This is a genomic window from Ignavibacteriales bacterium, assembly GCA_016709155.1.
Lineage (GTDB): Bacteria > Bacteroidota > Ignavibacteria > Ignavibacteriales > Ignavibacteriaceae > JADJEI01.
The window spans coordinates 1038084-1095754 of sequence record JADJEI010000001.1; the positions used below are offsets into that span (position 1 = coordinate 1038084).

General features: G+C 35.2%; 47 protein-coding genes and 5 pseudogenes (2 of these 52 cut by a window edge). 7 read left to right on the forward strand and 45 right to left on the reverse strand.

Annotated elements, in window-relative coordinates; genetic code table 11:
* The 22 genes and pseudogenes from IPH11_05375 to IPH11_05480 form a co-directional block, all read right to left on the reverse strand.
* A protein-coding gene (locus IPH11_05375; GenBank protein ID MBK6913109.1) for a hypothetical protein crosses the window boundary here: on the reverse strand, window positions 1-366 show its 5' end (the start). 2772 nt of this gene lie to the left of the window's left edge; the window shows 366 of its 3138 coding nt (coding positions 1-366); it begins with the start codon at window positions 364-366; its stop codon lies off the left edge, out of view.
* 25 nt (window positions 367-391) lie between these two features.
* Entirely contained in the window at window positions 392-3298 is a 2907-nt protein-coding gene (locus IPH11_05380; GenBank protein ID MBK6913110.1) for a TonB-dependent receptor, read from the reverse strand.
* Window positions 3299-3331: 33 nt separating this feature from the next.
* Window positions 3332-4108 (reverse strand): hypothetical protein, encoded by a 777-nt coding sequence (locus tag IPH11_05385; GenBank protein ID MBK6913111.1) that lies wholly within the window; start codon window positions 4106-4108, stop codon window positions 3332-3334.
* A 180-nt stretch (window positions 4109-4288) separates the two neighbouring features.
* A complete protein-coding gene (locus tag IPH11_05390; GenBank protein MBK6913112.1) occupies window positions 4289-6547 on the reverse strand; it encodes a T9SS type A sorting domain-containing protein in 2259 nt (752 codons plus the stop codon).
* Window positions 6548-6869: 322 nt separating this feature from the next.
* Window positions 6870-8306, reverse strand: a complete 1437-nt coding sequence (locus IPH11_05395; GenBank protein MBK6913113.1) for a phosphoglycerate dehydrogenase — start codon at window positions 8304-8306, stop codon at window positions 6870-6872.
* 82 nt (window positions 8307-8388) lie between these two features.
* Window positions 8389-8709 (reverse strand): thioredoxin, encoded by a 321-nt coding sequence (trxA, locus tag IPH11_05400; GenBank protein ID MBK6913114.1) that lies wholly within the window; start codon window positions 8707-8709, stop codon window positions 8389-8391.
* Window positions 8710-8736: 27 nt separating this feature from the next.
* A complete protein-coding gene (locus IPH11_05405) occupies window positions 8737-9549 on the reverse strand; it encodes an SDR family oxidoreductase (protein MBK6913115.1) in 813 nt (270 codons plus the stop codon).
* Window positions 9550-9749: 200 nt separating this feature from the next.
* A complete protein-coding gene (gene dnaE / locus IPH11_05410) occupies window positions 9750-13211 on the reverse strand; it encodes a DNA polymerase III subunit alpha (GenBank protein ID MBK6913116.1) in 3462 nt (1153 codons plus the stop codon).
* A 71-nt stretch (window positions 13212-13282) separates the two neighbouring features.
* Complete coding sequence (gene dut, locus IPH11_05415; GenBank protein ID MBK6913117.1) at window positions 13283-13741, reverse strand: dUTP diphosphatase; 459 nt, start codon at window positions 13739-13741, stop codon at window positions 13283-13285.
* A 10-nt stretch (window positions 13742-13751) separates the two neighbouring features.
* Window positions 13752-15206, reverse strand: a complete 1455-nt coding sequence (locus IPH11_05420) for an oligosaccharide flippase family protein (protein ID MBK6913118.1) — start codon at window positions 15204-15206, stop codon at window positions 13752-13754.
* A 9-nt stretch (window positions 15207-15215) separates the two neighbouring features.
* Window positions 15216-15623, reverse strand: a complete 408-nt coding sequence (locus tag IPH11_05425) for an acyl-CoA thioesterase (protein ID MBK6913119.1) — start codon at window positions 15621-15623, stop codon at window positions 15216-15218.
* Window positions 15624-15836: 213 nt separating this feature from the next.
* Window positions 15837-16787, reverse strand: coding sequence for an acetyl-CoA carboxylase carboxyltransferase subunit alpha (locus tag IPH11_05430; protein MBK6913120.1), 951 nt, complete (start codon window positions 16785-16787; stop codon window positions 15837-15839).
* 5 nt (window positions 16788-16792) lie between these two features.
* Window positions 16793-18765: pseudogene (locus IPH11_05435) on the reverse strand (glycosyltransferase).
* A 12-nt stretch (window positions 18766-18777) separates the two neighbouring features.
* Window positions 18778-19500 (reverse strand): polyprenol monophosphomannose synthase, encoded by a 723-nt coding sequence (locus tag IPH11_05440; protein MBK6913121.1) that lies wholly within the window; start codon window positions 19498-19500, stop codon window positions 18778-18780.
* Between the two features lie 20 nt (window positions 19501-19520).
* Window positions 19521-20917, reverse strand: a pseudogene (locus IPH11_05445) (sugar transferase).
* 481 nt (window positions 20918-21398) lie between these two features.
* Window positions 21399-21926: a glycosyltransferase gene (locus tag IPH11_05450; protein MBK6913122.1), complete on the reverse strand. Its 528-nt coding sequence runs from the start codon at window positions 21924-21926 to the stop codon at window positions 21399-21401.
* Between the two features lie 35 nt (window positions 21927-21961).
* On the reverse strand, window positions 21962-22960 hold the full coding sequence (locus IPH11_05455; protein MBK6913123.1) for a Gfo/Idh/MocA family oxidoreductase: 999 nt from the start codon (window positions 22958-22960) through the stop codon (window positions 21962-21964).
* A 58-nt stretch (window positions 22961-23018) separates the two neighbouring features.
* Window positions 23019-24191 (reverse strand): glycosyltransferase family 4 protein, encoded by a 1173-nt coding sequence (locus tag IPH11_05460; GenBank protein MBK6913124.1) that lies wholly within the window; start codon window positions 24189-24191, stop codon window positions 23019-23021.
* A 22-nt stretch (window positions 24192-24213) separates the two neighbouring features.
* Window positions 24214-25059, reverse strand: a complete 846-nt coding sequence (locus IPH11_05465; GenBank protein ID MBK6913125.1) for a glycosyltransferase — start codon at window positions 25057-25059, stop codon at window positions 24214-24216.
* 337 nt (window positions 25060-25396) lie between these two features.
* A complete protein-coding gene (locus tag IPH11_05470; protein MBK6913126.1) occupies window positions 25397-26683 on the reverse strand; it encodes a polysaccharide biosynthesis C-terminal domain-containing protein in 1287 nt (428 codons plus the stop codon).
* A gap of 33 nt (window positions 26684-26716) precedes the next feature.
* Window positions 26717-28027 (reverse strand): oligosaccharide repeat unit polymerase, encoded by a 1311-nt coding sequence (locus IPH11_05475; GenBank protein MBK6913127.1) that lies wholly within the window; start codon window positions 28025-28027, stop codon window positions 26717-26719.
* Window positions 28024-29073 (reverse strand): hypothetical protein, encoded by a 1050-nt coding sequence (locus IPH11_05480; GenBank protein ID MBK6913128.1) that lies wholly within the window; start codon window positions 29071-29073, stop codon window positions 28024-28026. Before IPH11_05480 ends, IPH11_05475 begins: the two co-directional genes overlap by 4 nt.
* 515 nt (window positions 29074-29588) lie before the next feature.
* On the opposite strand from IPH11_05480, the gene IPH11_05485 reads away from it, so the two are divergent.
* From IPH11_05485 to dprA, 3 genes are all read left to right on the forward strand, one after another.
* Window positions 29589-29837 (forward strand): hypothetical protein, encoded by a 249-nt coding sequence (locus IPH11_05485; protein MBK6913129.1) that lies wholly within the window; start codon window positions 29589-29591, stop codon window positions 29835-29837.
* Window positions 29838-29977: 140 nt separating this feature from the next.
* Window positions 29978-30238 carry a hypothetical protein gene (locus IPH11_05490; protein ID MBK6913130.1) on the forward strand — a complete coding sequence of 87 codons (261 nt, stop codon included), beginning with the start codon at window positions 29978-29980 and terminating at the stop codon, window positions 30236-30238.
* 39 nt (window positions 30239-30277) lie between these two features.
* Window positions 30278-31399 carry a DNA-protecting protein DprA gene (gene dprA, locus IPH11_05495; protein ID MBK6913131.1) on the forward strand — a complete coding sequence of 374 codons (1122 nt, stop codon included), beginning with the start codon at window positions 30278-30280 and terminating at the stop codon, window positions 31397-31399.
* Here dprA and IPH11_05500 read toward each other — a convergent pair.
* The 9 genes from IPH11_05500 to IPH11_05540 all read right to left on the reverse strand — a co-directional run bounded on the left by IPH11_05500 (window position 31394) and on the right by IPH11_05540 (window position 40870).
* Entirely contained in the window at window positions 31394-32407 is a 1014-nt protein-coding gene (locus tag IPH11_05500; protein MBK6913132.1) for a class I SAM-dependent methyltransferase, read from the reverse strand. The two genes, dprA and IPH11_05500, sit on opposite strands and share 6 nt — an antisense overlap.
* Window positions 32368-33660, reverse strand: a complete 1293-nt coding sequence (locus IPH11_05505) for a replication-associated recombination protein A (GenBank protein ID MBK6913133.1) — start codon at window positions 33658-33660, stop codon at window positions 32368-32370. The genes IPH11_05500 and IPH11_05505 overlap by 40 nt, the downstream gene beginning before the upstream one ends.
* Window positions 33661-33666: 6 nt before the next feature.
* Window positions 33667-33957: a septum formation initiator family protein gene (locus IPH11_05510; GenBank protein MBK6913134.1), complete on the reverse strand. Its 291-nt coding sequence runs from the start codon at window positions 33955-33957 to the stop codon at window positions 33667-33669.
* Entirely contained in the window at window positions 33957-34961 is a 1005-nt protein-coding gene (locus IPH11_05515) for a D-alanine--D-alanine ligase (GenBank protein ID MBK6913135.1), read from the reverse strand. The genes IPH11_05510 and IPH11_05515 overlap by 1 nt, the downstream gene beginning before the upstream one ends.
* A gap of 15 nt (window positions 34962-34976) precedes the next feature.
* Entirely contained in the window at window positions 34977-35633 is a 657-nt protein-coding gene (locus IPH11_05520) for a class II aldolase/adducin family protein (protein ID MBK6913136.1), read from the reverse strand.
* The gene (locus IPH11_05525; GenBank protein ID MBK6913137.1) at window positions 35612-36616 is read right to left on the reverse strand and encodes a Gfo/Idh/MocA family oxidoreductase; all 1005 of its coding nucleotides are present in this window, start codon (window positions 36614-36616) and stop codon (window positions 35612-35614) included. Before IPH11_05525 ends, IPH11_05520 begins: the two co-directional genes overlap by 22 nt.
* Before the next feature lie 22 nt (window positions 36617-36638).
* Window positions 36639-37595: a methylenetetrahydrofolate reductase gene (locus IPH11_05530; protein ID MBK6913138.1), complete on the reverse strand. Its 957-nt coding sequence runs from the start codon at window positions 37593-37595 to the stop codon at window positions 36639-36641.
* A 70-nt stretch (window positions 37596-37665) separates the two neighbouring features.
* Window positions 37666-40119: a penicillin acylase family protein gene (locus IPH11_05535; protein MBK6913139.1), complete on the reverse strand. Its 2454-nt coding sequence runs from the start codon at window positions 40117-40119 to the stop codon at window positions 37666-37668.
* 91 nt (window positions 40120-40210) lie between these two features.
* Window positions 40211-40870: a T9SS type A sorting domain-containing protein gene (locus tag IPH11_05540; protein ID MBK6913140.1), complete on the reverse strand. Its 660-nt coding sequence runs from the start codon at window positions 40868-40870 to the stop codon at window positions 40211-40213.
* Between the two features lie 628 nt (window positions 40871-41498).
* Between IPH11_05540 and IPH11_05545 the strand changes: the two genes are divergently transcribed.
* From IPH11_05545 to IPH11_05555, 3 genes and pseudogenes are all read left to right on the forward strand, one after another.
* Entirely contained in the window at window positions 41499-41660 is a 162-nt protein-coding gene (locus IPH11_05545) for a hypothetical protein (GenBank protein ID MBK6913141.1), read from the forward strand.
* A 616-nt stretch (window positions 41661-42276) separates the two neighbouring features.
* A pseudogene (locus IPH11_05550) lies at window positions 42277-42578 on the forward strand (type II toxin-antitoxin system Phd/YefM family antitoxin).
* On the forward strand, window positions 42541-42888 hold the full coding sequence (locus IPH11_05555) for a type II toxin-antitoxin system RelE/ParE family toxin (protein MBK6913142.1): 348 nt from the start codon (window positions 42541-42543) through the stop codon (window positions 42886-42888). Before IPH11_05550 ends, IPH11_05555 begins: the two are co-directional and overlap by 38 nt.
* A gap of 246 nt (window positions 42889-43134) precedes the next feature.
* On the opposite strand, the gene IPH11_05560 is transcribed toward IPH11_05555, so the two are convergent.
* The 14 genes and pseudogenes from IPH11_05560 to IPH11_05625 all read right to left on the reverse strand — a co-directional run bounded on the left by IPH11_05560 (window position 43135) and on the right by IPH11_05625 (window position 56525).
* Window positions 43135-44157 (reverse strand): MCE family protein, encoded by a 1023-nt coding sequence (locus IPH11_05560; GenBank protein ID MBK6913143.1) that lies wholly within the window; start codon window positions 44155-44157, stop codon window positions 43135-43137.
* Window positions 44150-44913: pseudogene (locus IPH11_05565) on the reverse strand (ATP-binding cassette domain-containing protein). Before IPH11_05565 ends, IPH11_05560 begins: the two are co-directional and overlap by 8 nt.
* On the reverse strand, window positions 44895-45683 hold the full coding sequence (locus tag IPH11_05570; protein MBK6913144.1) for an ABC transporter permease: 789 nt from the start codon (window positions 45681-45683) through the stop codon (window positions 44895-44897). Before IPH11_05570 ends, IPH11_05565 begins: the two are co-directional and overlap by 19 nt.
* Before the next feature lie 278 nt (window positions 45684-45961).
* Window positions 45962-46768, reverse strand: coding sequence for an arsenite methyltransferase (arsM, locus tag IPH11_05575; GenBank protein ID MBK6913145.1), 807 nt, complete (start codon window positions 46766-46768; stop codon window positions 45962-45964).
* A gap of 19 nt (window positions 46769-46787) precedes the next feature.
* Entirely contained in the window at window positions 46788-47105 is a 318-nt protein-coding gene (locus IPH11_05580; protein ID MBK6913146.1) for a winged helix-turn-helix transcriptional regulator, read from the reverse strand.
* Between the two features lie 97 nt (window positions 47106-47202).
* On the reverse strand, window positions 47203-47463 hold the full coding sequence (locus tag IPH11_05585) for a type II toxin-antitoxin system RelE/ParE family toxin (protein MBK6913147.1): 261 nt from the start codon (window positions 47461-47463) through the stop codon (window positions 47203-47205).
* Entirely contained in the window at window positions 47450-47683 is a 234-nt protein-coding gene (locus IPH11_05590; protein MBK6913148.1) for a ribbon-helix-helix domain-containing protein, read from the reverse strand. Before IPH11_05590 ends, IPH11_05585 begins: the two co-directional genes overlap by 14 nt.
* Before the next feature lie 61 nt (window positions 47684-47744).
* Window positions 47745-49424, reverse strand: a complete 1680-nt coding sequence (locus IPH11_05595) for a glucose-6-phosphate isomerase (GenBank protein ID MBK6913149.1) — start codon at window positions 49422-49424, stop codon at window positions 47745-47747.
* 2 nt (window positions 49425-49426) lie between these two features.
* Window positions 49427-50430 (reverse strand): annotated as a pseudogene (locus IPH11_05600) (transaldolase).
* A gap of 86 nt (window positions 50431-50516) precedes the next feature.
* Entirely contained in the window at window positions 50517-51221 is a 705-nt protein-coding gene (gene pgl / locus IPH11_05605) for a 6-phosphogluconolactonase (protein ID MBK6913150.1), read from the reverse strand.
* A gap of 6 nt (window positions 51222-51227) precedes the next feature.
* The gene (locus IPH11_05610; protein ID MBK6913151.1) at window positions 51228-52748 is read right to left on the reverse strand and encodes a glucose-6-phosphate dehydrogenase; all 1521 of its coding nucleotides are present in this window, start codon (window positions 52746-52748) and stop codon (window positions 51228-51230) included.
* An 88-nt stretch (window positions 52749-52836) separates the two neighbouring features.
* A complete protein-coding gene (gene gnd / locus IPH11_05615) occupies window positions 52837-53733 on the reverse strand; it encodes a decarboxylating 6-phosphogluconate dehydrogenase (protein MBK6913152.1) in 897 nt (298 codons plus the stop codon).
* Between the two features lie 309 nt (window positions 53734-54042).
* Window positions 54043-54981 (reverse strand): DUF1624 domain-containing protein, encoded by a 939-nt coding sequence (locus IPH11_05620; GenBank protein ID MBK6913153.1) that lies wholly within the window; start codon window positions 54979-54981, stop codon window positions 54043-54045.
* 8 nt (window positions 54982-54989) lie between these two features.
* Window positions 54990-56525 (reverse strand): 4Fe-4S binding protein, encoded by a 1536-nt coding sequence (locus tag IPH11_05625; GenBank protein MBK6913154.1) that lies wholly within the window; start codon window positions 56523-56525, stop codon window positions 54990-54992.
* Between the two features lie 1105 nt (window positions 56526-57630).
* Here IPH11_05625 and IPH11_05630 point away from each other — a divergent pair.
* Window positions 57631-57671: the 5' portion of a thioredoxin family protein gene (locus tag IPH11_05630; protein ID MBK6913155.1), read on the forward strand. 424 nt of this gene lie beyond the right edge of the window; the window shows 41 of its 465 coding nt (coding positions 1-41); it begins with the start codon at window positions 57631-57633; its stop codon lies off the right edge, out of view.

A 57671-nucleotide genomic window follows, 5' to 3' on the forward strand; every position in this document is an offset into this window, starting at 1 on the left:
AGTACCGTCAGGTAATATTTTACCTGCTTGCAACCCTTGTCTGTATGTTGAACCATTTACTCTTATTTCTCGACCAATTTTTGCTCCCCAGATAAAACCATCGGCAAATATAGCAGGAATTGTTGCATTATCTCCGCCTGGCCAATAGAAACCAGAGGCATCTATTCTTGGATCGTGCGAACCATATCCATTATTGCCGATCCACATGAAACATTGATTCACTGATATCCAGTTATAGTTATCATTTGTATTAGTTTTGGATAATTTTGATTTATCTTTTTCCTTTTCCTTGGGGGCAAATCCAAGGGAGAGAAGACCAAAAGCCAATACAATTGACATCATATAGATAATTTTTTTATTATTCATTTTTCTCTCCATATTGATGTAATTATTAATAATCTAACCTTAGGCCAAGCCTAATTTGTCTTGGTGTTCCAAAATTTCCAGAATTATAAATGGAAGCAAGATATAGTGCTTTATATGTATCTGCAGCCTCCTGTACATGATTAAGAATATATCTTTGATATCTTGCGCTCCCTTCGGGACTAGCAAGCCCACCATCATCGACCGTATCTCCGCTTGTACCAAACACACCTACAACATTTTGAATATCAAGCAGGTTTATAACCCAGATGTAAACATTTAAATTTAGTGGGCCGAGAGAAAAAGATTTATCAAATTTTGCGTCTAATTGAAAATTCCAGGGAGTTACGGAAGAATTAAGTGATTCAATAGGAACTCTTGCATTTCCAAATCCTTCAAATCGAGTATAATTGAACCCGCTGTTGAAACTAAATAATAGATTGAATCCAAAATTCGAGAGTATTTTACTCCCGAGTACCTCAGGACCATCTTCATCAACAAAGCGGTAATCAAGATTGATTGATCCTCTGTGAGTTTGATTAAAAGTCAAAGGCGTAATCTGCTGAGGGAAGAAAGGAGTTGAGGTTGGCGACTGCCAAATGGCTCTGCCAGCTTCATTAGGAGTAGAACCGGTTCCCTGAGCATCAGAATAGGTGTAGTCAATAGACGCCGAAATTCTTTCTGTCCTTCTTAAATCTAATTTCATTTCAATACCTTTAACAGTAGTAAAATCACCATTAACGAGAGCATAGTATTGAACATGTGATGCACCCGGATCAGCGAAGATACTTCTAATCTGAACCTGGTCTTTGATATCTTTATAAAAACCTGTAATATCGAATGCAAAATTAGACCCCAGCTGTTGTTTGAAACCGATTTCATACTGTGTCGTTCTTTCCGGTCGGATCCCATACCCAACTGGATTAAGTTCAGCAAATCCTCCTTTAATAATATCTGAACTTCTATTGAAGCCAAGATAAATATTCCTTAATTGAGACTGCTGAATGAATTTACCATACTGAGCATGAAAAACTGTTTGATCAGTGACAGGAAATGAAAAACCTAATCTTGGACTAACCTGTAGAATTGGATCAACATCAACTAATGAGGCTGAATCAATTATTCCCTCAGAATTGAACTGAACATCATGCGGATTTTCAAAAGTTTTGGAATCAGTATTGATATAATCCAACCTGAATCCTATGTTCAAAACCAAATCGGTGAATTCCATCTTGTCCTGAATGTAAAAAGCGGAAAACACAGGATGCTTTGGTCCTTGAATACCGTCATTTAGTTCATTACCAAAAGTATCATATCCATAATTGTCAAGCCTATCGTAAGCTCCGCCAATATCGCCATCCGCAATTGATTTTATATTATCTGCGATGGATATTGTATTAGGCATATCATATCGCCGAATTGTGTAATAAGTATATTCTCCACCAGTTTTGATTTCATGGATTTTACCCACCTGATAGAGGAAATTCAATTTACCACCAAATGACTGATATTTTGTTTTGGTATAACCGTTAAATGGTCTGTCATATCTCTCAAATCCAAAACCATAGGCTCTTAATGTAGTTGCAAATTCACCATCACGTCTAAGTGTTCTGCCATAATCTGCATTAGCAAGAGAGTCACCATAAAGAGTAATATCGTGTTGAAAAATTGGGTCCATTGTAACAGCATAGTCATTAAAATAATTAAGGATGACATCATAAAATGCAACTGGACTAATTACGTGAGTTATTTTAGCACCTCCCGTAAATGTGTAATTCTGGTTTAAACTTGCACTATTTACCCGATTAACAGTAGTCCAGCCAACACCACCTCGGTTTTCATTCCATCTATGATTGGCATTTATTTTAATACTGAATGGATTTAAATTCCAGGTTAAATTTCCTTGTAACTGGTAAGTATTACTTCCATTATTTAATACTGTACCATTCGGGTAGAAAACACTGAATGTATCCGGATATGGATTCTCAGTCGTACTTAATAGAGGATCTAAACTCGGAGCGTCTGGATCAACAAGGTTTTGGAAATTATACTCTCTACGATAATTAGCAGGACTTCGCTGGTAAATATTATTACCTGCAATAAAAAATTTAAGATCTTTAAAATTTGGCAAAACGGGGCCGCCAGCAGTAAAGGTGTATTCACTATAACCATAAGCGTATCCGCCAAGAAATTCGTCGCCAGCGTTTGCAAAATTATCTGTAATGGCTTCAAAACCAAAATTATAATTTTCGGATCCAGCTCTGGATGTAGTGCTTATTATTCCGCCGTTTGCACCTCCAAACTCTGCTGAATAACCTCCAGCCTGCACTTGTATTTCTTCGATAGCATTATTGATCATACCTGTAGTTGAACCTCCACTTACTGGATTGTTAACTAAAACACCATCCACATAAAAAGCAACACCGTCGGAACGGCTGCCACGAATATATATATTACCCCCTTGTGTCACTACGCCTGCCTGTGTACCGACAATAGCATTCACTCCTCTGATTGGAAGGTTTTTGATATCTTCCTGGTTAACAATGCTAGTTTGATTTGTAGTATTCTTGTTTATAAGAGGTTTTGGAGCTACTACTACAACTGTCTCTGTCTGATATGTTTCGGAAGGCAGTTGAAATAGAACTTCCGTAGTAAGGTTTACGGAAATTCTTATATTTTCCATTCGTACTTCTCTATACCCAATATATCTTGCAACAATAGTATATGTTCCTGGAGGTGTGTTAAGTATAACATAATCTCCATTAACATCTGTTGCTGCGCCCAAATTTGTTCCATTAACAAGAACATTTGCTCCAATGAGAGCATCACCGGTTTCAAGATCGGTAACTTTACCGACTATTTTACCGGTTTGGGAAAATATCAGAATAGGAGTACTGACAATTAACAGTAGAATAAATTGTAAAAATTTTGACATCATCGTCTTCTCCTAAATTTATTAAAATTTCATTTATTTCGATCGTACTGGTAACGAAGGGGTACTGTTGAATATCAGAGTGGGAGTTTCAGGATCCCCGGTGATAAACAAGTATTGCCTTGTACCTGCAGTTAGCGTTGAATTAAATGGACCCGAAAGTGTATCATATTCAGGATTGATTGTTGTTGGGTTATCGGTAGTATCTTCGATAACATAAAACGAGTAATCACCTGCAGCTTCGTTCAAAGTCGCGGTTTGATTGTACTCATAAAGGCTTCTGATAGTAGAATCGAAACCGGTACTAATGTATGCAATCGTATATTTCTTCTGATTTTGAGTTGAAGTATTCGGGGAAACATTTGTGGTTAATATTTTAACCAAACCCGGATCGGGAGTTTCATCAAGATATACAACACCATCAGTCATAGCGTAGGGTGCGAAAGAATGAAGTGTATCTACGCCTGGAGCGTAAACGCCATCAAATATAAGTGTTATCTCTTCATAGGATGAAATTGTAACATTATCATTAAAAAGTTCGGTTCCAGAATCATCAGTTAATACAAAATGCCGGCTTCCTGAGGGAAGGTCGAAATAGCTTCCTAATAATTCATTTTGATTTACCGAACCTTTTAACTCATCATCAATGTAAACATTAAATTTGTCAACATTATAAGAAAAATTGCCAACTCTAACACTGGAGTAAGGTCTGGCAACAGGGTCGATAGTAGGCTCCTCGAAACAACCTGTAATCAAAAAGCCAGTGAGAATTATAGCAAGAAGCGATAATTGTGCAGTAATTTTTTTCATCATCATTTACCTCTTACGTTTATTTACTTTTTAAGAATCTAGACTTGTTCGATTTTGATATTTAATTTCTATTAAATGCATATTCGATCAAATCTAAAATTTGAAATACATTATTAAGCAAGGATTGCCCGCTAATGGGGCAATCCTTAAAATTTGAAGTTGAATCAGGCGAATAGCCTCATTTTACTTCATTAACATCATTTTTTTGGTAGCAGTAAAGCTGCCTGCATTTATTGTATAAACATAAACGCCTGAAGCAAGTTTTGAAGCATCAAAATTTACTTCGTAATTACCGGAAGTTAAATCTGAGTTAACTAATGTAGCTACTTCAGTTCCAAGAATGTCATAAACCTTTAATACAACTTTAGAAGCAGTAGGAACTGCAAACTTAATAGTTGTAGCCGGGTTAAATGGGTTTGGATAGTTCTGTGAGATACTGAATTCATTTGGAATATTATTTCCATCTGGTGTAACATCAGAAATGATCGGAATACCAAACCACAATAAAGCTTGATAAGGTGAATTTTCATTTGCATATCCAGTCCAGTGATAATATGAATAATCACCATCGATTGCAGTATTTAATGCAATAGGATCATAAGCAGCGTAGAAAATTTTATTTCCTGCACCAAGAGTTCTATGATGCATTGTTGGATGAGTTTCGATTACTGGAACTCCGCCGATACCTCTTGTTTCAACATTCATATCAATTTCGCCATCAGCAACTTCATAAGCATCAATCCAGTTACTGCCGCCGGTTTCATAGGTAGGATTGTACATTAATGAATCTGCATCTCCATAGCTGTTGAATAAGTCAAATAATGGACCGCCAAAAGCTGTGCCGCTTATCGGTGTTACTAACGAAGGAATAGCTTGTCCGGAAGTACCATCATAGCTTACATCGTTGTAACTGTGTCCAATTCCAAGAATATCAAATTCAAAAGAACCTGCAGTAAAATCTTGATCAGCATAGCCATATCTATCACCGAGCCATTCCTGACCAACTAAATAATAGTTTCTGCTGCCATCAGCTTCTAACCAGGGTCTGATAATTGAATCTTGATAATCAGATGGTGCACCATTACAGATTTCGATTACGTTATCATAGCTGTCCATTATAGAGGCTGGTAATAATCCGTAACCCCAGGTATCATGTTCAAAGTAAAAACCACCGCCCTGAATATCGGCACCAAAATAATAATCTTGTGGATAGCCTGTCACAGTTGAGAAGCCATTAAACACAACAAGTGTTCTGGCAAGTGAAGGAGCGAAAACAAAGAAGGATACTGTTTCTGACATACTCGAATGATTATTTACATCGGTAGCTTCTATATAATAGTCAACCGTTGTACCGGGAGTCTGCGCAGGAATTTGACCTGTATAACTCGGCTCACTACCAGTCATTGCTACTTCATTCCATGTTGTTTGACCATCATTACTCCACATAATTTTTGCACCTGCAACCCCTGCGGATCCGGGATCACCAGGATTGGTATCAGTGATGTCAGCGTCAATAGTAAAAGGACCTACATCAACACCGCTTGGAATAACTGTGAAAGAATTTATATCTGGGGGTGGATCTCCAGTAATATCAACTGCAACTAAATAATCCCATGTATATTCACGAGACCACCAGCCATAATCATTTCCCGGGTCTAAACGACCGTTTGCATAAAATTTCCAACCTGGGTAGCCAATAATACCGGACATAAATCCAAGTCTGTCAGCATCCAAAGTTGTACCGGTATTTTTATAAGCAACTCCAAATATTTCGCCGCCAAGTACTGTAGGTTCAAATAGAATGTTCATATCAACCCATTGATAGGTTGTTCCGCCGGCAGGCAATGGTGTAATAGGAGCACCAAATCCGCCATCACTCCAAAGGTCATCACCGAAAGGTTCTGGATCGCCGGTAATTGAAACCCAGCCTTCGCCAAGATAATCCGGATTGCCTTTGAAAGAAGTTACATTATTATAACCGTTGCCGGAAGCTGTATAATAACCATCCAACTCAATCGGAACTGCTAAAAGTTCAGCTTCAGATAAACTTACTTTAACTAATTTAACTTCCAATATTGCACCGTTTGCAACACCGGCATCGTCTGTAGAGAGAAATGCAACTCCTTTAATTGTCATATCGGCAGGAGCTTTAAACCACTGTACCATCCAGTCTTGACCGAAAAGACCAAAGTTAGTGTTAAAGGTGCCGTCGTTATAACCTAAAGTATCTAACAATCCCAGAGTAGAACCTGGAATTTTATTAAGGGTTATTACTTCACTCTTTTTGTCGAAAGGTTTCATTTTCATGATTTCGAGACTTGTCTCGTTACCTTTCATTTTATAGAACTTACCATCAGGTCGCATAACCATTTTATCCTGTGCAAATAGGATTGCAGGAAGAAACGTCAGCGCCATTAAAAGAACAGAAAGTTTTTTTAGCATTATATGCTCTCCTTTTAGTTTTTTGTATTGGTTGTTTAAACAATGATTTAATATCAAGCATTTAGAACTTCGAAAGCAAAACACTTAATATTAATTTATTGTTAATTCATTTACTATGTGAAATTACTATAACTCTATTTTCGTGTCAAGTTTTTTTTAATAAATCTTTCGTGTGCGAAATAGTACTTTTTTTATATATTGTCAAGAGATTTTATTTTCCGCTAAAATTAAATGACGACCGATTGAACTTTTGTAATGCCTTCCAACAGTGAAATTTTATTCTTCACTTGATCACTAATTCTATCATCAACACTGATGACTGTTAATGCATCTTTGCCAGCTTCAATCCTGCCGAGAGAAGCCCTGCAATATTGATTTTAGCCTCTGAAAGCACTCTACTTATATTTGCGAGCATACCTGGTTTATCAATATTTGTACAAATTAATAAGTTACCCTCCGGCTTCAAATCTATACGATAATTATTGATGTTCACCACCCTTATTTCACTTCGATCGAAGACTGTACCAGATATATTTTTTTTACCTTTATCTGAAAAAAAGTTAGTGGTAAGCAAATTTGAGTAATTTATTTTTCCCGAAGATTTTTTTTCATTTACCGAAATTCCTAATTCTTTAGCCAGTATCGGTGCATTAATGTAGTTGACAACTTCACTTAATCTGCCCGATAAAAATCCTTTTAGTATCGCAGTAGTGATAAGTTCGGAATTTTTTATTAATACTTCTCCATTTAATTCAACGTTTATTTCTTTTAAATATCCTTCCAACATTTGTGATTGGATAGAGCCTAAATTTTCGGCAAGTTTTAAATAAGGCAGGAGTTTTTCATCATGATTATTTAGAGAAAAAGAATTTACCGCCCCCTTAGTTTCGCCTGATTTGAAGTAACCATTGATTTGTGCTGCAATTTGTTGTGCAACTTTTATTTGGGCTTCTTCTGTCGAGGCTCCAAGATGCGGGGTGCAAAGAACTTTTGGATGTTTTATCAACTCATTGTTGGAAGCAGGGGGTTCAGTTTCATAAACATCAAAAGCAGCAGCAGAAACTTTTCCAGTGTCAAGGGCTTTGAGCAGCGCATTCTCATCAATTATTCCCCCGCGGGCACAATTAATTATTTTGACCCCATTTTTACACTTGCTTAGAGTTGATTCTGAAATTAAATGATTCGTTTCACTGTTTAGCGGAACATGAACAGTTATAATATCAGCCATCTCCCAAATTTTATCAAGGTTTACAAGTTTAATATTTGGTAATATCTTTATATCAGATTGAGCTATGGGATCAAAGACAATCACATTCATACCAAATGCCTGACAACGAATTGCTACTTCCCTCCCGATTTTTCCAAGTCCGATAATTCCGACTGTTTTTCCGCCTAGTTCTGTCCCTTTAAAATTTTTTCTATCCCACTTTCCACTTTTTAACGATTGATTTGCCTGAGCAATGTTTCTGCACATCCCAAGCAAAAGAGCCATTGTGTGCTCGGCAGTTGAGATAGTATTACCGCCGGGAGTATTCATTACCAGAATCCCTTTTCGTGAAGCTTTGCTGACATCAATGTTATCAACGCCGGCGCCGGCTCGCCCAATCACTTCGAGGTTATCTGCTCTTGAAAGTAATTCCCCGTCAACTTGTGTTTCGCTTCTTACAATAAGAGCGTTGTACTCATTTATTTGATTGAATAGTTCGTCTCTTTTAATTCCTGGTTGAAATTTTACATCATAACCAAAATTATGAAGCATCTCTGAGCAGGATTTATCTACTGCATCAGAAATTAGAATTTTTCATGCTCTTTGGAATTGCTAAAGTGATTACTATGAAGTTTTAAAGCACGGCATTAAGTTTTTGAACTATCATGTTTTTTGGTACAGCCCCGATTATAGTATCTACAACTTTTCCGGATTTAAATACCAAAAGTGTTGGAATACTTCTAACTCCATATTTAATTGAAGTCTGTTGATTTTCATCAACGTCCAATTTTCCGATTTTTATTTTACCTTCATACTCTGCTGCAAGTTCTTCAACAATGGGTGCAATCATTCTACACGGTCCGCACCAAACTGCCCAAAAATCTATCAAGACAGGCTCTGTTGAGTTTATTACTTCAGTTTCGAAATTATCATCTGTGAAATGTAAAGGTTTCATCTATTTAATCCTTATTATTATTTTTATTTATTCTCCCTGACCGACATAATTAACAATATCCTCACCGCCATCGGCGTGTATCATTCCGCCTGATATCCACTCTCCTCCATCCTTGCATAATAATGAAATTACTTTTGCTACATCATTAGGTGTTGTTAATTTGTTTCGAGGGTTTTTACGTTTTGCAATTTCAAGCATTCCCTGATTACCAGGAATTTTTCTTAAAGCCGGAGTATCAGTAACCCCAGCCATTATAGCATTAACAGCTATGTTTTTAGGTCCTAACTCAACCGTTAGCTGACGAACATGAGATTCGAGAGAGGCTTTTGCAGCCGACACAGCTCCATAGTAGGGAATGGAAGTATGACTTCCCGAGCTAGTCATCGCAAATATTCTTCCACCATCCATGAATAAACCGGCTGAAACTAAATCCTGAACCCAATAGACCAGCGAATGAGCCATTACGTCCAGCGTCATTTCCATTTGTGCTTTTGTAATTACCTGCTCTTTGCCATCGGCAATAAATGGTTTTAAAGTACCGAATGCGAGTGAATGCATGAGAATATTCACTACTGGTTTATCGTTTATGGTTTTTTTAATTTCATCAATTACTTCTGCTCTTTTAATTGAATCAGCAGCATTAACATTAAAGAAAACTGCCTGAGAACCGTAAGATTTTATTTCATTCGTGATTCTTTCAACATTAGGCATTGTAACCTGACGATCGAGATGGACGCCAAATATACTATACCCATCCTTTGCAAGTTGAAGCGCAGTTGCCTCGCCAAAACCTGAGGAAGCACCTAAAATCAACGCCCAATATTTATGATTCTCTTTCATCAATTTTCTTTCAAACAGTTACTGAATAATAGCGGCGCAATTATACAAAATTGGTTTTTGTAATACAAACAAGGTCAAGCCGGGAATTAGCAATTTCAAATTCCGGATTAAGTCACAAAAATGAAAATTATATCCTTCTTTTTTATATGCGAAGTTCATTACTATCCTGATAAATAAATTGCCCAAGCAGATTGATTAATTTATTTTCTGAGTAATGAAATTGAATCTTCACCCAGTAAAGTAATAACATCCTTTATAAATCCTTCAGACACTTTCGCTCTATATTCCGGAAGTGAAAATAATTTAGGTTTTGAACCATTCCCATTTAAATGAATATAGACTGGTAAAGTGCCTTCATACTTGTGCAATATTTTCTTCAGTTGGATTATTTCTTCTGCAATGTTTTTCCCCCGATCAATGAATATTTTCACACTCTGTACCAGTTCTTCTCTTGCCGCCTCCATTGATAATAAATTTTCTACCTGAAGTTTTATTGCATCACCGCTGCTTTCAAGTTTACCAACAACAAACACAACATTTTCTTCACTTAGAGATTTGTAACACTTTTCATATACTTTGGAGAATATCAAACACTCACACGAACCGGAAAAATCATCAAGTTTAAAAAATGCCATGTCCTTTCCGGCGCGATCAATCTTTGTCCTAAGATCATTAATAACACCGCATGCATAAACACTTTGATCTGATTCTTCAAGAGCTTCAGTTTCGCCTAATCTTATTGTTGCAAATGATTTATATTCGATTTCATATTTGCTCAGTGGATGACCTGAAATATAGAATCCCACCACCTCCCTTTCTTTTCCAAGCATTTCTTTCATCGTCCATGGTTTAACTTCCATCATTTTTGGTTCGGAAATTTTTATATCTTCAGCATTTCCAAAAAGACTATTCTCCAGACTTAAATTAGAATTTTGAGATTTGTGTCCAAACTCAAGTGCATCTCCAACTGCAGAAAAGAGTCTTGCTCTGTTGTTTTCAATCGAATCGAAAGCTCCGGCAAAGACTAATCCTTCAACGCTTCTTTTATTAACAATCCTGTTATCAACGTTGGAACAAAAATCGAAAATGCTTTTAAAGTTTCGTCCGAGCTTCTTTTTACTTTTTATAATTTCCTCCACCGCCTGAATACCCACATTTTTTATAGCAGACATTCCAAATCGAATTATGCCATTTTCGACATCAAAATGAACAGAAGGATTATTCACATCGGGGGAGAGAACATCAATTTTAAGCTTTCGACAATCTTCAAGAAAAGCGGTTACTTTATTCGAATTCCCAAATTCGTTTGTAAGGTTTGCTGCTAAAAATTCCGGAGTAAAATGTGCTTTCAAATATGCGGTTTGATAAGCGACATAACTGTAAGCAACAGCATGACTTTTATTAAATCCATAATTGGCAAACTTGTCAATCGCCTCAAAAATTTCTTTTGCAGCCTTTTCTGAAATTCCATTTTTAGCAGCGCCAGAAATAAATTTTTTACTCTGCTCTTTCATTGCCTTCAGATCTTTTTTCCCCATTGCTCTGCGCAATATATCTGCTTCGGCAAGCGACATCCCTGCAATTATATTTGCAATTTGAATAACCTGCTCCTGATAGACAATCACACCGTAAGTTTCTTTAAGAATGCTTTCGAGCAAGGGGTGGGCATAAATGACCTCTTTAACGCCAAATTTTCTATCTATGAAATCATCAATAAATTCCATAGGTCCCGGGCGGTAAAGCGCATTCATTGCAGCAAGATCATTCAACGAAGTAGGTTTTAATTTTTTAAGATACTCTCTCATCGGGGGAGATTCAAACTGGAACACGCCAGTGGTTTGTCCTTTGGAGAATAGTTGAAAAGTTTTTTCGTCATTCAGAGGAATTGAGTCAATATCAATTTTAATTTTATGATTTTTTTCAACAAGCGAAATCGTATCTCGAATAATCGTGAGGGTTCGCAGCCCTAAAAAATCCATTTTTAATAATCCGGCAGATTCCAATTCTTTCATATTGAATTGAGTTACAATTTCAGATTGCGATACTGCATTAGCCATCGGTACATATTCACTAACATCATGAGGAGTAATTACCACCCCCGCAGCATGCTTAGAGGAATTACGATTCATGCCTTCGAGAACCTTTGAATATTTTATCAGCTCCTGTATTTCCGGTTCTTTAGGATTTTGCAGCCATTTCAATTCGGCAACTTCATCTATTGCTTGTTGAATTGTATAAACTCTCCCAAATTTAGACGGAATAAATTTCGTTATTTTATTTACAGTAGGTATGGGGATTTTCAAAACACGCGCCACATCCCTCAACACAGCTTTAGAGGAAAGCCGATTAAAAGTTATAATCTGACTTACGCACTCCGAACCATATTTTCTGCGGACATATTCAATCACATCGCTGCGTTTATCATCTGCAAAATCAATATCTATATCAGGCATTGATTTTCTTGATGGGTTTAGGAATCGCTCAAATAATAAATTATAATCAAGTGGATTGATATTTGTAATACCAAGTACATAAGCAACAAGACTGCCTGCAGCACTGCCCCTTCCCGGTCCGACAGGTATTTGCATTTTTTTTGAGGCATCAATAAAATCCTGGACAATCAAAAAATAATCTGCAAAACCCATTTGTTTTATAACTTTTATTTCATATTCGAATCGTTCGGCGATTTCGTCTGTTATTTCTACAAAGCGTTTTTTTAACCCCTCCCGGGCAAGCAGCTCAAAATATTCTTCGGAAGATTTTGCTGAAGAATCTTTTGGGATTTGAAATTGCGGGAATAGAAATTTTTGTTTTTCAAAAACAAGATTGATCTTCTCATCAATTTCCAAAGTACTGTCAATAGCGTCTTTGAAATTTTTGAAAAGCTTTTTCATTTCCTCCGCAGATTTAAAATAAACCTGGTCAGTGTTATATCGAAGAGTTCTGTAATCTGTGCCCGATTTATCAGAAAGCAGCAAGAGAATGTTATGAGCAATTGCATGATCTTTCTCAATGTAATGACAATCATTAGTGGCAACTAACTTAATCCCGAGTTCTTTAGAAAGTTTCGGCATTCCCTCGAGCACCGGTTTTTCAACTTCCATATTATGATCTTGAATTTCGAGGTAGAAATCATCACCAAAAATTTCCTTATAAGTTTTGGCAGTCTCCTGTGCCTTTTCATAATTGTTATTTACAAGATGAGCCGATACAACTCCGCCGGCGCAAGCAGATGTGCATATCAACCCCTCCCTATATTTACGTAATAATTCAAGATCTATTCTCGGTTTATAATAAAATCCTTCGGTATGACCGAGAGTTGAAAGTTTTGAAAGATTATCATAGCCGGTTTTATTTTTAGCCAATAAAATTAGATGATGATAATGCTTCTGTCGTTTTTTGCCATTCTGATCTTCAGATTTTCCTTTTGTAAATCTGCTTCCCTCAGAAACTACGTACGCTTCCATTCCAAGTATCGGCTTAACTCCGGCAGCGGTTGCTTTACGATAGAATTCAGGAATGCCGTACATTACTCCATGATCTGTTAGTGCCACGGATTTCATATTATTTTTTACTGCCGCTTCCACGAGGCTGTCAACTGTGCAGGCGGCATCCTGAAGGCTGTAATGTGTGTGATTATGTAAGTGAACAAATTCTGACATGAAAAATCTCTGAAATTTTATGATTAAGAATTTCTTCTAAATCAATTTTAAAAACCTAATAAAAAATATTTTTAACTTTTTCCCGTGTGACCAAACCCACCGGAACCTCTGCCGGTGGTATTCAACTCATCAATTTCATTAAGCACAGCTCGATATACTTTTGAAATAATTAGTTGTGCAATTCTGTCACCGCGTTTGATAATAAAATCTTCTTCTCCGAAGTTGAACAAAATTATTTTTATCTCCCCGCGATAATCCGAATCAATTGTTCCGGGAGAGTTTAATATCCCGATTGAATGATTAATTGCCATCCCGCTTCTTGGTCTAACTTGAATTTCGAATCCTTCCGGAATTTCAACGCTAAAATTAGTGGGGACTAAAATTGTTTTGCCGCTTTTTAATATTACTTCATCGTTCACTGCCGCCCGAACATCCATTCCGGCACTTCCTGCAGTGGCATAATGCGGCATTTCAATATCATCAAAGTCACTTGAAATTCTTTTTATATTTATTGTCAACTCAGACTTCATATTATTTTTTCTAAATACTTTCAACTTTGGATTTTATAAAGCGCATTTCGTTTTTATCAATAATAAAAGTAAACAAAGCAATTAAAAAACTTAGCAGCAAAATAATTTTTATAAAGATATCTAATTCGTTTCGATAAAGAAAATGATAGTATGAAAATCCAATTACACCAATTAGGATAAATATTTTTATCATCTTCCAATTTTCATAAGCAATTTTATAAATTTTTTGATTGACAAAGTACAATCCGGCTGCCATTACGAAATAGCTTGCAAGTGTAGCCAAAGCCGCCCCCATTATTCCCATAATTGGAATTAAAATGAAATTGGTGAAAATATTTACCAAAGCTCCTGCGCCGGTTATGATCGGAACATAAATACTTTTTTCTTTTATGAAAATTCCTGCCGTAAAAATAACGTAAAGCCCATTAAACAAGTAAGCAAATAAAACTACCGGAACAATATCGAGTCCGACCCAATATGCTGACCCGATAAGTGAATAACCAAAAAAATTAAACTTAACGATGTTATCAATGAATAAAGAAACAATGACTAACATTGTGCTGCTTGCAATCGTAAAGTAGGTCAGTACTTTTGCAAAAAGTTCTTTGGCATTTTCACTTTTTGCTTCCTGTAGAAAAAACGGCTGCCATGCGTATTGAAACATATTTACAAACAGCATCATAAAAATTCCAAGCTTATAATTTGCCTGATAAATTCCAAGCGTTGTAAGGTTAGTCAGATGTTCCATTATTGGTCTATCAATTACTTGAATGATCATTGAAGCAAGTCCCGCAGGAAGATATGGCAATCCAAATTTTAATAATCGCTTCATTAAATGAAAATTAAAGCTGAAGTGAAAAGACCTGCGTATTGACGGGAAGACAAGGAGGAGGGAAACAATTGAAGCAATTAAATTACTTAGTAAAACAGCTTCGATATCCCAGTGCAGTAAAAAAATTAAGACAACATTCATTAAAACTGTAATGATAATATTTAGAATTTTAAATAAGCCGAATTTCTTCGCTTTTCTTTCAAGCCGCAGTTTTATAAATGGAATTACTGCAAGAGCATCTATCAAAAGAATTAATGGCAGAAAAAGTATTAAGTACTGAAAATCATAAGGAATTCCCAGCAGGAGGGAAATCTTTTTATACATAAATAAAATAATCACACCGAGAACTAAACCAACCATCGCAACAGAAATAAAAGGAGTTGAAAAAATATCTCCCTGTTCCCCATTCTCTTTTGACGCTGCAAATTTCATGTATGCCGCATCCATTCCATAAATGTAAATTATATTCATCAAGCCAATAAATGCGTATAGGTTTGTGATAATCCCGTATTCATCAGGATTGAAAATATTTGTGTAAAATGGAACAAGCAGAAATGTAATGAACCTCGCAAACATCGTACTGATACCATAGATGGCAGTGTCTTTCGTAAGTTGTTTAAGTTTATCAAGCATCAGAATTTTTCAATAAAATTTTCTTATGGCATTCATAAAAAATTCCGGTGGACGCGAAGGACGCTTTGTATTCATATTTATAAAAACAAGGGTTATGTATCCTTCGGCAACAATTTCATTTCTTTCTTTACTAAAAATTGTATGATCTATTTTAACTTTTACCGTTGGAAGCGCTTCTACTCTTGTTTCAATAATTAAAACTTCATCATAATATGCAGGCGATTTGTAGTTGATATGAGCTTCAGCAACAGGCATTTGGTAACCATTTGCTTCAATTGTTTTGTACGGAAGATTATGTTCGCGCATCATTTCAGTTCTCCCTACTTCAAAGTACTCGAAAAATTTTCCATTGTAAACCCGCCCCATTTGATCTGTGTCGGCATAACGAACTCTTAATTCTGTTCGATGAATTAGCATAGCATTATTTGAAATTTAAGTTGATAGATTTAAGGAAAAATAGAGAGGCTGTCTCAAAAGTCTAATTTTGTCAGTCTGAGCTTGTCGAAGACTTATGGCAATGCCATAGTGACTTCACACTTCGACGGGCTCAGTGTGACAGTAAAAATTACTTTTGAGACAGCCTCATTACAATTAAGATAAAATAAATGAAAAATAATCGTAACCAATCAGCTATTCTACGTACACACCCATTTTATAAAACTTCTCAATTCTATTTTCTACCAGTTTATCTGGTTTGATTTTCACTAATTGAGCTAATTCTTCTTTTAAAACTGCTTTCAGATTAGCTGCCGCTTCGGTTTGGTTTTTGTGTGCGCCGCCAAGCGGTTCAGGTACAATTCGATCTATAATTTTTTGTTCAAGCAAATCGGTAGAGGTAAGTTTGAGCGCTTCGGCTGCTTGTTCTTTGTATTCCCAGCTTCGCCATAAAATACTGGAACAAGATTCAGGACTAATAACAGAGTACCAGCAATTTTCAAGCATTAATATTCTATTGCCAACACCAAGACCTAAAGCGCCGCCGCTTGCACCCTCCCCAATAATTACTACAATAATCGGAACACGAAGGCGGCTCATTTCAAAAAGATTTCTTGCGATTGCTTCAGCTTGCCCGCGCTCTTCAGCTTCAATCCCGGGATAAGCACCCGGAGTATCGAGCATTGTAATTACGGGTTTGCCAAATTTTTCTGCAAGCTTCATCAGCCGCAGTGCTTTACGGTAACCTTCGGGGTTTGGCATTCCAAAATTTCTGTAAAGATTTGATTTTGTATCCCTCCCTTTCTGATGTCCTATAATCATAACCTTGAAATCGTCTATCATTGCAAAGCCGCCGACAATAGCTTTGTCGTCGCGGTAGTTTCGATCGCCATGAAGTTCGACAAAATTTGTTGTCATTAAATCTATATAATCGAGTGTGTAAGGTCTATCGGGATGTCGTGCGAGTTGAACGCGCTGCCAGCGGGTAAGATCTCTGTACAGCTCTTCTTTAAGCTGTCTGACTTTGCTTTCTATTCGAAGAATTTCTTTATCAATATCAAGATTATCTGAATATTTTTTCATCTCTTCAAGTTTTGCTTCCAATTCGATTATTGGTTTTTCAAAATCCAGTACTGCTTTTGCCATTTAATTTATTTACTCCAAATTTTAGTTATCGTTTTGCCAATAATTTCAAGGTCAAGCCATATATTTTGATTTTTGGCATAAAGGATATTCAATTTTTTCATGTCATCTTTTTTAACATCTTCAATAAACCAGAATCCGGTCAATCCCGGTTTGCCAAGATAAAGTTCTGATTCACTTTCTAAAAAGGCAGGACCAACAAAACTTTTAGAACCTTTAAAGACTGACGGAGCCTGAAGAATTATATTTCTAAAATCACTTTGCTTTGCGTTCAGTTTACTGATGAAATATATTAAAGGATAGAATGAAAACAAAACCGCAGTTGATACACAAATGTCAAATCCTCTTTTCACAAATCTTTGCAGCGGATTGGTAATGCTGTATGTTAGTTCAATCAATGGTAAATCATCCAAAAGCGAAACTTTTGTTTTACCAACAATAAAATCAAGGTCGTCACCAATTATTTTAAAATCAACAGAAAGATTCTGACAATCAGAAACTATTGCCATCATTTGATTGTAACTTAGTTCGGATGAAAAAATTACTTCGTTAATTTTTTTACTGCCAATAATTTTTTTAACATTTTGAATGCTGCCGAGTACTTCAAAGCCTTGAAATGTTTGTCCGATTTCTTTATTAGAAGCCGAAATTAATCCTGCTACTGTATGAAAATCTGTATATTTTTTTTCAACTTTGAAGCAATTTTGAGAGATAATTCATTTGTCCCGACTATCAATGTTCGCTTTTCTTTTAAGTGATCCTTTTCCCAACCAATTTTAAAAACTAATTTGGCAACTATTCGCCAGATGGATAGAGTAAAAAATAAAATGATAAATAAAATGATCACCACTGCACGACTGTATGCAAACTGCTTGAAAAAAAATGTGAGCGAGGTCAGCAGGATAAAACTTCCAGCCAAAACTCCAAGATTCTTTAGTACAGATAATCTATCCTTTTTATAATCTCCGGAAAGCAAAGCGATCAAAACGTAAAGAGCCGCGGGAAGTGTAAAGACAGTAAGCAGATCATTTTCGGGAAAACCTTTCCAATCACTTATTGATGAGTAAATTTTTTCAGAAATAAAAAGCGATAGATCAAACAGAAGAAAATCTAAAGCGAGAAAGATGAAAGTATTTTTTTTGCGACCTGCAAAGGCAATAATTTTTCTAAAATTTATTGCGCTTCGGAGAATCAGTTCTACAATGAATGAACTGGAAAGATGTTTCTTTACAAATAAGTGCATCGCGCTGTAAAAAACTTTTGTCTCATCAAGATTGCTTCTTCGGGTGCTTTCACCTTTATAATGAATGATCTGGGTATCGTGTACATAAAAATTTTTGAACCCGGCTTTCTGCACGCGAAAACATAAATCAAGATCTTCGCCGTACATAAAAAATTGTTCGTCGAAACCGCCAACTTTTTCATAAACCATTCTCCTCAACATCATGAACGATCCGGAAATTGCATCTACTTCGTATGATTTATTTTCATCGAGATAAGTAAGGTTGTAGCGAGCAAAAAATCGGTTTTTAGGAAATAAATTGCTTAAGCCGGTGACTTTACAAAACGATGTCCAGGGTCCGGGGAAGCTTCTTCTGCATGCAAGCTGCAGCGTGCCGTCAGGATTGAGAATTTTACAGCCGGCTAATCCTACTTGATTATTTGATTCAAAAAAAGAAAACATTTTAGTCACTGTATCTTCCTGAATAATCGTATCCGGATTAATCAGAAGAATAAACTCCCCCTTCGATAAAGCCAAGCCTATATTGTTTGCTTTGCCAAAGCCAAGATTTTTTTTGTTAACAATTAATTTTACAGATGGAAATTTTTCTTTTAGTAATTCAACGCTTCCATCATCAGAAGCATTATCAACTATGATTACTTCGTATTGAATTCCTGCGGCGGCTTTGTCTAATGAGAGAAGAAGATTTTTAAGATATTCTTTAACGTTATAATTAACTATGATTACTGAAAGTTTCAATTTAGTTTCAGGTTAAAGTTTTCCAACCAAACTTCTTAAACGTAGTTTCCACACCATAGTAATTGCTTCTCGGACTATTCGTTTCGACATTTTAGATTTACCTTTCATCCGATCTATAAAAATGATGGGGATTTCTTTTATTCTAAATCCTTTTTTAAATGCTTTGTATGTCATTTCAATTTGGAAAGCATAACCATTCGATTTAACCCGGTCAAGATTAATTGTTTCGAGTACTTTTCTTCTGAAACATTTGAAGCCGCCCGTAGCATCTTTAACCGGCAAACCTGTAATAATTCTTGTATAAATATTTGCAAAATAACTTAACAGCAAGCGGCGCATAGGCCAGTTGACAACGTTTACACCATTGCTGTAACGGCTTCCAAGCACAAGATCATTTTCTTGAATAGCATTTAAAAAGTTTGGGATTTCTTTCGGGTCGTGCGAATAGTCGGCATCCATTTCAAAAATAAAATCATAATTATTTTTAAGCGCAAATTTAAATCCTGCAATGTATGCAGTTCCTAGTCCCATTTTTTTTTCACGCTTGATTAAATGGATCCTATCGTTACTTAACGCTAATTGTTGAATGAACTCTGCCGTTCCATCCGGTGAATTGTCATCAACTATCAGTATATCCGGATTTGCAGAACGACTTAATAAATCCGGAATAAGCTTTGTTATATTATCAAGCTCATTAAATGTCGGGACGATTATTAGCGTTTTATTTTCAGTCATATTTTTTTAATTAATAATTGCTATTGACCTTTACCGAACAAAACTACAAAAATTGTTCTAAGCAGGATTTTAAAATCCATTCTTAACGACATGTTTTCAATGTAAAAAAGATCGTACCTTAATTTTATTTTAACGTCTTCAATTGATTCATCATATTTATGCTTAACCTGCGCCCAGCCTGTTATTCCAGGTCTAACTTTTAATCGCCTTTTATAATAAGGAATTTCCTTTGATAATTGTTCAACAAAGAAAGCTCTTTCGGGCGCGGACCAACAATGCTCATTTCACCTTTGAGAACATTGAACATCTGTGGTATTTCATCAATGCGAACTTTGCGAATAAATCTGCCAACACTTGTAATTCGTGGATCATCTTTTTGTGACCAGACAGGACCAGTATCTTTTTCGGCATCTTTTTTCATCGAACGAAATTTCAGGATCCGGAAAACTTTTCCGTTCTGCCCAATTCTTTCTTGCTTAAAAAATATACTTCCTTCGCTGTCTATTTTTATTGCGATAGCAGAAAGTAAACAAATTGGAAAAGTGATTATCAAAATCAGTAATGAAGCAATTATATCAATAAGCCGCTTTAATTTTTTTTCCCATTCCGGCATTAGCTCCGGCATAATGTCTATCAACGGAATACCATAAAGCTGAGAACTTCTCGCCTGACCGCTAAGGATTTCATAAAGATCAGGTACTATTTTCAGCCCCACCCCTTTATTTTCACTTAACGAAATTACTTCCACAAGTAAATCGTGATTTTCTTTATCGAGCGCAATTATCACTTCTTTAATATTTTTCTCATCAATAAATTTAGGAAGATCAGCTACATGCCCGATTACAGGAATATTCCGAAACTCCTTTTCAATGTTTTCATCGTGAACAGCTATGTAAGCAACAACATCAAGTCCTAAGGCTTTGTGTTCAATAATCTGATTATGAACTTCAAATGCTCTTTCATTAAAGCCAACTATCAAAGTATTTTTCCTGCCGAAGCTATGGATGATTAATCTGCGTTGTATTGCACGAATTAAAAGTCTGCCGCTTCCAACGAAGAAAAGAAATAATCCCCAATAAATAAAAATTAATATTCTTGAGGAACTCGCAACATTGTGTGAATAATCATCGACAAAAATGAGGAAGAACAAAATAAAAATTCCTACGAAAGAAGCTTTGAAGAGAGTTGATAGTTCATCAAATCTTGAAGAAGCAAACCATGTGCGGTACATACCGACAAAAGTAAAAATCAAAAGCCAGTAAAAATAAACCACAAACATCGGCAGGAAGAATTCCGGCATAGTAAGTAAATCGAACCACCCGGACTGAACACGAAAATAAAAAAAGACATACCACGCAAGGTTGATGGAAAGAAAATCTATGAGAAGGATCAATATTTTTTCGAAGGGTTTGGACATTGATTAAATAGACTGTTAATGAGATTCTTTATTAGGTAAAAAAATACCTAAGCTATATCCCGAACCCCACAGCAAGTGCATAATAAAAGTAAAAATAGCTACTATTGGCAAATATGGAATTTTACGTGGAAATAGAAAGAATGCCGTAAATAAAATATTTATACTAAAATAGAAAGTTAAGAACCAAAATAAAGCTGAAATTCCAATGATTTGAAAAAATGATAATGTCGTTAGTGTAGTAATAGTAAGAAAAAAAACAGGTGATATTAAATGACGTATCTTGATTGAATTATAATGTTTTTTTTGGACATTTACCCGGAGTATGCCGTATCTAAAAATTTGTTTAAAAATGAAAATAAAGAACTTCTGGCAAAGTAGTAAGTTATTATTTCCGGAGTAAAGAAGATTTTAAAACTGGCTTGCCTAACTCGCCAATTAAATTCTGCATCTTCAGAGATTAAAAGGTTTTCTTCGAATAAACCTACCTTCTCAAAAATTCTTTTTTATATGCTGCATATACCACAGTATCAACAAATCTTTTTTTTCTGCTCCACCTGTAAGCTGCACTTGCCATAGCGAAGGGAGATTCCATTGTCAAACCAATACATTTTTGAATAAAAGTTCTGCTTATATTTATCTGAGTTCCTCCAACAACGAAGATATTTTCATCGCTCAAATATTTATTATTAAAATGAAGAAAATTTTTATCTATTTCTGTATGTGCACCCAAAATTACTATCACCTCATTATGCGCAGATTTCACACCTATGTTCAATGATACCGGTGTTTTTCTGTGTGGATTTTTAACTAAAAAAATATTTTTATACTTTTTAGTAAATTGTGTAACAATTGAGTCTGTTGAATCTTCTGACATTCCATCAACCACAATAATTTCGATTTTATTTAAATCATAATTCTGATTTAAAATCGAATTTAAGCAACCAGAAATATACTTTGATTCGTTATATGCTGGAACTACTATAGTGAAACTGTATTTTTTTTCGTTCATTCGTCTTTAATTTAAAGAAAAAATAATTACTCAACTTACACCAAAACTTTTTTGCCTTTTGAATTAAGAGACAGTTGAGTTGCCTCAAGAATTTCTACCACTTTTAATCCATTCTCTCCACTGGTTAAAGGTTTTCTCTTTTCGTTTATCGATGAAACAAATTCTTGAACAGCAGATTGTAGAGCCTCTGTCTGTTTTAATTTTGGAGAGTACATATCACCAATACGATATTGAACTAAAGCCTCATGAATACTTTCAGAGGAATTAATCTCAATCCCACTATCATAAACTTTGATTTTTTCAAAATTTTCTAAATCATCGAACAATAGCATTTTTTTGGACCCCCCTATAAGTATTTTTCTAATCTTAACAGGTGACGTCCAATTCACATTTATATTCCCAAAACAATTTTCACTAAAATAAATACAAAGCTGAGCAATGTTTTCCTGTTTTGAGTAATTAGCGACACCATTAGCTGAAATAGCTTCCACCTTATATTTAGAAAGTAAATATAACATTATGGAGATGTCGTGTGGGGCAAGATCCCAAATAACATTGATATCATGTTGAAATAGTCCTAGATTTATTCTAACGGAATCAAAATAATTTATATCACCAATTTCGTTATTAATAATTAAACTTTTAATTTTTTGTATCGCCTCTGTATAAATAAAAGTATGGTCAACAAAAATATTAACCTCGTTTTTTTCAGCTAATTCTATCAGTTTTTTAGCTTGAATTGAATTTAGAGTGAATGGTTTTTCTACCCAAATGTGCTTATGATGTTTAAGTGCTTCTTTAGCCAACAAATAATGTGAATGAACGGGAGTTGCGATTACCACTGTTTCAAGGTCGGAACTCAATAATGATTCATAATCAGGAACGCTCCAGATATTTGGAAAAACTTTTTGTACTTTTTTTATTCTATCTTTATTTTGATCATAGCAAAAAATTTTATCTATTTTATCACTTAAGCTGAAATTTCTAACAAGATTAGGTCCCCAATAACCTAAACCAACTATTCCGATATTCATTTCCTGTTCTCCAAATTTAAAATTGTTATAATATTGTTATACTATCCGATAAAACTTATCATTCCTTTTTAATCAAGTTAAACCCATAATAAAGTCTCTGTAATTCTTTCTTGTCTTGTTCCCAATTATATTTGTTTAGAACAGCATCATACCCGTTTTGCCCAAATTTCATTTTTGAATTCAGCATATCGTAAATATGGTTTGCAAAACTCTCTGGATTATTCGATTCAAAAACTTCTCCGCAGTCAGTCTCTCGAACAATTCGAGCCAAAGGAATAGCGTCTGAAACGAGGACTGGTTTAGACATCCGCATGTATTCAAATAGTTTATGTGGGATCGTTGTATTGATAAAATCGTTGTTTGGCTGAGGGATAATACAAACCGAAGCTAATGAAATAAAATTCGCTAAATTTTCATGTCCAGGCCAATTAATAAACTTAACATAATTATTCAGTAATTTTTTTTTACACAAATCTTCTAAATAATTTTTATGACTGCCTTCGCCGATAATCATTAGCAAGGCATTAGAAATTTTTTCTTTTAGAATTTCCATCGCTAAAATTGGCGTATCCAGTCCCCTATCAGGACTGACTGTTCCGGAATAAAGAATGACCTTTTTATCGTTATAAATTTTTGAAAATGAAGTATCATTTGATATCACGTTAAAAGTTTCGAGACTTACTGTATTTGAAACAATAAATATTTTATTTGGATCAATTCCTCCTGCAATAAGTCTATCTTTATTCTCATCAATGACCACAATAATTTTGTCGCAATGCTTGATACAAAAATTATCCAGATATCGTGCTAGTTTATAATTTTTAAAAATGAAATTTATTATTCCTTTCTTATCAAAATATTTCAATGCTTCGGGATAATTTTCGTGCATATCATAAATAATAGGCAACCGGAAAAAAAAATTAATCATCAAAGCCAATGGCACCATCGGTAAATCGTGAGCATGAATAATTTTCGGCTTAATCCTAATGACAGTGAGGAATACTTTAAGAACATATCTAGGATTAAGAAAAAAAGGGAAATTAAAAATTTTATTTAAACGATAGGAACTAAAAAGTGCTTTTACCCTCTCAATTCTGCAATAAGGAAAATCTGGAGATTTTCTTTTATCATATTGATTACAAATAATTGTAATCTCATATCCATTTTCTGATAGAGTCTTAATTTCTTTTTCAATTCTGATATCCGGTGGAAAGACCGTTTGAGAAAGCATCAGGATTTTTTTGTTATTAAAATTAAGCATGGTATGTTTCTAAAACTTTTGTATAAACCTTGATTACCTCTTTGGCAGAATTCTCCCACGTTAAATTTTTAATAGTTTTATAACCCTTTAAACCTATTTCTTCACGAAGTTTCTCACTTTCAATTAGTGGAATAAGCTTATCAATAATTGAAGAAACATTTTTAGGCTTTACCAAAAAGCCATTCATGCCATCTTGGATAAAATCCGAAACACCTTCACCTTCTGTCCCAATTACGGGCTTTTTGAATGACATCGCTTCAAAATATACTACACCAAATGCCTCATCCCAGCTTGGAAGAACAAAAATATCACAAATATTCATTAGGTGCATCATTCTCTCATGACTTACCTCCCCGCAAAAAGTTACTTTCCTTTTAATATTCAATATTCGTGATAAATCTTTCATTTCGTCTAGTTGGGGGCCCCCTCCAGCGATTATAAATTCGATGTGCAGGTACTTCTTCAGAATTATAGATGCAGCTTCCAATAAATATCTTAATCCTTTACGTTCGTACAAAGTTGCAGCAAAAAGAATTTGGATGCTTTCATTTTTAGGTGAATTGAAACTTAGTAAAGCTTTCTCTTCATAGCCGTTATAAATGATATTCACACCATCCTTCCCAGATAGTTCAAAAATCTTTTTCTTCATCACTTTGGAAACCGTTATTACAGCATTAGCCTTTATTATAGCTTTAATAGAATTTCGATATCGTTTTGGATACTTCTGTATTGAATACACAGTCTCACCGTGAACAGTAATCACAAGAGGAACCCTAAATAATTTTGAGATAAGAAATGCTCCTAAATCATTGGGAGTACTTCCATGAGCATGAATCATGTTAATCTTTTTAATCTTGGTTAATTTCCAGACTGTCTATATTGAAAAAAGTGCAAAAAAATAACCCCAAAAATTTTTAAAAAGTCCATTCGGTATTGCAAGATATTTTGTGTGGAATATTTCCACCGAATCTATTTTTTCAAAGTAAGAAATTTTTTTAATCTTTCTCCAATTTTTTGATAGGCGACTTAAAAAAAAAGGAACATACGGAATTGGTGCGATTACCTTTACATCAAGACTTTTTGCCAATTCTTTAACCTGACAATGAACAAATATGCCAGATAAATACATGATAGAATTAGGATACATTGATGAAAAGATTAAAACTCTCAAAGCCTCACCGACTATTCTTTTTATTATTAAAAAAGTATTTTATGTCGCTTTTTCTTAGAATAAGCATTTCACGGAATCCGTTTCCAGTTAAATGTTTGAAGTACATAATATAGAAGAACATCCATAAGAAGTAAGTAAATGAACTAACAAGCGCGGCGGCAGCAATTCCATATCGTGGAATAAGTAAAATGTTTAACCCAAGGTTGAGTGTTCCGGCAAAAAAATTATTTATTATAGTGAAAGTTGGATATGATTGTCCAATATAAAAAGAATGAATAATACTTCCGGAACCAAAAAAAACAATCGCTGGAAGTAAATAAAGTAAAGATGTAATTGAACCATAAAAATCCTCCCCAAATAAAAATTTTATTATAAGATGCGCGCTAATTAATAATACAAGGGCTAAGATAAGATTAAAAGCAAATAAAACTCTAGTCAGTTTCACTGCATTAATCACACTTGATGTATAGTCATCATTCAAGGTACGAGAAATAAAAAGTGGACCTAAAAAATTTGGAACTCGCTGAGCTACGTCAACGAATAGTACTGCTATCGAATATAAACCTGCAGCGACTGATCCAAGGAAATAATTGATTAAAAAAATGTCTCCTCTAATCAGTATAAAAAAAAATATTGCCACAAAAGTTGAGCGGGTACTGAGCATAAAAGATTGTTTCAACAATTGAATATTAATTTGTACAATTCCCTTTATCTGACCCCTATAGACATATAGCCCATAACTAAACGACAGAAAAGAACTGATCAATACAACAAGAAGTATTTCGTTTAATACAAATCCGAATAAGTAAATGCCTATTATATTAATCAACAAAGTTACAAAGACAGGGATTGCTTGGATATTGTTGTAATATTTAATTTTTCTTTCGCCCAAGAACAATGCTTGGATTCCCTGCCAACCAATCGTTAAAATTGTTATTATCAATCCAAATAAAAACTGTAATGAAGTGATGTTTGGGAAAAAACGTGTCCTGATTTTTGGAAGATTCAGGACTACAATAAAAATAATAAATATTGTTAATAGGGCTACAAAATTGAGTGATAAAAAATCTTTCAGTTTATTTTGTTTATCCGCGACTAAAATCGTGTTACTTTTTCTTAATCCTTCACCTAAAAAAAGAGAAAGTAACATAACTAAGTTTAAAATGATGGCATATTTGCCTCTGGATTCTACCCCTATTTGACGTGTAACAATAATGTTATTAATAAAAGCTGCTACGGCAATTGCTATACTAATTATTCCCGTAAGGGAAAATTCTTTCTTAAAATTCATTTGTGCGTTCGTCGCTTGAACATTTGGTTTCAGTTAGGTTTTATACTTATTCGAAAACTTTTCTATAATAGGGAATAATAGTAATAAAATTAGCATTCCAAATACCCAAGATGGAAATCTTGTGGCAAGTATAAAAAATGACATGCCAATAAGTAGATAAAGATGGGTGAGAAGAATGTGATATTTAATTTGATGAGTTGTTAACAATCTAAACCAAAAATGAGAGCAAAGCAGACCAAGTAAATATGGAAATATCAGGATTCCCATAAATCCAAAATCGCCATGCAAATCCCTGAGAAACGTGCCGGTATTTGACCAAGCTGGAATCAGATATCCTTGGTGCTGGTCTTCAGGTTTGCTAGTTAAATCAAGCTTAGATAATAAAGAGTATGCAGAATAAAAAGTGCTATTGCCAAATGGAAGTCTTTCCCTATCTTTTTCAAGATATTGATTTAACACTCCAATCTGAGATGAAGCATAAAAATAAATTGCTGGTGAAATAAACGCGCCCCCTTCAAATTGTTTCAACTCTCGATTGGTTCCCTGGATTTCATCGTTGGAAACTCTAGCTAATTTAACTACCGAAGCACCCGCTACCATAATCATCAATATCAGTGAGACGGCAATAAATATTTTTTTTTTATTTATCATAAATCTATTTCTGTCCACGGACAAGAGAAAATGCCTAAACAATAAAAAACTAATGATAAACTCTAATAATCCTAATAGAATTCCAGACCTTGTCAATCTTGCCAACTCTCTTAATACGACTGCAACAATCGGAATGGTCGCCCAGAAAGTTAATTTGCCCTTGTAAGCAGTATATATACCAGCAATAAAAATCGCGATAAACGAAGTCATCCAGACATAAGGTAATACATCGCTTGATTCTTCATTAAACCTGCTGTTATAAACTGCATAAGAATTTAGGAACACATTGATGATTGAGCCGTACTTATCCAATAAAATTTTCCAGTGATAAATTGAGCTTAGTAAACCGATTGTTGAAAAAATTATTAAAACTCTCTTTATAATTTTACCATCATCAGAAAAAAAGTTTAAACTACTCTGAATATTAGTCGAAGTCTTTAGTTCAACTTTAAATATCGCACGTGCAAAAAAAATTGTAACCGTCCCGATTAAAAATGCAAAAAAAGCACTTCCGATCACTAACCAAGTTGTAATTGATAAATCATAAAAGTATATCAATTTCAACTCGAATAGAATAAGCATTGTCATCCAAATTACTGAATAAAGTGATAAGTGGTTAAACCATTTGGAAAATAAAATTTTGCTCAGAAGGGTTGAAGATAATCCGATTAAAAGAATTATTAGAATACTCAAAATTTTACTTTATAAAATTTAGCTATATGGGAAAATAGATTCTTCTGACTATTCTCTAATTCATTCTTGGGGTTTTCCAAAGAGACAAAATTTTCAGCCCAGTAAACGAAAGTAACTAAGATAATTAGTCCGAAAAAAAAGAAAAGCAATATTACAAAAGCTTTTTTGGGAGCATACTTCAATTGTGGTGGAACAGCATTATCTATGCTTATAAGGGTTGGAGTGTCCTTCTGTTCATCAACCAAGGCCTGTTCATACAACGGTAGTATAAATTCCATAATTTTAGATTGGAGCTCAACTTCTCGAAATAGCTTGTAATATCCCATCGTTAAATCAGGAATATTTTTAAAAGGAAATAAAATGTTACTCGGACTTTTGAGATAACTTGAATTTTTTAGCTCAAGAACTTTAGCTTCAATTTGATTTTGTTGCTTGTAAGCAGTTTGGTATTGTGGAGAATTAATTCCAAAATTTTCTTTAACAAATTCTGAAGCCATCTTTTTTTGAAATAATTCTGATTCTAATTCTGCAGCACTTTGAACGGAAATTTGTAGTTGTTCTGGAACCGCAAAAACTCCTGTTTTTTTCTGGAATTTAAGTAAAGAATCTTCAGCTATTTTCAGGTCACTTAAATTTTTAAAATATCTCTTTTCGATAAATTCTCGGCTATTCCTTGCTTGTTGTATGCTGAGCTCAATATTCATGCTATCTGCCAATTCAACAAAATAATTTGAAATCTCAGAAGCTAATTTGGGAGACTTATTAATTACGCTAATTTCAATTAGACCATTTTCATCCGGCTGAAATAACAAATCAGCTTCAAATGATTTTATCGTTTTATCATAGTTATTATCATCAATACGATAATAGTCCATCAATTTGAAGCGATTGATAACTTTAGTCATTAGGTTTCTGCTGTATAAAATTCCATAAATCATGTCTTGATTTTCATCCCCAAGACCCAAAAGACTTGCACCAATTGAGCCAGTTCCCCCACTAATCAGATTTGCAACACTATTCAGTCCGTTGGAATTATTTCTTGTCATCATGACTAATGAGGTTGCTTTGAAGGTTTCAGGTATCAGAAAGGAATAAATAGTCCCTACTACCATAATTATCAAAAGATTTATTAGTAAGAATCTGCGCCATTTGTACAGGATAAAGAGATAATCTGAGAATTTCACGAAATTTTCCTTAAAATTTTAACTAGCCTTCTTTAATTTAATTTAACCATATTTCAAATGTCACTTGAAAACTTTATAAAAATTCCAAATTCATTCGAGAATATTAAAAAAAATTAAATTTATTAGATATTGACATTGACCTAAATTATTCAAATATTTACAACAAAAATAAGGAAATTTATTTATAGTTCATTTGCTACTGGTCCTAAATAATTTTTATTTATTTAACAGAGTAGCAAAGTTACGCCGATTTAGGGAACTTCTCTGGTCGGTTTTTTAATTTTATGGAACATCAATATTTAATAAGGAGTCAAAATAGGAAAATTCGATACTAACTTTTAGACATTCGCAATAATTTAAACGAAAGGAATGAAGCGATGAAAGAAATAAGAGCAAAAATCGAGAATCCTCTATCGGAGCTTATTAGCGACGATATTTTTGAACTTCTTAGCGCTCACGGATTGATTGATGAAAAATCCGTTCGTGATTATCAAATCAGAAAAAAATTTAAAGGTCTTCGCGCCAGTAAGATTTGCGCAGGGGATGCAATCGAAGCTATCAGGGAAGAATATCCTTACCTGCAATTTGATACGATAAGAAAAATCGTCTATCAAATAAATAAATAATTTAATCTTGATGAATAAACTTCATCAGGAAATTTTTCAAATGACTCTTTCGGAGGGTTCTCCCCTACCCTTTGAATTTTATGAGTCGAGCCCGTTGTTTCCCCGACAGCGGGCTTTATCTATTTTTTTTAAGGAGTAATATGGCAAAGCAAATAAAGAAGAAAATTCAAAAACGAATTAACGTTTCACCTTTTCATATTTATTTTGAAAAAACAAATTACCTATTAATTGCGCTCGGCTCTATTTTGCTCTTACTTGGTTATTATGTAATGGGCAGCGGAGAATGGGACAGCAGTGCATCTCTGATTTTATCTCCGGTAATATTAATAGCAGCTTATGTTATTATTTTCCCATTATCTCTTTTCTTTAAAAAGAAGAAAGAGGAAATCAAAAGTGAATAAATAGCTACTCAATCGTCTTCACTAATCTAATCTATTCAATTGAGTAAATTAAGCTTTGAAGAATTAACTAACCTTTACACACTCCTCTCCGTTGATGGAATCGGTCCCGCTAAGATTCGTAACTTATTAGCAAGATTCAAATCAACTGCGAGTATCTTATCCCAAAATAATAATACTCTTATCGAAGCTGAAGGAATTAGTACCACCCTTGCATCCAAAATTCAGAAGGCAGCCAGAAATAGAAATGAAATAAAAATTGAAGTAGAAAAAGAATTAACTCTCCTTCAAAAAATTAATGCGAGAATTATCACCGTATGGGATGAAGATTATCCCGATTTGCTTAAAAAAATTTACGACCCTCCGCTGCTTTTATATTATAAAGGGAATTATTCAGAATCAGATAATTATTGCATCGCCATTGTGGGAACACGGGGACCAACAAACTATGGAAAAGTTCAAGCCGAAAAAATCGCTTCTGAATTAGCTGCACAGGGAATTACAATTGTTAGCGGTCTTGCAAGGGGAGTAGATTCAATCGCTCATAAAGCAGCTTTAAAAAATGGTGGAAGAACAATCTCAGTTATCGGATCAGGATTAGATGTTATCTATCCACCGGAAAATAAAAAATTATTTGATGAAATAGCTGAGAAAGGATTAATCATCTCTGAATACATACTCAAGACGAAACCTGACGCACAAAATTTTCCCAGACGAAATAGAATTATTTCGGGATTAAGTCTTGGTTGTGTGATAATTGAAAGCGGCGCAGAAGGCGGGGCGATGCAAACTGCCCGATTTGCTCTTGATCAAAACAGGGAGGTTTTTGCCGTACCCGGTAATCTTGGGATCCGTCAATCTGAAGGTACGAACTTGCTGATTCAAAAGGGAGAGGCAAAGTTGATTCGTACAAGCGAGGACATCTTATTTGAATTAGAGTTGAAACTGAAACCAGTCATCGGAAAAAATATTCCTAAACCGCATGTTGACTTAAATATTTTTGAGGAGAAAATTCTTTCCGTTATTTCCGAAAGTGCTGTCCAGATTGATAAAATTGCAGAGCTTACAAAAATTTCAACATCGGATTGTCTCGTTCACTTACTATCTCTTGAATTTAAGGGGATGGCAAAACAGCTCCCTGGCAAAATGTTCAGTGCGTTATAATTTTTTTTTCTGTAAATAAAATTCCGCCTGATCACCCTCTCCCGATTTGTTTAATTGCACAGTCTGCTTTTCAAAATCTTTAATCTCATTAGTCGAGAAAATGGATTTGTCTGGATTGACATAAAAAGATCTATCATCTATTAAAGGAATATTTCTTGAATACTGTTCACTCCCCCAAAGCTGCCAGCTTCGCGAATCGTAGGTGATCGTTTTAATTTCAAATCCTGAAGCCGAAGCTAATTTTTCGATCGACTTTTTTGTATGCAAATACAAATGCCTTGGCGCATCCAGCGAACTCCAGTTGCTTTTATAATGTCTGAATGCATAAGAATCACACACAGGAATTCTTAATAATAAAAATTTGTTTCCTTTTAAAAGTGCGTGTGATTTCTTCATTATTTCCAGAGGCTTTTGGATGTGTTCAAATGAATGGTTAAACATAATAAAATCGAATTCGCCGTTTAAATTAAAAAAATCTTGTTTTAAAATTTTTAAACCGTTGGGATATATAATTGTTTGCTCCATAAAAGGATCTATCCCAAGTAAGTTTTCGAAACCGGATTCTTTCATTTTGTGAAGCAATATCCCCCGTCCGCAACCGACATCAAGTATAAAATCTTTCAGTTCAACACTTGCTCTTTTGAGTCTTGAAACATAAGTGGGAATCCCAAACTTCTTCAACAATATATTTCCTATAAAAGACGATTCACCCATTGCTGCTCTGTCACGATAATAATTTAGTCGCGCTTTTAATTTGCTTTCATGTTTCTGTAAGTAAGTAAAATAATTTGCAGGATAGTGTTTGGAATAATCAGATGGGGGGTTGAGAATCTGAAGACAGCCGCACGAACTGCATCGAAGGTATTTAAATACTTCGCGGGTTCCGAAATACATCTCGCGAACTTTTAAAATATTATTATCAGTTGAGTTGCCGCAAATTTCGCAGTTTAAATCTACGATAGACTTTTCTAGTACTTTTTCTTTTTCTTCCAGAGAAATTTTAGCCACTCCTTTATTTTTTTCTCCTGCCCGTTTTCGGTTGGAAAATAAAATTGCTTACCGTCTAATTCATTCGGAAAATAATTTCCCTCCACAAAATGATTTTCATAATTGTGAGCATATTTATAATCTTTTCCATAAGAAAGAGCTTTCATCAACTTTGTCGGTGCATTCCGCAGATGAAGAGGAACAGGATATAAATTACCATTTCGAACTTCAGCCAAAGCCCCTTCAATCGCTTGATAAGAAGAATTACTTTTCGGTGATGAAGCTAAGTAAGTAACACATTGTGCTAAAATTATTCTTGCTTCGGGTAAACCGATTTTTTCAACTGCACTGAAAGCCGCTTCTGCAAGAACAAGAGCATTGGGAGAGGCATTTCCAATATCTTCTGAAGCAAGTACAATCATTCTTCTTGCGATGAATAATGGGTCTTCCCCACCCTCAAGCATTCGAGCCATCCAATAAATTGCTGCATCAGGATCACTTCCTCTGATACTTTTTATGAACGCTGAAATAATATTGTAATGTTCTTCACCGGATTTATCATAAAATATATTTTTTTTCTGAACCACATTTTCCAATACTTCTTTGGAAATTTTAATGTAATCAGAATTCATTTCTTGAATGAATGCAGCCTCCAGAATTGTCAGCATCGTTCTTGCATCACCGCCGGAAAGATATATTAAAAATTCAGTGTCCATCTCCTCAATTTTAAATTGTGAAAGAAACTCATCTTTGTTAACTGCGTTTTCTAAAATTTGAGTGAGTTCCTCTTTGCTCAAATCATTTAGGACAAAGACCCTTGCACGTGAACGTAAAGCGGGAATTACTTCGAAGGATGGGTTTTCGGTTGTTGCACCGATTAATATTAACGAACCCGATTCAACCGAATGGAGAAGTGCATCCTGTTGAGCCTTGTTGAAGCGGTGTATTTCATCAATAAAGAGTATTGTTCGCTTGTGATGATTTTTATTTTCAATTGATCTTTCGATGACACCCCGGATATCTTTAACACCAGAGGATACAGCATTTAACTGGAAAAACTCAGCGCCCGTTTTCTCGGCAATAATTTTGGCAATAGTTGTTTTCCCCGAACCCGGAGGACCCCAAAGTATGAACGAACCAAGAGTATCATTCTCTATCATCAATCTAATAGGCTTCCCCACCCCTAATATTTCTTTCTGCCCTTTAAAATCTTCAAGTGTTTTTGGGCGAACTCTTTCGGCAAGCGGAGTTTGCGGGATTTCTATTTTATTCATTAATATTTATTTTTCAATCACTTCAATTTTGGTTTCCCCCGGACGAATCATATCATATTTTTCGCGGGCTATCTTTTCAATTTTTGAAGGCTCCCTCCTTCTTATTGAATCAATTTGATCTCCAAGTTTTTTATTTTCCTGCTGAAGATTTTCAATTCGGGCATTTAATTCATCAATTTCATTGCTCAGCTTTTGATAACGATAGAAACCAAAATCATTAAAAAGAAGATAGAACAGACCTACGATTATGATAACACCAAAAAAATAATACTTAGTCTTCTTGTCAAATATTTTCATTATCGCAATCCAAGCTCTATTATTTTTTCTACAAGCTGTTCAAAAGATATTCCTACCACCTTCGCCATTTTAGGAACAAGGCTCGTTGCCGTCATGCCGGGAAGTGTGTTTATTTCAAGACAGTATATTTTATTTTGTTCGTTCATTCGGAAATCTACACGTGCATAGCCCTCGCAGCGGAGTGCTTTGAAAGCAAGCAATGCCTGCGCTTTGAGCTTCGTTGTAATTTCTTCTGAAACTTTTGCCGGCACTTCATATTCCGTTAACCCTTTTGTGTATTTTGATTCGTAATCATAAAATCCACTTTTGGGTTTTATTTCCAGAGGGGGGAGTGCCTCGCCATCAAGAATTGCAACAGTTAATTCTCTGCCGGAGATATACTCTTCGATTAAAACATTATTCGCATATTCAAATGCTGTTTTTATTGATTCAGGAAGTCCTGCTTTCTCTTTACAGATAGCCAATCCAACCGTTGAACCTTGATCATTTGGTTTTACAACAACAGGGAAACCAAATTCAGCTTCAACTTTTTCAAAAACACTTTGAATATTATAAGAAGGTCGCTCAATCAAAAAGCCTTTTGGAGTTTCGACACCATATTCTTTGAAAAGAATTTTTGACATCGCCTTATCCATTGCTACAGCGCTTGAAAGTGCTTTACTGCCTGTGTACTTTATTCCCCGCAATTCCAATAATGATTGTATTGAACCATCCTCCCCCCACTTACCATGTAATGTTAAAAATGCAAGTTCAACATCATCAAACAAAGAACTGTTTACTGTTTCAATAAAGTTTCTATTTGATATTTCTGAAAATTCTTTTTCAGGGAAGAAATCTTCGGTCTTTAAAGGTTGATTAATTCCGTAAGCTGGATTTATTAATTTTACTTTATATCCTAATGTCAGCAAAGCCTCATAGACAGATGCTGCAGATGATTTTGAAACTTCTTTTTCCGGTGAAGTTCCGCCGAGCAAAAGTGCAATCCGTGGTTTGTTTTTATTCATTCCAATTTATTCCGATTAAAAAATATTTCTTTTATCTGGTGAAAGTCCATAAACATTTTTAGAAATTTTCAGCAGATTATTTATTTGTTTATTATTTAAAACTTTTGGTTCTCCAATCAATTTAGCCATCGTTAATATTTTGGCAGTATGTTCAAGTTTCTCCATTCTGAAATATGCCTCATCCAATGATTTTCCAATAGTTACCGCCCCATGATTCTGTAAAAGAAAAGTTAATGAATGGTCAACAAAAGGTTCAAGACTATCTGTAAGTTCGCTTGTTGACGGAGTTCCGTATTTGCAGAGGGGAACCTTGCCTAATGTTAAAACTACTTCGGGAAAATAATGTTCGTCAATTCCAATTCCATTTACGGCAAAGGCTGTTGAATAAACGGGGTGGCAATGAACAACCGAGTTAATTTCTTTTCTTTTCGAATAAATGAAAAGATGAAGTTTAGTTTCCGTTGAAAGTTTACCCTCACCTTCGAGAAGATTGCCATCTGAATTAATTTTTAATATATCTTTCTCTTTGACATCACCTTTACAAACTGCGGAACGGGTAATCAAAAATTCATTATTCGAAATTCTGCAGGAAATATTTCCGTCTAATGCAGAGACAAAATTATTTCGGTAAACTCTGTGGCAAATTTCAATCAGCTTTTGAACGGCAGACATTTTCTTTCTAACTCTTCCATTAATTTCATATTAATCAATCCATCCGCACCGCTAACTGCCAATGGTTCGTCTTTTAAAAATGAGCGCTGCACTGAACGTAAAAGAAAATGAAGTTTATTCCCACGCTTCCTAAAACTTTTTCTCATATCACCTTCTAATAAAATATTCAACTTGGGTGGGTGTTTCTTTCTTCCTATTAAATTCTCGATACTCAATGCACCGCTATGACCAACAATTTCAATTTTATTGAAAGCCAGCCGGCTGTTAAAAGAAACATTGAAATATCCATACCCCCCGTTTTGAAATTTAACAATAGCACTGGCAAAATCATCAACTTCACTTTTATAAATTATCTGATCCATGTTTCCGGTTATATCAATAATCTCTCCGCCGAAATATCTCATTAAATCTATTACATGAGTCCCAAGATCGCGAAGTGCACCCCCGCCGCTTTTTTCTTTTGAGTAACGAAAATTTTCTCCGGGTGGAAGTTCTATATTAAAAGTGATCACTATCGAGATTAATTTTCCAAGCATTTGCTTATCGAGTATCTCCTTCGCTTTAACTGCAAGAGGATGCAATCTGTGGACATAGTTTATTCCAAACTTAACTCCCCGTTTTTTGCAAACCTCAACCATCTCCTGTGCCTGTTTGCTTGTTAGCGCAATAGGTTTTTCGCAGAGAATATTCTTACCTGCATTAGCTGCTTTAATAACTTGCTCATAATGGTCAGAGTTTTTACTGCTGATATAAACAGCAGTAATATCTGATTTCAAAAATTCATCGTAGTCTGAAAAATAATTTGGAACCGAAAATTTTTCGGAAATAAATTTTGCGCGCTGCTCATCATGGCTAAAAACGGAAACAAGAGTGCTTCTTGTTAAATATGGAATTGACGGTATGAAATTATTTTCGGAGTATCTGCCAAGCCCTGCCACTCCCCACTTCACTTTTTTAATTACAGGTCTTCTAATCTTGATCATCTTTTTTCTTCAATTGAAAAATTTATTTAAACACTTTTAATTTATTCATTAATAGGGAAATTGGTTTGGAGTCCTGCATAATATAAAAATGAACGCTTGGTACATTGGCATTCAATAATTCTTCAACCTGTTTAGCCGCCCAGTTTGTACCGATCTCAATTATGTGTTCGGGTTTAGCTTTGAAAATTTCATCTGCCAGTTCATCCGGCAAAGAAACGTGGAAGTTTTTCGGGATACTAGTTAGATGAGATTTAGAAGTAAGAATTTTTAATCCCGGAATAATTGGGACATTTATTCCTGCTTCGCGGCATTGAGCAACATAGTCGAAATAATATTTATTATCATAAAACATTTGAGTAACAATATAGGCAGCACCGGCTTCAACTTTAGCCTTTGCATACCTTATATCTGTTTTTAAATTCGGTGATTCAAAATGCTTTTCGGGATAGCCGCCAACGCCGACACAATAATTTGTGGCTTTAGCATCGAGCAATGATTCTTCGAGATACTGTCCTGAATTCATCGCAGTAATTTGTTGAACAAGATCACTTGCATTTCTATTGGCACTTTTACCTTCGGGAATTGGTTTATCATAATTACTGTCATCGCCTCTGATTGCAAGTACATTCTCTATGTTCAAATAGTTTAACTCGATTAAAAAGTCTTCTGTTTCTTCGCGGGTAAATCCTTTTGACAAAACATGCGGAACTGCATCAATGTTATATTTATTTTGAATAAGCGCGCAGATGCCAAGTGTACCGGGTCGTTTCCGCTTGATTCTTTTTTTTATTCCCGTTGCAGTTTCTTCATAAAATACTTCGGCAGCATGGCTTGTAATGTCAATGAAAGGGGGGTTGTATTTCATTATATCGTCTAAAACAGAAAGCAGCCCTTTTATATCCCCACCCCTTTTAGGCGGGATCAATTCAAAACTAATCAATGGTTCAGTTGCTTTTTGAAGATGTTCAATTACTTTCATCTATTCCTTTTCTTTTTTAACGATGTAATTTAATACTTTCTCAAAAATTATTGCGACGTTTTCGCTCCTGCTATTTCTTCTGCAATCTTAAAAGCTTATTCTTTTCTGATCTGGCTGATTGTTCGTCTGTTCTGACCTTAAAATATTTTCCTTCCAGCCAATAGTTAGTCATGCTGCTGTAATAATCACTAAAAATATTTCCGGACTGACCCGTAGTTAACACTAAATAAAATTCATCCGGCTTACTAAAGTCATAAATAAATCTCATAGAAGGTCCGAGGTCATTTTCAAATTCGTCGTGTCTGAACAAAGGATATTTCTCAATGCTTTCGGAAAAGGTGTACTCAGTATTAAAAATTGTTGTGCCGTCTCCGCCAATGCCGAAAGGTCCAATGTCCACAAAGTTATCAATAAAAGGTGCAGCGCCGCTGAACGAATGTTTGAATTTTAATTTGTGTAGCTCCCCCCATTGCCAGTTTTTGATTTCCTTCCCGTAGTTTTTCTCAAGCTCGCCAAGCGCATCTGCAAGGCTTTTTCTGATCACCAATTCTCTCGATTCTAATAGGCGGGTAGTTTTATCATCATACCAGGAACAGTTGCCGTTTTCTAAAACTTGGAGTATGCTTCTGTAAGGAATGTTTCCGATAAAAATAAATTCATTGTAAAGATCAGAACCCATTTCGTCAAGAAAAGTATTTTCCAAAAATATTTTCAAAAACATGACATAGATGGAAGGCAATTGACTGTATTGATCAAGTTCATAATTCCATTTTGAAAAAAGTTCAAGTGAAGTTGATAAATTTTTATCAGTCACTTTTATATTCTGAAAAGCTTCAAGAATATAACTGGTTATCTGACGGGCATAGGGTGAGGTAAAATCCATTTGATATTTCATAAAATCTTTTAAGGAATGTTTCTCTTTTGAATTCAACAATTCATAAATCCTATCTATTCTTGAAGATGGTTCCCAAATATTTGAAATATGATATGGAAAATCCTTCATGGTTTTGTTATTGGCTGATGCAATAAAATTCTGCGGCGGATTGTACAACGAAGGCAGTTGCTCACGAGGGACAAATCCTTTCCAATCAAATTCGGAAGTGGTTCCATCAAAAATCATGGTGGGAGAATTTGAAGCACGCATTGGTAATTGTCCCCCGAAAACATAACCAATATTTCCTTCTTTATCACCGTAAACAAAATTCTGTCCGGGGACTGAAAATTCATAAACAGCTTTTTTAAATTCACCAAAGTTTTTTGCGTGGTTCACTTTATAGATTGCAGAAAATTCATCACTGATATCATTGCCGAGCCAGCGCATGCTAATCGGCGCAGATGTTTTTTGTTTATTGGTGTATAAAAAATCAAGGGGATGAATGTTAGAAATGATTGGACCACGGTGGGTGGAAACTATATCAAAAACGACATCAGAAGAATCCTTAACACGGATTGTATCTTTTACAACTGAAAGGTTTTTCCACTCTCCGTCAAGCAAATATTTTTTCCCTGCTGAATCAAATTTCTCGATATAGAAATCCGCATCATCAGTCATAATATTTGTAAGTACCCATGAAATGTTATCATTCTTGCCGATTACAAATCCTGGCACTCCGGGTAAAGTGACGCCTGCTGCTTTCCACCCACCTGCGTTTAACACCGCTGCATACCATATTCCCGGCGCCCTGTAAGCAAGATGCGGATCATTTGCAATTATTGGTTTCCCGCCGACTGACTTATTTCCATTTACCACCCAATTGTTCGAGCCGATATGCGTACCCTCAAATCCCATAAATTTTCTGAATGATTTGTCAACATCAACGACGTCAGAAACTATTTTGGGATAATCTTTAATTGATGACGGAATAATTGTTTCACCGTTTTCAGGATAGTCGGGATAAATTTCTTTAACTTTTTCTGCACCGAGTTTTTGAACAAGCTCGATGAAAGTAAAATCCGACCACCAGCTAATGTTTAACTCCCAAGCCATCATTCGGATTACAATTATACTTTCCACAGGAGTCCATTTTTTGGGAGTGTAACCAAGTACATCAAACTCAACCGGAAAATTTCCATCCGCCTCTTCTATGTAGGCATTAACACCATTTGAATAAGATGTTAGAAGTTTCTTTGTAGTTGGATTTGCATTCTGAAAAATTTTATCGGCAGTGGCTTTAATCCCAACGGTGCGAAACATTTTATCGAAAGGGATAGTCGCCGTACCGAAAATTTCACTCAGTCTTCCTTCGCCTGCACGCCTAATTAAATCCATTGAGAATAATCTTTCGCGTGCGTGCAGGTAGCCGAATGCAAATGCCGCATCCTCCTCATTCGAAGCAATGATGTAAGGAATGGCTGTGCTGTCGAAATAAATTTCGACTTCACTATTAAGTCCGTTTAATTGCACCTCTCCCTCATATTCCGGCAGAGATGATTTTAACATATTATAGAAAATCAATCCGCCGGCAGCTATCAGTACGATAAATACAAATACAATCCCTAAAATATTTTTTAATGTTTGCGGCATAATTGCTTTAGAAAATCTTTAACTCAAATATAAAATAAAAAAGCTCCTTGTTTAAGGAGCTTGAAATTACCGCTTTTAACTATGTAAAAAATTATTTGATCAAGGTCATCTTTTTCGTCTCCACAAAATTGCCTGCTTGCAGTTTATAGAAATAGACTCCACTCGGGAGATCTGAGGCATTAAATTTTACCTCATAACTTCCTTGTTCTTTTTCTTCAGAAAGAAGAGCTTCAACCTCTTCTCCTAAAGAATTGAAGACAATTAAACTCACATACTCCCTTTCAGGAATAAAAAATTCAATCGTAGTGGAAGGATTAAAAGGATTAGGATAATTCTGTCCTAAAACAAAACCAAAAAGATTTTGTTCTATTTCAGAAATTTCTATTCCTGTAATTGAATCATCCCCAAACCCATCAATCAGAAATTGACTATTATTATTAATACCAACCAAATCATCAAATAAAGCAGTTCCTCCTACATAACACGATTCAGCTGCATAAACTGCAAAATAAAGATATATTATTTTTATAGAATCCATCACAAATTTTGTAAGATCCATATTCCAAGAAATTTCTGCCCAATCTGCATCTAAAAAAACAAGCTCTGTTTGACTTCCCAAAAAAACCCAATCATCTTCAGGCGATTGGAGAGCTAAAGCCATTTCGAACTTAGTAACATTTATCCAATCAGTAGATTTTACCATAATATTTATGGAATCTGGAACTGCAAAATATTCAAAATATTTTAACAATTCTACTGAACCACCATAAACATCATTAAAATATTCAGTTCCTCCATGAAAGGTAACTTGTTTAAAATGATTACCAAATTCATTTACTTCTTGGGAAGTCCAAGTGTTTGCAGAATCTAACCAACTAAAAAAAAGTGTATGACCAAATAACTATCCACCTTCACCATCCCCATCAATCCCCACATCCTGCGTAAGAACAGGAGGAGAGAAAGCAAGAACAAAAAGAACAAAAAAGAAAATTTTGAGCGTTTTCATAACGCCTCCTTTATATTTATTTAAATATAATTTATTTCAAAGAATCAATTACCTATATTCTACCACTAAAAAACCAAAAAATCAAATAACAAGCTCCAAAAGTGCATAAGTAAAACTATTCTTTTCATAAATCTTCCTCCTCAGAAAAATATTATTATTAGATTTTAACCAAAATGGTTAAGTATTAATTATACTGCTAAATTCCCGCCTGCATGTACAGTGTTTGCAATTAGTATTTCTTCTAAAACCATGAGTATCACTTTCTTAAGTGTGCCATATTCTCAACAGGGGTAAAGTTAGTTCAAATAATTCAAACATCCAATGGTTAATTTGAATTGTTACACAAAAAATATTAGACGCCATAGAACAAGCCATGGCGGCCGTTTATAAAAAAGATTACGACAAGAAAGGACAAATTATCCGCGCTAAATTTGATTTGGAAACCGGTCAAACAGATTTTTTTCAAATAAAAATAGTGGTAGATGATACTATTGCTAAAATAGAAGAAGATGATTCTGATAAAATAATGGAATAATAAACCACACTTTTAAACCTTCGAAGTTTTGGAAACTTCGGAGGTTTGTCTTATAAATAAGTTTTTACATTCCAACTACCAACCTCCACAACTATTTCCTCTAAAAATCACTCCTAACCTCCAAAATCGTCAAAATTCGCACATAAGATGTCATCTTATGTACCCAAGATGGCATCTGGGACACCCAAGATCATATCTTGGACACCCAAGATCACATCTCGGACACCCAAGATCGCATCTTAGACACCCAAGATCACATCTTGGACACCCAAGATCACGTCTTGGACACCCAAGATCACATCTTGGACACCCAAGATCATATCTTGGACACCCAGGATCACATCTTGGACACCCAAGATGACATCTCGGACACCCAAGATCACATCTTGGACACCTAAGATGGAATCTTGCGTACATTTTTTTCAAACGTATGTAAGTAAAATCAAATCATCTAAACATGATTTTTTTTTATTGGTCTCCAAAGTGTTTTGATTTCTCTTGGGGCGCTGCTATTCAAGAGAGATTCTTCTAAGAAACATTTTTATAACTAAATGCACAGGATTGATTTAGACTACTTAAAGGGCTATATTATAGTCGTTAATTAAAAGGAAATAAAATGAAATTCAGTGAAGCAGTAAAACCAATAAGTTATTTAAAAACACATGCCTCTGAAATTATCCGGGATGTTGCAAAAAATCAGAGCACGTTAATAATTACACATAACGGTGAAGCAAAAGTAATTCTTCAGGATGTTAAAGTATATGAAAAAACACAGGAGAGCATTGCTCTGCTAAAAATTCTTGCTTTGAGCGGAAGAGAAATTAAAAAGGTAATTATAAAACATTGGATAAATCGTTTAAGAATGTCCGGAGCCGTATAGATGATTTTAAAAAGAGTCAAAGTGAAGTTCAAAGTTAATATTGCCGCTTCAACTGAGGAGGATTTGTTTGAAATATATCAATACGTTTACTTAAACGATTCAGAAGAAAAGGCTGAAAAATTATATTCGAAATTGTATGAGAAATGTTTGTCGCTTCAAGAATATCCAAATCGCGGACACGTCCCTCCCGAATTAAAACTGCTTGGGGTAAATGATTTCCTGGAACTAAACTATAAACCTTACCGCATTATTTATCAAATTATTGAAAAGGTTGTGTTTGTCCATTGTGTTTTAGATGGGCGCAGAGATATACAAAAATTATTGCAAGAAAGATTGATACGAGAATAAGTACAACTTATAACCAGAGAGCGTTGGTAAACATACTCCTCCAGCTTAAGAGAGAGAACAAATTTTCAGCAGTAACCATTTAGCAGAGAGACTTCTGAAAAATTCAGTTTGTCATTCCCGTGAAAACGGGAATCTACTTATTTTGTATTAGATTCCTGCTTTCGCAGGAATGACAAGCACTATTAATTTAATTTTTCAGAAGTGACACAGAATTATTTACACTTCCCCAAAAAACATTTATCGAAATCACTTTTCCATTTGCTTCAGTGTTTCTATTCTTTCGTCAAGCTGTTTTATTTTGTCGTTCAGTTCAATCAGCTTGGTGTCAATTTCTTTTTCGAATTCTTCTCCGCTCCAATAGCCGCGTTCTTCAAAATAACTTTTGAAAAGCCAGTTGTGTTTAAGTGCTTCCATATTTTCAGCAAGTTTTGAGGCGCCGGATTTTGTTTCTTCGGAAACTTGCAGAAGATTTTTCATCACTGCTGTGATAATGGAATCCTGTTCGGTGCCTTTCACTAGCAGCGAACCGATGACTCCCTCCCCTTTGCGCACGTTATTAAATACTGAATCTATCTGTGAGATAACATCATTAACATTAACAACTGCACCTCGCACGCTGACACCAAGATCAATAAAAAGATTTGAAACTTCATTAAGCTGTTCTGTTATGTTCACAAGACTATTATCGGCGCGTTTGGTAAGATCCGTGGCAGCATTGTAAAGTTCCTCGTCGGTTAAAATTCTTCCGATTGTTCCCTCACCCCTGTTAATCTTGGTTGTAATTTCGGAAAGATCTTTCGTCATCTGTTTTGTGTAGGCAAGAATTCCCTGCGTCTCTTCAATAACATCAGCAAAGCTAAGCGGCTCTTTAGATAAAATAGTACCCCCCTCGCCAACCTGCTCGCTTGAGTTGCTGCCGATTTGAAGAATCACAACTTTGTTGCCGACAAGCCCTTCTGTCTCGATGCTCGCTTTGGTATCTTTTCGAATGAACTGTTCAATGTCGGTTAACAGGCGCATTGTAACGATGATCCTGCCTGTTGTGTCTTTAGCAATGTCTATACTTTTAACGCTGCCTACATCTATTCCGCTGAGTCGAACCGGTGCACCGTTGCGTAAGCCCTCAATATTTTTGAAATAAGTTTTGACGGTAAATGTGGATTTGAAAAGCGCTTCTTTGTTACCGAGCAGAAAGATAATAGTAACCATAAGCACGCTTCCAAGAAAAATAAAAATACCAAGCTTTGCCGCTTTAAGACTTTTATGCATTGTTGTTGCTTTCGATTATTTCATTACTGAAAAAATTTTTTAAGAATTTATCTTCTGATTTAATCATATCGTCTATTGTTCCTTCGAATTGTATTTTCCCTTTTTCAAGCATGATAGCTCTATCGGCTATTATCTCGGCACAAAGCAGGTCGTGAGTAACGATCACCGAAGTCATTTTAAATTCTTTTGCAATTCAAGAATAAGCTTGCTTATCTCTTTTGATGTAATCGGATCAAGCCCGGTGGTTGGTTCATCGTACAGCATAAGTTTCGGCTCAGAAATAACAGCACGTGCAAGTCCGATTCTTTTTTTCATTCCGCCTGAAAGTTCGGAAGGCATTTTATTCAGCGCTTCTTCAAGCTGAACTTTTTGTAGAATTTCATTTACTTTTTCATCGCGTTCTTTTTGAGTAAAATCAAAATGACGGATTAATGGAAACTCAAGATTTTCTTTTACGCTCATTGAGTCATACAGAGCAGCACCTTGAAAAAGAAAGCCAATATCTTTTCGAAGTTCATTCAATTGATTAAACGATAAGTTAATTACATCTTTGCCATGTATAGTCACCCGCCCCGTATCTGCTTCCAATAATCTTATCATACATTTTAAGAGAACACTTTTGCCGGTTCCGCTTCTTCCAAACACAACGAGATTTTCGCCATCCTCCACCTGCAGCGAAATATCATCAAGCACAATGTGCTCGCCAAAAGCTTTGGAAAGGTTTTTTATTTCAACAACTATTTTATTGTCGGCCATAGCCATAAAGTCAGTTTAACTAAAATCATATCGAACAAAAGAATTAATAATGAAGCAACTACAACTGAAGTAGTTGATGCTTTTCCCACACCCTCGGTTCCGTTTGTTGCAGTGTAACCTTTGTAACTTCCAACTATTCCAGCTATAAAACCAAACACAAAAGTTTTAGCAATGCCGGGAATTGCATCACCAAATTCAAGCGACTTAATTACTGCACCGATATAATAATCAACACTCATATTCTGAACAAGAAGTACAGCGACATACGCTCCAATCAAAGAAATAAAAATAACATAAATGGTAAGGAGGGGCAAAATAAATGTGCAGGCGAATACTCTTGTTACGACAAGATATTTAAATGGATTAACACCCGAAACTTCCATCGCATCAATCTGTTCAGTTACACGCATCGAGCCAAGCTCTGCACCGATTCCCGAACTGACTCTCCCTGCAAAAATTAATGCTGTGATAACCGGACCGAGTTCGCGGACTATTGATATTCCAACTGAGCCAGGCAGATATGCTTCCGCACCAAAGCGAAGAAGTACCGGTTGTGTTTGCATTGCTACAACAAGCCCGATGATAAAACCGGTAACACTTACTATTGGTAAGGTTTTAATACCGAGTTCGTCCATGTGTTTTCTGATTTGCTCAATTTCATAGGGAGGGACAAAAATATCTTTAAAAAATCTAATACTGAATTCAAATAAACCGGCAATGGTGGTGAAGAATTCAAGCAATCTTTTTTCGATGGACAAATTATTTATCATCAAATATTTTTCTTTAAGAGATTTTCGAAGTTATAATGATTAAACACAGTGGAAAATTAAAGAAAAATGAATCTGAATGAAAATAAAATTGAAGTGAGAATAGTGAATTGTGATTTGCAGAATTTAGCCAATGTCTGATGAAAAATTATTATCTACAACTGCTATCTCGTTCTGGTGATTTTGTTCGTAAAAAATAAAAGCGGCCTTAGTCAGATATAATATCTATCATTAACTAAAGCCGTGAAATTTGCTTTCTTAGATAATCAACAAAGGCTATTTTAACCTTTGTAACCAACAACAGTAATGCTAAAAATTCCTTCAACATTTTGTTGATATGCTTTAAGTCCGTCTGCCGAAAGATATTCAGATAAAACTTCGGTAGGCAATTCAATCACTTTTGTTTTTTTGATTTGTACATCTTTAAATCCAACATGCTTTATCAAAGCTAAATACTCATCCTGTTGAATAGCCCCGGATACGCAGCCGGCATACATCTCAGCAGATTTTTTCAATTCCGGATTTAACTCTCCTTTAATAACAATATCGGAAACACAGAAATGAGCGCCTGATTTTAACACCCTGTATATTTCGGCGAAAGCTTTTTGTTTATCGGGCACGAGATTCAAAACGCAGTTGCTTACAACAACGTCAGCGATCCCGGACTCGAGCGGAAGTTGTTCTATCTCGCCCAATTTAAATTCAACATTTTCATATCCGAGTTTCGAATTATTTTTATCTGCCTTTTCAATCATTGCTTCAGTCATATCAATTCCAATCACCCTGCCTACATCACCAACAATTGCACGCGCAATAAAAACATCATTACCGGCACCTGAACCAAGATCAATAACTGTATCTCCCAATTTTATATCCGCATATTCGGTCGGCAAGCCGCAGCCTAAACCGAGATCAGCATCCGGTATATAACCTTTCACATTTTTGTATTCATCGCCAATCATTGAATAATCGAGAGTAGATGAATCACTGCAGCAGCTTGTAGGTCCGCAGCAGGAACCTTTTACCGACAATGCAATTTCGGAGTATTTATCTTTTACAACTTTTTTGATTTCGTTTGGTGTTTCCATTTTATATTCCTTTTTTAATTTAACAACAACCTATTTTTACGAATAACTTATCTAAAGCCGACTTTGCTTTAGCAATGTTTTTATTATTTACACAATAACATATTTTTGGTCCGTCTATTTCTCCTTCAATTAGCCCAACGCATTTTAATTCTTTTAAATGCTGCGAAACAGTGGCTTGTGCAAGAGGAAGCTGCTCCACTAAACTTCCAACAATGCAGGAATTCATACTTGTAAGAATTTTTAGTATCCTTATCCTTGCAGGATGAGACAATGCTTTGGCAACCTCAGCAAGCCAGATATCTTCTTTGGTAAATTCTTCTATTTTTGATTTTGACATTTTTTTTCTAATCGTTCATCGCAAATATACGATGAATTTAATTACAGACAATATTATTTTAAATTATTTTCTGATTCTTAAATAGAATAGCGTGAGGTCAGGATTTATATGCTTCTTTGAGGTGCGCAATCTTAACTATAAAAATTATTAATCTTTGATCTTGGATTTCATAAAGCACTCGATAATCTCCCACTCTTAAACGATACTTTTCGCTGGCTGAAAGTTTTTTTGAATTGATTGGACGAGGATTCTCAATTAATTGATCTATTGATTGAAGTATCCTCTTAATTTCTTTATTTGGTAAAGCCATTAGTTCTTTCGCTGCAGATTTTTTGAACTGAAGCTTAAATTTTACCATCACGTTTCAATTCTGCTAAAAGTTTTTCGTAAGAAACTGTTGGTTCTTTTGCACGAACTTGAAAAACTTTTAAATCTTGCTCATCCTCTGCCAATTCTTTTCTTAATGCCTCATCAATAATCTGTGAGATTGAGACTGAAGTTTCCGCAGCTTTTAGCTTTAGCACTTTATGCAATTGTGGATCAAGGTAAACGGTTGCCCTTTTGCTCAATGTCGCCATAATTATTCCTTTTTTATCTGCATTATAAAGCTGTAACGTTATAACGTCAAAACGTTAATTATCATATAAGAAATTTTTCGAAAGAACTTTTTATTTGACTCCCCAAATCAATCGTAATTACTTTTCTATTATTGTCAATAAGAGCCTGCCGATCGCCTAACAATTGTGCTCTTTTCAGAATACCAAATGTAATTGATGAATTATCACTTCCTGCATTATCAGGGATTGGCGTATCCGTTTTGTTATCTGCAATGAATTGAATAAAATATCCATTGCCGCCATCACCCTTGTGAAGCTGTCCGGTTGAGTGAAGAAATCTTGGACCGTAGCCAAAAGTAGTAGCAACTTTATATTTTTTTTGAATAGAAGTTCTCAACATTTGCAGCATTCCGGTCGTCTCTTTTGTCGGTTGTAAATAAGCCTGAATGGTTACATAATTTTTTCCGCCTTTACACTTGTGTAAAAACATTGGAAGTGCATTAGAAATATTTCCTGGTTTAACATCACCGTAAATTTTGACTTCACCCTCCTGAAACGCTGATGTTAACACTGGAAGACTACCGTTAGTCTGATATTCCTTCATCATTTGCCGTGCAATTACTTTGGCTTGTTCAACATTTGGCTGGTCAAATGGCGAGATGCTGAGAACATGTCCGGCGACAGCGGCAGCGAATTCCCAACGGAAAAATTCTCTTCCTAAATCATAAATAGTATCAAGTTCAATTTCAATCAGAGGATGCCCGGCGGATTTTAGACTTGCTGCTATATCATTAATATTATTGTCATTCTTCAATTTGATATAAACAAACAAGCGATCGTTAGAATAAAACTCCGGTGCTTCAAGTGATTCTAAATCAACCGGCAGAATCCCTTTCCCGATCTTACCGGTGCTTTCAGCTATCAATTGCTCTGCCCATGCGCCGAAGGAAGAAATTTTTGGTGATATAATAAACGTAATTTTATCCTTCCCCCTGCCAGCAAGTACGCCCATAATTGTTCCAAGTGCTGCAGAATTATTCTGTAGAAAATCATCGCCTGATTTTTGTGAGTTTGATATTTCCATTTCAGCGCTGCCGAGAATATTTTCAATATCTACTCCGACTAAAGCAGCAGGAACAATTCCGAATAATGACAGGGCAGAAAATCTACCTCCAATGTTTGGGTCATTCAAAAATATTTTTCTGAAATTTAAATCACGAGCCATTTTTTCGAGTCCGCTGCCTGGATCGGTGATAGCAATAAAATGCTTTGCAGCTTTTTCTTTCCCAACTTTTGAAAGAGTGTAGTTATAAAAATATTTCATAAATGAAATTGTTTCGACCGTACCTCCGGACTTTGTTGAAACAATGTACAGAGTTTTTTCTGGATCAAGATTATTAGCTTTTTCAAGAATAGCTTCCGGATCGGTGCTATCTAAAATTGATAAATCAAGATATCCTTCCTTAACTCCAAATATAAATCTGAAAACTTCCGGGGCGAGGCTTGATCCCCCCATCCCTATTAATAAGGCATTAGTAAATCCTTCTGCCTTCACCTCGTTAACAAATTTGTGAATTTCATCAAACGATTTCCTTGTAACTTCGGGGGAGTCAAGCCAGCCAAGTCTATTGCTGATTTCTTCAGGAGAGCTGCCCCACACTGTAAAATCTTTTTTCCATATTCTATCAACTACATTTTCATTTTGTAATTGAGTCAGCATTAGATCAACTGATTGCCTAAGATTTCCTATTTCATATTTCATTTTTATAACCCCGCCTTAATTTTTTCAGATTTATCCTTCAGACTTTTCATTAACGAAATAAATGAATCGGAGAATGATTTTACGCCATCAATCTGAAGTTTGTCTGTGATTGAATTAATATCTATTCCAAGTGAATTAAGTTTTCTCAGTTGCGCTTTAGCTTCCGGAATATCCTCTGATAGTGTTGATTTTAGATTCCCGTGATCAATAAATGCATCGAGAGTTGTGGGCGGAAGCGTATTGACCGTATCAGTACCGATAAGTTCATCAACATAAAGCACATCGGAATAGACAGGATTTTTTGTGCCCGTGCTTGCCCAAAGTAAACGTTGAACTCTTGCACCTTTATCAGCAAGTTTTTTCCATCGCTCGGTCGAGTAAATTTCCTTTGATACTTCAAAAGCATATTTAGAATTTGCAACTGCAATCTTACCAAGTAAATCTTTATTTCCTTTTGCTTCAAGTTCTTTATCAACCGCCGTATCAACGCGACTAACAAAGAACGAGGCAACCGACGCAAGTTTACTTACATCACCGCCGGTAGAATCAAATTTTTCTAAACCCTTTACAAACCTTCTTCGGTGCCGGGAATTTTAATCATAATATTTTTCCGATCCAATTCTTTAAATAAACGAAGAGCTTGTTCAATTGTCTCGTTTGTTTTATTAGCAAGCAGGGGGTTTACTTCAAGGCTGACGTATCCATCCAAACCGTTTGTTGAATCATAAACTGATTTCATTTCATCTGCGGCGAGTGAAATATCCTTCATCACAATCTGTTCATAAATTTCTTCAATGGAATAGTTCAGCTTGTTAAGCTCTTTAAGATCAGAATCGTAATCGGAACTGCCGGCTATTGCTTTTTCAAATATAGTTGGGTTTGAAGTCATACCGCGTAAACCATTAGCAATACGAGTTTTCAATTCACCAGATACAATCAATTTGCGGCTGATGTAATCGAGCCATACTGATTGACCAAGTTTCGCGAGTTCATTTAATTTATTCATTTTTTTTCCTTATTATTTTTTAAAATCATTTTACTTTTTTCTTGAGAAATATTTTACTCGACAAGATTGATATTTTTTTGAAAGCACTACAAAAGAGAAGACGCCTCTCTGTCGAGGAACCAGTCGAGAGTTCCGTCCGTTGGTTTGATATATTCAGCCGGCAAACGTAACTCGTGTTGTTTATTTAAAATGTTACTAACAACTACTGCCTTGTTTTTTCCGGTCACAATAAATATAATTTTTTTTGAGTTATTAATCACTCTGCCGGTTAAAGTAATTCTCTTTTGCTTACTTTCAGGGTGAACTGAAAGAGAACATATTTCGTAAGATTTCATCAAGTGAATTTGATCATAAAATATTGATGCGGTATGTCCATCAGAACCAACACCGAGCAGAACTAAATCGAAGCGAGGCAAATTATTTATTATCGGCACAATAGATTTTACATCGGCGGAATATTTTTGAACTGCTTCCTGGTAGTCTTTATCGCAATAAACGGGATGAACATTTTCGTTTGAAATTTGAATGTGATTCAGCAAAGCCTTTTTAGTCATACCATAATTACTATCAGAACTGTCCACGGACACACATCTTTCATCAACCCAGAAAAAATGTATTTTATTCCATTCAATTTTATTGTTATAATTTTTTGCTAACAATTGGAATATTACATATGGAGTGCTGCCTCCAGAAAGTGCAATATTAATTTTATTATTATTCTTCAGCGAAGAGGCGATCTCTTCAAATAGAGATGCGGTCAGTTTATCTATATTTTCAAAAATTTTTACCATCCCAAATTACAATTCACAGTAAACTCCATCATCAGAAAGATTCTTACAGGGATACCTCCACCCCATACTTGCATCCTCGATTAAGGCATCGGCGTTCTCCGGTCCCCAGGTACCGGCGGGATATCCAAACAGCGGAACCCTATTATCATTTTTCCAGCATTCAATTAGAGGAGTTAAGAACTTCCAGGCTTCCAAAACTTCTTCAGTTCTTGCAAACAAAGTTGAATCGCCTTTCATTGTATCATGAAGCAAGCGTTCATAGGCGGAGGGAATTCTTAAATTAGAAAGATCAGAATAGTGAAAATCCATATTAACATTTTTCACTTCGAAGCCTGCTCCGGGTGTTTTCATACCAAATTTAAGCAAGATACCTTCGTCGGGTTGAATTCTGATAACAAGCTGGTTACAGTTACGACTGACGTCACTTCGTGAAAATAAAAAATGCGGAGTAGGTTTAAAATGAATCACAACTTCAGTAACCCGCGTTGGTAGTCTCTTCCCTGTGCGGATATAAAATGGGACTCCTCCCCATCTCCAGTTGTCAATAAAAAATTTTAACGCCACATAAGTTTCCGTAGAAGATTCAGGATTGACACCTTCCTCTTCACGATAACCATTGACTAATTCTTTTTTAATATGCGATGAAACGTATTGCCCCCGAATAGATACTTTTTTAACATCATCTATTTTGATCGGGCGTAGTGATTGAAATACTTTTAAGATTTCGTTTCGTATCGCAATTGGTTCTAACGAGGAGGGTGATTCCATTGCTGTGAGACCTACAACTTGTAATAGGTGATTTTGAACCATATCACGTAAAGCGCCTGAAGATTCATAATATCCTCCGCGTTTTTCAACTCCAATACTTTCTGCGGATGTTATTTCAACGTGATGAATATAATTTCTATTCCAAAGCGGTTCAAAAATTCCGTTTGAAAATCTTGTTACTAATAAATTTTGGACTGTCTCTTTTCCAAGATAATGGTCAATTCTGAAAATCTGTTCTTCATTCCAGTCTTTAAGAAGTTCATCCTTTAACTTTAATGCTGATTGTAAATCATACCCGAAGGGTTTTTCAATTATTAATCTTTTCCATCCGTCATTCTGTTTATTCAATCCAACCTCAGCAAGTTTTTGCGGAATGATACCGTATAAACTTGGAGGGGTTGATAAATAAAATATCGTGTTTCCACTTACTTCATTGACTTTCCTGAGTTCGATAATTTTTTTATTCAGCTTTTGATAAGAAGCAGTTTGATTAAACTCGATTGTTGTATAGAATAATTTTTTAATGAACTCATCAATTTTCGATTCATCTTCAATTTCTGTGAACTGAAGAATGGCTGCTCTCATATTCGTTCGAAATTCGTTATCGCTAAATTCCGATCTTGATACTCCCAACAAAGTAAATTTTTCAGGAAGAAGATTCTGAACATACAGCGAATAGATGGCAGGAACCAGCTTTCTCTTTGTGAGGTCGCCTGAAGCTCCGAATATAACATAAATATGATTTTCATTTTTGTCCATGTGTTCTCTAATAATTTTATTTTGCCGGTATAAGCAGATAATTGGATTCTTTTAATTAACCGCTTTGCGAATTTATTGAATCGAATTTTTATTTTGTTTTAACTGCATGTCCACCAAATTGATTTCTGAGTGCTGCTAAAACTTTCATAGCAAAAGATTCATCCTGACGTGATTGAAATCTTGTATAAAGCGAAGCAGTAATAACGTGAGCCGGAACATTAAAATCCATTGCTGTTTGAACAGTCCATCGTCCTTCACCGCTATCCTGAACATAATCTTTTAATTGTTCCAGCTTGGGATCGTTTTTAAAAGCATTAACCGCAAGTTCAAGGAGCCAGCTTCTAACAACGCTACCGTACTGCCATGCATCGGCAACTTTAGTGATATCAATATTGAAGGGAGACTTTTGAAGTATTTCAAAACCTTCAGCATAAGATTGCATCATTCCATATTCAATTCCGTTATGCACCATTTTAACAAGATGCCCTGTACCGGATTCACCGCAATAGACATAACCATTTTCCGGTGCTAAAGATTTAAAGATAGGTTCAACGAAGTCCGCTGATTTTTTATCACCGCCATACATAAGGCAGTAGCCATTTTGTAATCCCCATACACCACCGCTTGTTCCGCAGTCGAGATAGTGAATTCCTTTATCGGAAATTCTTTTTCCGCGTGCTTGCGTATCGCGCCAGAAGGAATTTCCGCCGTCAATTATAATATCATCTTTTTTCAACATTGGAAGCAATGCTTCAATGTTTTCGTCAACAGGTTTGCCCGATGGAACCATTAACCAGACTATTTTTTTTCCATCAAGTTTACTTACTAAATCGAGAATAGAAGTTGATGCGATTGCGCCTAATTTTTGTGCTTCAATAATTTTATCCATCGAGCGATTGTAAACCACTACCTGATGCCCTTGATTGATTAAACGATGAACCATGTTCATTCCCATTTTGCCGAGACCGATAAAGCCAAGTTTCATATATTCTCCATTGATTTTTTTAACATATTATATATTAGTTCCGAACACTTTAAGTAAGTGACAAAGTATTTGTGAAATATTTCCAGAATTAATGATGCAACAGAACTTCAGAGTAACCACTACCTTATAATAAAAACTATTATCAGAATTGAAACAAACACATAATTTATAGTGCGTGCTGTCTTCATACTTCTGACTTTTAGCCTACCCCATAGTTTAGCACATGCTATCATTATCAATATAAGAAATATTGTCCCAAGTGCACTTTCTGCCACTCCCAAAGAATTTCCGAAAATATTTTCTAAACTTTTACCAGCAAACAATTGCAGATAAATGAACTGCAAGTGCAGCCAGTAGATTAGCAATGATTCCCTGCTTGCATAATAAATAAATTTTAATTTCACCGATTTTTTGCGTGACGAACCAGCAGGATGACAGCAATGCCAATACATAACCCAATCTCAAAATAAAAAATATTGGGTTTGGCGAAAGCGAGTTGATTGATTCGGGCAGAATTCCTGATAAAAGTATATGACCGAAAAGTATGAAAATCATTCCGAGTAGCAGTATTCTTTTGATCAGAATATTTTGTTCACCGTTTTCCTCGCCTTCGACAAAATATTTACCTGCAATCACTCCGCTAAAAATGAACCCCATCCATGGAAAAATCGGAAACAGAGATCCGTTTTTCTGATTAAAGTAATTAGCTAACGGTAATGGTAGAAATTCAGCAAAATTTATTTGCCAAATTATAGGAGCGGCAATTGTAGTTATTAAAGTAAGGATTAAAATTGTTATGATGAACAACCGGTTATTCTTTATAATAATTCTAAGTAGTAAAAGTAAAAACAACCCTACCGCAATACATTGCAGTACATCAACATTTGAAAATACAATCCAACCAGTGTAATCAATCTGTTGAATAAAATCTTTGAGAGAATAAAATGGAAGATGCAGAAAATATCCTATAATAAGTATTTCAACTATGCGCTTAATTCTTTTGTAAAAAACATCTCCAAACTTTCTAAGCTCATCAACTTTATTATTGACTGAAATATAAAATGCAAATCCAGAAACGAAAAGAAATGAAGGTGCGACAAGTCCATTAATAAAATTTAGAATTTGAAACCAACCTTGTTCCCTGACATCGCTGATAAGAACTGCGTTAAACACATGAACTTCAATCATCACAATGATTGCAAGTCCTCTTAACAAATCAATTGATTCAAATCTTACTTTTCCCTTCATAATTTACTTTATAGCCCGCTGCCCCAATTAGCAGATTTATTACTCAAATCAATCTTTATATCCTTATATAATTTATTGTTTACATCCACCTTGGGCAATTCACCAAGTGATAAAACTTGTGTTGGGCAATTAACAACGCAAGCAGAACAACGTACACATTCAACATCATTCATCGGAATACCCTTGTTGGCATAGTTCATTACATCAATGCCCATGTGACAAACTTTTGTACAGATGTTACATGAAATACATTTTTTCTTTTCAGATAAAATTCTATAACGTGAAAAACGATTTACTATATGCATCCACGCTGCAAGCGGACAGCCAAATCTACACCACACTCTTCCACTTAAAAAGAAATAAACACCCACACCAAGTACGCCGGCAAATATCACATCAATTCCAATGTAATAAATATTGTGAAGTATATCCGCAGTGTAAGAAATTTTTTCGTTTATAATTGGAATATTAAAATCATATAAGCCGCTTAACAATTTTAACCCGGTTACAACGAATGCAGCCAGCAAAGCCCACTGACCAAAGTTTTCCCACTTCTTTGCTTTGGGCCCATGCAACGCAAGTGTTCTATACTCATCACCTAAAGTTTCTGCAAGCGCGCCGCAGGAACAAATCCATCCGCAATAAGCGCCTTTACCCCAGCGATAAACAATGTATGGAATTATGATGAAAGTTTGAACAAGGCTATAAATCAACCAAAAGGTTGTAATGCTTGAACCAAATAAATTGGGCATGAACAAGGGCCAGGCTAAAATAAATCCATAAGAGTGCCAGTAGCTTTCACCGGGAAAAATTTGGGTAAGAATAAATCCATTGCTGCTTCCAAGTGCACCGATTTTCCCGAGGAAGGGGAAAACAATTTCCGGGAAAATGAAAAGTGGCAATGCTTGAATTAGAATTAATGTCCATGTTTGCAATTTAATATAACGGGTTGGTTTCATTTTTATTCTTCTTAATCCAAAGAGAAGAATAGTGAGCGAATAAAATCCAGTGTACCAAAAAGATTGCGGCTTATTTAAAAACTCAATTCCAAAATATCTTCCGCCAAAAAAAACAATTGCAAAGAAAACTCCAACAGTGATAAAATAGAAATACTTAAATGTTTGCCAGTTTAATTTTATTTGCGGAAGGTAGTCTTTTAAAAATTTATAAAGTAAGTAAAATCCAAGAAGAGTAAATCCAATCAATGATATATATGCAACGAATGCATTAAAATATTTTGTAAAACTCCAAACTTTTATTTTATCGGAAAAAATTGTTTGAAGAATTAAAATTGGAAGTGCGGCAAAATTACTCCAGAACTGAGGATTGAAAAGATTTGAAAAAACATCAGACCATGAGTTCACCTTTCCAAAAAAATGATCAAAAAGATCAGCACTGCTTTTGCCGAAATACATAACACCGGCAAAAAGCATCAGTAAAGCAAATTGCATTTTTGCTGTAAGTGAAAGTTCCCCCTCCATTTGAATTTTTGACCGCTTGAAGAAATCTAATGGAAGCTCTTTGCCTATCATTGTGAAGACCATCGAGTTATCAATTTCAACTACGTTTTTATTTTTATCAACAAGAACAACTTTATCGTCTTTGATTTCTTTTACTTCTGACTCCATCATCAATTTCAACTTACCATCGCTAACGAGTTTGTTTAACTTTTCAACATTGCCCTCTTTCGGCCGTGAAAAAGCCGGTTTGCGGTAAGAAATTGTCGTTGATTTTGCATGCTCAGCAACAGCGATTGTGGTTTCTAATGCTGTATCTCCGCCGCCAACAATTAGCACATCCTGTCCTTTAGTATCAGCAGGATCAAACAATCTGTTAAAAACTTTAGGAAGATTTTCACCGTGAACTTTTAGCATTCTTGAGTTGCCGGATTTTCCAATACCAAGTATTACACGAAGTGCTTTGTATGTTTCTTTTTTTGTAACAAGCTCAAAATGATCGCCAACTTTATTAATTGTTTCAACCATCACACCTTCTGCCACAGGCAGATTTTTATTTTTGATTTGGGAATAAAGTTCTTCTAATAAAGATTCTTTTGTGCCTTCATTGATTATAAGGTCAGCTTTCTGTTTATACTCAACAGGCTCTGCAAAAATTGGTTTGCCTTTAGGGAAGTTTATGATTGTATTGTACTTCTGCGATGATTCAAGAATTTTAAAATTGATATTCTGTTTCTGTGCCTCTAATCCGGCTGAAATTCCAGCGGGCCCGGCACCAACAATAATCACATCGTAAATATCTTTTTGAGTATTTGATGATTTTAATTTTTTAAAGTCTTCGGTATTAATAATATGTTGGACAACTTTTTGTCCATTTTCAGCAGCAAGTTTTAAAAGCGGGATGCCGGTAAGATCGCCGGTTACAAAAATTCCTTTTACAGTTGTTTCGCCAGTGTCATCAATTTTAGGATAGCGTTCTACTTCTCCAACGGGAACATCTTTTTGAAGCCAGTTGAAATATTTAGATAGAATAGAACTCATTACTGATCCTTTCACAAATATTGAATTATTTCAGATGAAATCTAAAATGATTGAGGATAAATTATTTTTATATTTAAGTGAATCTAAGTTCAAACTTTTGAATCTAAAATATTGTCAATTATTTAACACTAATAAAATAAAGAATATAAATATGAATAATTACAAATCGCTGATAGTATTTTTTTTATTTCT

Coding starts and splice junctions, on each gene's coding strand:
- IPH11_05380 (MBK6913110.1), bottom strand. CDS start 3,298: ATGTCAAAATTTTTACAATTTATTCTACTGTTAATTGTCAGTACTCCT.
- IPH11_05385 (MBK6913111.1), bottom strand. CDS start 4,108: ATGATGAAAAAAATTACTGCACAATTATCGCTTCTTGCTATAATTCTC.
- IPH11_05390 (MBK6913112.1), bottom strand. CDS start 6,547: ATGCTAAAAAAACTTTCTGTTCTTTTAATGGCGCTGACGTTTCTTCCT.
- IPH11_05395 (MBK6913113.1), bottom strand. CDS start 8,306: ATGCTTCATAATTTTGGTTATGATGTAAAATTTCAACCAGGAATTAAA.
- trxA (MBK6913114.1), bottom strand. CDS start 8,709: ATGAAACCTTTACATTTCACAGATGATAATTTCGAAACTGAAGTAATA.
- IPH11_05405 (MBK6913115.1), bottom strand. CDS start 9,549: ATGAAAGAGAATCATAAATATTGGGCGTTGATTTTAGGTGCTTCCTCA.
- dnaE (MBK6913116.1), bottom strand. CDS start 13,211: ATGTCAGAATTTGTTCACTTACATAATCACACACATTACAGCCTTCAG.
- dut (MBK6913117.1), bottom strand. CDS start 13,741: ATGAAGTCTGAGTTGACAATAAATATAAAAAGAATTTCAAGTGACTTT.
- IPH11_05420 (MBK6913118.1), bottom strand. CDS start 15,206: ATGCTTGATAAACTTAAACAACTTACGAAAGACACTGCCATCTATGGT.
- IPH11_05425 (MBK6913119.1), bottom strand. CDS start 15,623: ATGCTAATTCATCGAACAGAATTAAGAGTTCGTTATGCCGACACAGAT.
- IPH11_05430 (MBK6913120.1), bottom strand. CDS start 16,787: ATGGCAAAAGCAGTACTGGATTTTGAAAAACCAATAATCGAATTGGAA.
- IPH11_05440 (MBK6913121.1), bottom strand. CDS start 19,500: ATGACTGAAAATAAAACGCTAATAATCGTCCCGACATTTAATGAGCTT.
- IPH11_05450 (MBK6913122.1), bottom strand. CDS start 21,926: ATGAACGAAAAAAAATACAGTTTCACTATAGTAGTTCCAGCATATAAC.
- IPH11_05455 (MBK6913123.1), bottom strand. CDS start 22,960: ATGAATATCGGAATAGTTGGTTTAGGTTATTGGGGACCTAATCTTGTT.
- IPH11_05460 (MBK6913124.1), bottom strand. CDS start 24,191: ATGCTTTCTCAAACGGTCTTTCCACCGGATATCAGAATTGAAAAAGAA.
- IPH11_05465 (MBK6913125.1), bottom strand. CDS start 25,059: ATGATTCATGCTCATGGAAGTACTCCCAATGATTTAGGAGCATTTCTT.
- IPH11_05470 (MBK6913126.1), bottom strand. CDS start 26,683: ATGAATTTTAAGAAAGAATTTTCCCTTACGGGAATAATTAGTATAGCA.
- IPH11_05480 (MBK6913128.1), bottom strand. CDS start 29,073: ATGACAAGAAATAATTCCAACGGACTGAATAGTGTTGCAAATCTGATT.
- IPH11_05485 (MBK6913129.1), top strand. CDS start 29,589: ATGAAAGAAATAAGAGCAAAAATCGAGAATCCTCTATCGGAGCTTATT.
- IPH11_05490 (MBK6913130.1), top strand. CDS start 29,978: ATGGCAAAGCAAATAAAGAAGAAAATTCAAAAACGAATTAACGTTTCA.
- IPH11_05505 (MBK6913133.1), bottom strand. CDS start 33,660: ATGAATAAAATAGAAATCCCGCAAACTCCGCTTGCCGAAAGAGTTCGC.
- IPH11_05510 (MBK6913134.1), bottom strand. CDS start 33,957: ATGAAAATATTTGACAAGAAGACTAAGTATTATTTTTTTGGTGTTATC.
- IPH11_05515 (MBK6913135.1), bottom strand. CDS start 34,961: ATGAATAAAAACAAACCACGGATTGCACTTTTGCTCGGCGGAACTTCA.
- IPH11_05520 (MBK6913136.1), bottom strand. CDS start 35,633: ATGTCTGCCGTTCAAAAGCTGATTGAAATTTGCCACAGAGTTTACCGA.
- IPH11_05525 (MBK6913137.1), bottom strand. CDS start 36,616: ATGATCAAGATTAGAAGACCTGTAATTAAAAAAGTGAAGTGGGGAGTG.
- IPH11_05530 (MBK6913138.1), bottom strand. CDS start 37,595: ATGAAAGTAATTGAACATCTTCAAAAAGCAACTGAACCATTGATTAGT.
- IPH11_05535 (MBK6913139.1), bottom strand. CDS start 40,119: ATGCCGCAAACATTAAAAAATATTTTAGGGATTGTATTTGTATTTATC.
- IPH11_05545 (MBK6913141.1), top strand. CDS start 41,499: ATGGCGGCCGTTTATAAAAAAGATTACGACAAGAAAGGACAAATTATC.
- IPH11_05555 (MBK6913142.1), top strand. CDS start 42,541: ATGATTTTAAAAAGAGTCAAAGTGAAGTTCAAAGTTAATATTGCCGCT.
- IPH11_05560 (MBK6913143.1), bottom strand. CDS start 44,157: ATGCATAAAAGTCTTAAAGCGGCAAAGCTTGGTATTTTTATTTTTCTT.
- IPH11_05570 (MBK6913144.1), bottom strand. CDS start 45,683: ATGATAAATAATTTGTCCATCGAAAAAAGATTGCTTGAATTCTTCACC.
- arsM (MBK6913145.1), bottom strand. CDS start 46,768: ATGGAAACACCAAACGAAATCAAAAAAGTTGTAAAAGATAAATACTCC.
- IPH11_05580 (MBK6913146.1), bottom strand. CDS start 47,105: ATGTCAAAATCAAAAATAGAAGAATTTACCAAAGAAGATATCTGGCTT.
- IPH11_05585 (MBK6913147.1), bottom strand. CDS start 47,463: ATGGTAAAATTTAAGCTTCAGTTCAAAAAATCTGCAGCGAAAGAACTA.
- IPH11_05590 (MBK6913148.1), bottom strand. CDS start 47,683: ATGGCGACATTGAGCAAAAGGGCAACCGTTTACCTTGATCCACAATTG.
- IPH11_05595 (MBK6913149.1), bottom strand. CDS start 49,424: ATGAAATATGAAATAGGAAATCTTAGGCAATCAGTTGATCTAATGCTG.
- pgl (MBK6913150.1), bottom strand. CDS start 51,221: ATGGTAAAAATTTTTGAAAATATAGATAAACTGACCGCATCTCTATTT.
- IPH11_05610 (MBK6913151.1), bottom strand. CDS start 52,748: ATGGACAAAAATGAAAATCATATTTATGTTATATTCGGAGCTTCAGGC.
- gnd (MBK6913152.1), bottom strand. CDS start 53,733: ATGAAACTTGGCTTTATCGGTCTCGGCAAAATGGGAATGAACATGGTT.
- IPH11_05620 (MBK6913153.1), bottom strand. CDS start 54,981: ATGAAGGGAAAAGTAAGATTTGAATCAATTGATTTGTTAAGAGGACTT.
- IPH11_05625 (MBK6913154.1), bottom strand. CDS start 56,525: ATGGTCTTCACAATGATAGGCAAAGAGCTTCCATTAGATTTCTTCAAG.